The organism is Paracoccus sp. UBA889 (assembly GCA_002294185.1).
Lineage (GTDB): Bacteria > Pseudomonadota > Alphaproteobacteria > Rhodobacterales > Rhodobacteraceae > Paracoccus.
Map to the genome: position 1 here is coordinate 1 of DBFD01000011.1, position 42,016 is coordinate 42,016.

Here is a 42,016-nt window from a genome sequence, read left to right on the forward strand (position 1 = left end):
TGCGCCTGGGCATCCTGCAATCCAAGACCGAGGCCTTCCGCCGCCAGAGCCCCGACATGCGCATCGGCGCCGGCGTGCTGGAATTCCTTGCCCACCGGATCAGCACCAACGTGCGCGTTCTGGAAGGCGCGTTGCAGCGGCTTTTCGCCCATGCGAGCCTGTTGCAGCGCGAGATCACGCTGGAGGTCGCCCAGGAATGCCTGGCCGACATCCTGCGCACCAACGACCGCAAGATCAGCATCGACGACATCCAGCGCAAGGTGGCGGAACATTACAACATCCGCCTGGCCGACATGATGGGTCCGAAACGCGCCCGCAACGTCGCCCGCCCGCGCCAGATCGCGATGTATCTGTCCAAGCAGCTGACCTGCCGCAGCCTGCCCGAAATCGGCCGCCGTTTCGGCGGGCGCGACCACACCACGATCATGCACGGCGTCCGCAAGATCGAGGAACTGGTGGGCGAGGACAGCAGCATCGCCGAGGACGTGGCGATGCTGAAACGGCTTCTGGAGGCCTGATCGCGACCGGCGCAGCCTCGCCGCGGCCGGGTTCTGCCGGGTTCCTGACAGGGGCGTGCGCGCCGCGTCGTCCGGGCCCGAAATCCCGCGCATGAAATCCTTGTGACCGCTTCCACGGGCGGTTACAAAACAGGTCCGACAAAGGGCCGTTCCGGCCGCAGGGACAGGGAAAAGCGATGAAATTCTCGATCGAGCGCGCCGTTCTGGTCAAAGCCGTCTCACAGGCCCAATCCGTCGTCGAGCGCCGCAACACGATCCCGATTCTCGCCAATGTGCTGATCGAGGCAACCGCGGACGGCGTCAGCTTCCGCGCGACCGATCTGGACACCGAGGTCGTTGACCGCGCCTCGGCCCGGGTCGAGCGCCCCGGCGCCACCACCGTCAGCGCCGTCATGCTGAACGAGATCGCGCGCAAGCTGCCCGATGGCGCCCTGGTCCAGATCACCTCGGACGACGCGGCGGGCCGGCTGAACGTGCAGGCCGGGCGATCCAATTTCAGCCTTGCCACGCTGCCGCGCGAGGATTTCCCGGTCATGGCCTCGACCGAATACAGCGCCAATTTCGGAGCAAAGGCAGGGGTGCTGCGGCGGCTGTTCGACAAGTCGAAATTCGCCATCTCGACCGAAGAGACGCGCTATTACCTGAACGGCGTCTACATGCATGTCGCCCAGACCGAGGACGGGCCCAGCCTGCGCTGCGTGGCGACCGACGGCCACCGGCTGGCCCGCATCGACGCCCCCCTGCCCGATGGCGCGGCCGAGATGCCGGGCGTGATCGTGCCGCGCAAGACCGTGGCCGAATTGCGCAAGCTGCTGGACGATGACGAGGCCGACATCGCCGTCTCCGTCAGCGAAACCAAGGTCCGTTTCGCCACGCCCGACATCACCCTGACCTCGAAGGTCATCGACGGCACCTTCCCCGATTACAGCCGCGTGATCCCGGTCGGCAACGCCCGCAAGCTGGAGGTGGACGCAGCCGATTTCGCCCGCGCGGTGGACCGGGTGGCGACCGTCAGCAGCGAACGTTCGCGCGCTGTCAAGCTGGCGCTCGAGGCCGACAAGCTGGTCCTGTCGGTGAACGCGCCCGATGCCGGCGCCGCCGACGAGGAACTGATCGTCGCCTATGACGACGACCCGCTCGAAATCGGATTCAACGCCAAATATCTTCAGGAAATCGCCAGCCAGGTCGATCGTGACAATGCGGTCTTCATGTTCAACGGCTCGGGTGATGCGGCGCTGATCCGCGAGGGCAGCGATCAAAGCGCGGTCTATGTCGTCATGCCGATGCGCGTGTGACGCTGAGGCGGCTTTCGCTGGCGCAATTCCGGTCCTGGGCCCGGCTGGATCTGGAACTGGACCGGCATCCCCTGGCGATTCACGGCCCGAACGGATCGGGCAAGACGAACATCCTCGAAGCGGTGTCGATGCTGTCGCCCGGGCGCGGGTTGCGCGGCGCCCCCGCCCCCGATCAGGCGCGGCAGGGGCCCATGGCGGGCTGGCGGATCCGGGCGCGGATCGGCGACCTGCCGGTCGAGACAACCGCCCCGCCCGGCCAGGCGCGCAGCGTCGCCATCGACGACAAGGCGGTCCCGCAGACGGCCCTGGGGCGTCTGCTGCGGATCATCTGGCTGGTGCCCGCGATGGACCGGCTGTGGTCCGACCCGCCCGAGGCGCGCCGGCGCTTTCTGGATCGCGTCACGCTGAGCCTGACACCCGATCATGCCGATCTGGCGCTGACCTATGACAAGGCGATGCGCGAACGAAACCGGCTGCTGAGGGACCAGATCGGCGATCCGGGCTGGTATCGGGCGCTGGAGGCACAGATGGCGCAGGCGGGTGCGGGGCTGACCCGCAACCGGCTGGCGGCGCTGGCGGCGATCATGGACGCTCAGCAAAGCGGCGATTTCCCCGCCGCCCGGCTGACCCTGCTGCCCGGCGAAGGACAGGCCGACGATCCCGATCGGGACAGCATCGCCGACCGGCTTGCCGCGATGCGCCCGCGCGATCTGGCGGCCGGGCGCAGCCTGACCGGCCCGCACCGCGCCGATCTGGGCGCGACCTGGGGGCCGCAGGACATGCCCGCCGCGCTGTCCTCGACCGGCGAACAGAAGGCGCTGCTGCTGTCGCTGATCCTGGCCAATGCCCGCGCCCTGTCGGATCAGCCGGTGATCCTGTTGCTGGACGAGGTGGCGGCGCATCTGGACGCCGACCGGCGCGCGCGGCTTCATGACCAGATCGCGGCGCTGCCCGCGCAAAGCCTGCTGACCGGCACCGGCCCCGAGCTGTTCGACACGCTGGACGCGCGCGCCCGCCGCCTGTCGATCACCCGGGTGAACGGCGCATCCGCCGCGACGGAGGCTTGATGACCCTGCCATTGGAGGCTCTTTGGCTTTACGCCGGCGCGCTGCTGGCAATCTGGCTGACGCCGGGGCCGGTCTGGGTGGCGATCGTGGCCCGCGCCCTGTCCTCGGGCTGGGGCGGGGTCTGGCCGCTGTCGCTGGGCGTGGTCATCGGCGATTTCCTCTGGCCGCTGATCGCGATCTTCGGCCTGTCGCTGATCGCCGGGCAATATGGCGAATTTCTGCTGGTGCTGCGCTGGATCGCGGTTGTCGTCTTCATTGCCATGGGCCTTGCCCTGCTGCGCCACGCGAAGGCGCCGGTGGAAACCGACCGCCGCCTGACCCGGCGCGGCAAATGGGCGGGCTTTACCGCCGGGCTGATGGCGATTGCCGGCAATCCCAAGGCCGCGCTTTTCTATGTCGGGGTCCTGCCCGGCTTTTTCGACGTGGGCCGCCTGACCAGGACCGACATCGCCGTGATCGTCGCCATGTCCGGCGCCATTCCCCTTGCCATGAACCTGGTCATGGGGGCGACCATCGCCGCCGCCCGCGCCCGCCTTGCCACGCCCGCGGGGATGCGCCGGATGACCCGCGTTTCGGGCTTTCTGCTGATCGCGGTGGGGCTTTTCATCGGCGCCGCGAATCTGTGGTCCTGAACGCCGCGGAAAGCTGCGGAAAATGCAGTCATTCCCGTGACATTGCGCGGGCTTCGGCTTATATCGAAAGCAACAAAGGCAGGATAACATCAGATGAGCGAAGCCGCCCCGCAGCAGGCCGAATACGGCGCCGATTCGATCAAGGTTCTCAAGGGACTGGAGGCCGTGCGCAAGCGTCCCGGCATGTATATCGGCGACACGGATGACGGATCGGGCCTGCACCACATGGTCTACGAGGTGGTCGATAACGGCATCGACGAGGCGCTGGCCGGTCATGCCGATTATGTGAAGGTCAAGATCCACGCCGACAGCAGCGTCAGCGTGCGCGACAACGGCCGCGGAATCCCGGTCGATCTGCATGCGGGCGAAGGCGTCAGCGCGGCCGAGGTCATCATGACCCAGCTTCACGCCGGCGGCAAATTCGACCAGAACAGCTACAAGGTCTCGGGCGGGCTGCATGGCGTCGGGGTCTCGGTCGTCAATGCGCTGTCGGACTGGCTGGACCTGCGTGTCTGGCGCAATGGCAAGGAACATTACGCCAGATTCGAGCATGGCGACACGGTCGAACATCTGCGTGTCACCGGCGACGCCGCGCCGGGCGAAAGCGGAACCGAGGTGCGGTTTCTGGCCTCCAACAAGCAACTCGACCCGAACGGCACGTTCAGCAATCTGGATTTCAACTACAAGACGCTGGAAAACCGCCTGCGCGAACTGGCCTTCCTGAACAGCGGCGTGCGCATCATCCTGGAGGACGAGCGCCCGGCCGAAGCCTTGCGGACCGAATTGTTCTACGAGGGCGGCGTGCGGGAATTCGTGAAATTCCTCGACCGCTCGAAAACCCCCGTCATGCCGGAACCGATCTTCATGACCGGCGAGAAGAACGGCATCGGGGTCGAGGTCGCGATGTGGTGGAACGACAGCTACCACGAAACCGTGCTGCCCTTTACCAACAACATTCCGCAGCGCGATGGCGGCGCCCATATGGCGGGCTTTCGCGGCGCACTGACCCGCGTCATCAACGGCTATGCCCAGTCCAGCGGCATCGCCAAGCGCGAGAAGATCGATTTCACCGGCGACGACGCGCGCGAGGGGTTGACCTGCGTGCTGTCCGTCAAGGTGCCTGATCCGAAATTCTCCAGCCAGACCAAGGACAAGCTGGTCTCGTCCGAGGTGCGCCCGGCGGTCGAGAGCCTCGTGAACGAAAAGCTGTCCGAATGGTTCGAGGAAAACCCGGCCGAAGCAAAGCAGATCGTCGGCAAGATCATCGAGGCGGCGCTGGCACGCGAGGCGGCGCGCAAGGCCCGCGAACTGACCCGGCGCAAGACCGCAATGGACGTGGCCTCGCTGCCCGGCAAGCTGGCCGATTGCCAGGAAAAGGATCCCGCCCTGTCGGAATTGTTCATCGTCGAGGGCGATTCGGCGGGCGGTTCGGCCAAGCAGGGCCGGTCGCGCCAGAACCAGGCGGTGCTGCCCCTGCGCGGCAAGATCCTGAATGTGGAACGGGCCCGGTTCGACCGGATGCTGGGCAGCGACCAGATCGGCACGCTGATCACCGCGCTTGGCACCGGGATCGGGCGCGACGAATTCAGCCTGAAGAAGCTGCGCTACCACAAGATCGTCATCATGACCGATGCCGATGTGGACGGCGCCCATATCCGGACGCTCTTGCTGACCTTCTTCTTCCGCCAGATGCCGGACCTGATCGAGGCCGGGCATCTCTATATCGCGCAGCCGCCGCTCTACAAGGTCGGGCGCGGCCGGTCCGAGGTCTATCTGAAGAACGAGGCCGCGCTGGAGGATTACCTGATCCAGCAAGGGGTCGAGGGCGCGGCGCTGCGGCTTGGCGACGGCACCGCGATCACCGGCAACGATCTGGCCCGCGTGGTCGAGGAGGCGCGCGTGACCCGCCGCATCCTGCGCGCCTATCCCACCCATTATCCGCCCCATATCACCGAACAGGCCGCCATTGCCGGGGCGCTGGTACCGGGCCGCGTCGATGCGGATGCACAGGGCGTGGCCAGCGCCATCGCCGCGCGGCTGGACATGATCGCCGAGGAATACGAACGCGGCTGGCAGGGGCGGCCGACGCAGGATGCCGGCATCCGCCTGACCCGCACCCTGCGCGGGGTCGAGGAAAACCGTGTCCTGGACGGGCAGATGCTGCGCAGCGGCGAAAGCCGCCGTCTGGGCGAGATGACCGGCGCCCTGCAAGACATCTATGGCCGGCCCGCGCATCTGGTCCGCAAGGACCGCGACCAGCCCATCTTTGGTCCGCTGGGCCTGTTGCAGGCCATCTTCCTCGAGGGCGAGAAGGGGCTGTCGCTGCAACGCTACAAGGGTCTGGGCGAAATGAACCCCGATCAGCTTTGGGAAACAACGCTCGATCCCGGCGCGCGAACCATGTTGCAGGTCCGCATCGAGGACGTGGCCGAGGCCGAGGATCTGTTCACCAAGCTGATGGGCGACGTGGTCGAACCGCGCCGCGAATTCATCCAGCAGAACGCCCTGTCGGTCGAGAACCTGGATATCTGACAAGGATCGCCGCGATGTCCCCGAACCCCGACCCCTCGCCCGAGGATCTGGCACGGCACAGCCAGAAGATGAAGAAGCTGAAGGTCGCGCGGGACCGGCTGATGGAAACGAAGATCGTCGAGAAGGGCCTGATCATCGTCCATACCGGCAACGGCAAGGGCAAATCCAGCAGCGGGTTCGGCATGATCATGCGCTGCATCGGTCACGGCATGCCCTGCGCGGTGGTGCAGTTCATCAAGGGCACCTGGGACACGGGCGAAAAGCGGGTGCTGACGCAGCATTTCGGCGATATCTGCCGCTTTCACGTCTCGGGCGAGGGCTTCACCTGGGAAACGCAGGACAAGGCCCGCGACATCGCCGCCGCCCGCGCCGGTTGGGAGACGGCCAGAACCCTGATCCGCGATCCGGCGATCCGCATGGTCCTGCTGGACGAAATCAACATCGCCTTCCGCCACGGCTATCTGGACGCGGCCGAGGTGCTGGACTTTCTGGCCGCCGAAAAACCGCCCATGACCCATGTCGTGCTGACCGGCCGCAACGCGCCCGAGGCATTGATCGCGGCCGCCGACCTGGTGACCGAGATGACCTTGCTGAAACATCCGTTCCGGCAGGGCGTGAAGGCGCAGCAGGGCGTCGAATTCTGAGGTTTCCGCCCGTCGCGGCCATCCGGCCCGGCCGGACCGGGCCTTCTTGCAGCGCGCCGGACGGCATCGCAAATGTTTGCCGAACCAATCCGGGCCCTGCGGGTTGACCCGGCAGGCGCGGCAGAAAATCCATGTCGCGTTGCCCGTTTCAATGGATCATGCCCGAATGACCGCACCGCAACTGCCCGATGATGCCGCCCTGTTTCTCGATTTCGATGGCTGCCTGGTCGAGATCGCCGAACGCCCGGATGCCATCATCGTGCCTGCGGACCTGCCCGCCCGGCTGGCCCGGCTGCATCGGCGTCTCGATGGCGCGGTGGCGCTGGTCTCGGGCCGCGACGTGGCCGATCTGCGGCGCTACCTGCCGGATTTTCCGGGCGCCATCGCCGGCAGCCACGGCGCCGAGCTGTCGCTGGACGGCACGCGGATCGAAGCCACCCACGACACCGCGCTGGATGCCGCCGCCCTGCATCGCACCGCGCGCGAGATGGCGGCCCCGCATCCGGCGGTGCTGGTCGAGCCGAAACCCCATGGCGTCGTCATGCATTATCGTGCCGATCCCGCCCTGCGCGGCTTCGTCGAGGACTGCATGACCCGGTTGGCCGAAACCCATCCCGGCATGGCGCTGCAACCCGCCAAGATGGCGGTTGAACTTCGCCCCGCCGGCCGGGGCAAGGATGGCGCCTTGGCCCGGCTGATGGATCTGCCTTCCTTCCGGGGGCGGGTCCCGGTCTATGCCGGCGACGACCTGACCGACGAGCCCGCCATCGCCGAGGCGCAGGCACGCGGCGGCTTCGGGATCAAGATCGGCGACGGCGAAACGGGGGCGCGGCATCGGCTGGCGGATCCCGCGGCGCTGGCCGGGTGGCTGGACGGCGCGCTGGCGCAATGCGGATGAAAGGGTAAGGGGTCATGTCTCGTCTTGTCGTGGTATCCAATCGCCTGCCGCTGGGGGACAATCCCTCGGGCGGCCTCGTCGTGGCGCTGGAGGACGCGCTGCGCGGTTCGGGCGGGTTGTGGATCGGCTTTTCGGGCGAGCAGGTCGAGGATCCCTCCGACGATCTGGTCTTTCACCAGGGCGCCCGGTTCGAACGCGCCGCCTTCGACCTGTCCCCCCGCGATCACGACGCCTATTATCTGGGCTATTCGAATTCCGTCCTCTGGCCCTTGTGTCATGGCCGCGCCGATCTGACCCGGATCCTGCCCGAACATGTCGAGGGATACCGGCGGGTCAATGCCCGCATCGCGCGGATGATGCTGCCGCATCTGAAACCGGATGACCGGATCTGGGTGCAGGATTACCAGCTCTTCCCGCTGGCCTCGGAACTGCGCAAGCTGGGGGTCGAAGCCCGGATCGGGCATTTCCTTCACATTCCCTTTCCCGGCCCGGCCGATTGCGCCGCCCTGCCCAATCCCGGCGAATTGTTCGAATGGCTGTCCTGCTATGACCTTCTGGGATTCCAGGCGCAGCGCGACCTGTCCAATTTCACCGAAAGCGCGCGGCAATTGTCGCGGATCGAGATGCAGCAGGATGACCGGCTGACGCTTCTGGACCGGCCGCTGCGCGCGGCTGTCTTTCCCATCGGCATCGACACCGCCGCCTTCATCGAAGAGGCCCGCACCGCCCCCGACGAGGACCGGATGCGCAGCCTGACCGGGGCGCAGATGATGATCGGCGTGGACCGGCTGGATTATTCCAAGGGTATTCCGCAGCGGTTTCGCGCCTTCCAGTTGCTGCTGGAAAACAATTCCGACCTGATCGAGAAGATCTCGTTCTTGCAGATCGCCCCGCCCACCCGCGAGGCGGTCGAGGCCTATCAGGACATCCGCGAGGAAACCGAACATCTGGCCGGGCGCGTCAATGGCCAGTTCGCCACCGTCAACTGGACCCCGATCCGGTTCATCCACCGTCCGATTCCGCGCAACCTGCTGGCCGGCCTCTACCGGCAGGCGCGGATCGGGCTGGTCACGCCCCTGGCCGACGGGATGAACCTCGTGGCCAAGGAATATGTCGCAGCGCAGGACGTGTCCGACCCCGGCGTGCTGATCCTGTCGCGCTTTGCCGGGGCCGCCGAGACGATGCAGGACGCGCTGATCATCAACCCGCACGATCCCTGGGAACTGGCCGAGGCGATGGCGCGGGCCATGCGCATGTCCGCCAATGAACGCCGCCGCCGCCATTCGGCGCTGCTGCAGGGCGTGGTGGAACGTGATGTCGGCTGGTGGTCGGCGAGTTATCTGCACGCCCTGGGCTGATCCGGCCGCAATGCGGGCCGGCGGGCCCGGTCACGCCGTCGCCGAAGCCCCGGACCTGGCCGCCACGACAGGCGCGCGGGATCACGACCGAATCCCCGGCTGCCGGGGCCGAGGGGATGATCGCGACATCGCCGCCGCGGCCGGAACCGTCGTTCCCGGATGGCCGCATTCTTCGGCTCTTGCCCACGGAGCGGGCAGAATTCCGGTTTCTTGCCGCATCGCGGCATCATCGCCCCGGCGGATTGGTGACAGGCATCGAATCATCGCGCCAGATGGCAATACCGAGGTCAAGAAAGCCTCGGCTTCCTCCCTCGGCCCGGATCAAGGGCCAGCCGCCGAACCCTGCCGCCCCCCTCCTCCTCCCCGCGGCCAGGGATTCGGCGGCTTTTTCCATCTCTCCGGGCTGTCTGGAAACATCACGGGGCGGATCAGGGGCTGCCGGTTCCCGTATCGTCCGACCGGCCGGAACGGTCTGGGGCGGTCAGCGACAGGATCCGGCGGATGGCGGCGGGATAGCCCTCGATTCCCAGACCCGCGATCACCCCGTCGGCGCGCTGCGAGACATAGGAATGGTGGCGAAAGGTCTCGCGCCGATGGACCTGGCTGATATGGACCTCGATCACGGGGCCGTCAAAGGCGTTCAGCGCGTCCAGCACCGCGACCGAGGTATGGGTCAGCGCGGCGGGGTTGATGACGATGCCGCAGGCCGCCTCGCGCGCCTCGTGGATCCAGTCGATGATCTGGCCTTCCCAGTTCGATTGCAGGAACCGGATCTCGTGGCCGCCCGCCGCCTCGCGGCACAGACGCTCGACATCCTCAAGCGTCTCGTGGCCATAGATCTCGGGCTGGCGCTTTCCCAGCAGGTTCAGGTTCGGGCCGTTCAGGACATGGATGACGGGCATGGGCTTCCTCGTGCGCGGGACTGGCCCTTGCTAGCGCGGCGCGGCGGCGCTGTCAGCCCCGTTCGCCGGCCAGCCCCCGCGCCATCAGCGCCCTGACCACCGCGGCGTCCCAGCCGTGATGGCCGGCCGCCGCGCTCAGGATCGTGGCTTTCGCGACCAGCGCGACCGGGGTCGCATCGCCGCCCGGGACCGCGCCGGTCCCGGCGATCCAGGCCCCGGCGGCATAGTCGAAATCGCCCACCGCGCCCCGGATCGGGCGGCTGGCGATCACGACCAGCACACCGGCGGCCCCGGCCCGGCGGATGGCCTGCCCGGTCAGCCCGCGATCGGACGGGACGTTCCCGGCGCCGAATCCCGCCAGCACGATGCCGCGAACGCCGCGCGCGACCAGGTCGTCGATCATGCCCGCCATCAGCCCCGCCGGCTGGATCGGCACGCAGGGCAGTTCGACCACCGGATGATCGTCGAGGGCGGCCCGGATCGCATCCAGCTGCGCCCGGATCAGCCCGGCATCGATCGGCCGCGCCCTGTCCGCCGGCGCGTCCGAGACGGCCGGCATCGCCATCCCCGTCCGCGCAAGCGGGGCCGCATGCGGGGTCTCGAACGCGGCGAAATCCCGGGTCGATACCTTCAGCGCCCGGTTCCCGCGCATCAGCGTGCCGTCAAAGAGGATCGTGACCCCGGCGATCCCCAGCCGCGCGGCCTCCAGCGCGCCGCAGAGATTGGCGAAGCCGTCGCTGCCGGCATTCAGAACCAGCCCTGCGGCGGATTCGCGAAACAGCGGAAGCTGCGCGCCGGTCAGGATCACCGGCGCCGCCAGACCGGCGCGCGCCCGGCCGCGGGCATCGAAGACGTTCAGCAGCAGCGGCAGGGCCGCGGCGGTGAAATCCATCGTGTCGGTGCCGTGCAGGATCACGAAAGCGTCGAAATCCTCGTGCAGATCAAGAATGCGTCCGGCCATCCGGCACCAGTCCTCGGGACGGACCTCGCTGCTGTCCAGCGTGCCGGTGGGGCTGTCGAAATGCAGACCGGTATCGAAATGGATCCGCGCCCATGGCATGGCAGCAGTCAGCGACGGACCCAGCAGGCGGTCCACGGCCTCGGCGAAACGCGCCGCCGGCATCGGGGCCAGCGGTTTGCCGATGCTGCTGATCGTGCCGCCGGTATTGATGATGCAAATCCGCATGTGGTCCTGCCTCGCCTGCCCCATCCCGGCACGCGCCGGCGCCGAAATCAACCGGTCGCGTAAAAGGGGCCGGACGAACCGCGCCTCCCCGACCGCCGGGCCCGTGTCCCGCTACGCGCTCAGCGGCTCGGGCGCGATGGCCGCATCATCGTCGGCATCCTCGTCGCTGGTGTCGGGCGCGATCATCTCGGCCACGCATTTCGACAGCGTGACCATGCCCAGATGGGTGCCATCCTCGTCCACGACATTGCCGCGCGAGACCTCGGCATTGGTCATGGCGCGCGCGGCCTCTTCCAGCAGGGTCGTGGCCGGCAGGCTGACGGGGCTTTCGGCACGTTTGCCACGCCGCATGATCGTGCGCACGGTGATGACATGGCCGCGCCGGATATCGCGGACGAAATTGCTGATGTAATCGTCGGCGGGCCGCAGCACGATCTGTTCGCCGGTGCCTTGCTGGATGATGCGCCCGTCGCGCAGGATCGCGATCTGGTCGCCCAGCTTCAGGGCTTCGTCCAGATCATGCGTGATGAACATGATGGTCTTGCGCAACTCGGCCTGCAAATCCAGCAGAACCGACTGCATGTCGGTGCGGATCAGCGGATCCAGCGCCGAGAAGGCCTCGTCCATCAGCAGGATCTCGGCGTCGTTGGTCAGGGCGCGGGCCAGACCCACGCGCTGCTGCATCCCGCCCGACAACTGGTTGGGATAGCTTGCCTCGAAGCCCTCCAGCCCCACGCGGCTGATCCAGCGGCGGGCGCGTTCCTCGGCCTCGCGGGGCTTCACGCCCTGCACGGCCAGTCCGTAGGTCGTGTTCTCCAGCACCGTCCGATGCGGGAACAGCGCGAATTTCTGGAACACCATCGCGGTCTTCTGGCGGCGGAACTGGCGCAGTTCGGATTGCGACATCTGCACCACGTCGCGATTGTCGAAGATGACCTCTCCGGCGGTCGGGTCGATCAGCCGGTTGATGTGCCGGATAAGGGTGGATTTGCCCGATCCCGACAGCCCCATCACCACCTGGATCCGGCCCGCCGGAACCGTCATGTTGATGTTGTCCAGCCCAAGGACGTGATCGTGTCTGGCCTTCAGTTCGTCCTTGGTCATCCCGGCCTTGACGTCGGCCACGTGGCGTTCGCCGTTCCTGCCGAAAATCTTGTAGAGGTTGCGGATCTCGATGTCGTGGGTGGCTTCAGCCATGCTGCGCCTCCAGATGTCTTTGCAGACGCTTGCCATAGGCCTGCGTCGCGCGGTCGAAGATGATGGCGATGGCGACGATGGCCAGGCCGTTCATCACGCCCAGGGTGAAATACTGGTTGTTGATCGCCTGCAGCACCGGCTGGCCCAGCCCCCGCACCCCGATCATCGAGGCGACGACGACCATCGCAAGGCTCATCATGATGGTCTGGTTGACGCCGGCCATGATCGTCGGCAGCGCCAGCGGCAATTGCACATCCTGCAGCTTCTGCCGCGGGTTCGAGCCGAAGGCCTCGGCGGCCTCCAGCACGTCGGCGGGGACCTGGCGGATGCCCAGATTGGTCAGCCGGATCACCGGCGGGACGGCATAGATGACGACCGCGATCACGCCCGGCACCTTGCCGAGGCCGAAGATCATCACCACCGGGATCAGATAGACGAAGCTGGGCATGGTCTGCATCATGTCCAGGATCGGCGTGACCGATGCGTTGGTGCGTTCCGACCGCGCCATCAGGATGCCGATGGGAATGCCGATCACCACCGCGATCAGGGTGCAGACCGTGACCATGGCGATGGTGCGCATCGTGTCTTCCCACATGCCGAAAAAGCCGATCAGCAGCAGCGCGACCACGGTTCCGCCGACGATCTTCCAGCTGCGGCTCAGGCCCCAGACAAGGCCGCCGATCGCGGCCAGCACGAGGATCCAGGGGCTGTCGATCAGCAGGTTCTCGATGAAGATCAGCAAGACCTGGATCGGTTGGAACAGCTGTTCCAGGGTCTCGCCATAGGCGCGGGTGAAATCCCGGAAGGCGCCGTCGATCGCGATGCGCATGGCGCGCAGATCGCCGCGGCTCATTGATGGGAAAGTGACGAAGTCCATGCGGTTTTTCTTCTTTTGCAGGGGTTCGGGTCAAGGCGAAACGGGGCGCCTCGGCGCCCCGTCCATGATGGCGGTCAGAGCGCGTCCTTCACCTTCTGGGCGATATCCTCGGACACCCATTCGGACCAGACCTGCGGATAGTTTTCCAGGAAATAGAAGGCGCCGTCCTCGTTCGTGGCCTGATTGTCGCCCATCCAGGCCAGAAGCTCGTTCACGGTGTCGTTCGACCAGGCGCGCTTGCCCAGGTAATCCATCGTGACGGCATTGCTGTCGGCGAATTCCTTGGTCACGGCGGTGAACACTTCCGAACGCGGCCATTCGTTCAGCTTGGGTTCGGGACAATTGTTCACGACCGTGCAATTGTCCCATTCCTCGCGGTCATGTTCCACGCCCAGGTCCAGCTTGGTCATGTCGTACTTGCCCAGGATCGCGGTCGGTGCCCAGTAATAGCCCAGCCACCCCTGGTCCTGGTTGAAGGCGCGCGCGATCGAGCCGTCAAGCCCGGCGGCCGAACCGGAATCGACCAGCTCGAACCCCTTTTCCTCGCCCTTCAGCGCGCGGAACTGATTGGCGGTGATGATCTGGCAGGCCCAGCCCGAGGGGCAGTTGAAGAAGGCGCCCTTGCTGCTGTCCTCGGCGCCGGGGAACAGGTCGGGGCGCGCCATCGCATCCTCGATGGTCTTGATGTCGTTTTCCTCGGCCAGCTTGGTGGGCACCCAGAAGCCTTCAATGCCGCCATCCTTCAGGATCTCCGACGCGATGACGATCCGGCCCTCCTTCTGCGCGGCCTCCAGCGGCACCTTGACCGCGTTCACCCACAATTCGGGCGCGACATCGGGTTCGCCCTTCTCGTTCATCGAGGTGAAGGTCGGCACGGTATCGCCGGTGACCAGCGCGACGTCGCAGCCGTAACCTTCTTCCAGGATGACCTTGTCGACCCAGGCGGCCAGACCGGCCGAGGCCCAGTTCATTTCGGCAATCGTCACCTCGCCGCAATCCTCGGCGGCAAAGGCGGCCGGCGCGGCCAGAAGAAGGCCGGTCACGGCGAGGGTGGTCTTCAGCAATGTCATGCAGGATCCTTTCTTTTCTTTCGGATTTCCGGGGCCCTCCCTGCAGGCCCCGCCGCGCGGGGCGCGGCAACAACATTCACGCACCATAAGGCACAGACCCAACCTTGTCACATATTTGCGACACAAATCTTGTAAATAATTGTTATCTATCAGGTATTTCAGGGCCGCCATGGGCGATTCGCGACACGCCCGGACCCGTCGCGGCGATCCGGGAATCGCCCCCGGTCCCGGGTTGCGGCGCTGCGGTCACGCGCCGGCCCGGACTATTGCATTTTCGTCACCCTCGCGATGATCGTCATGCCATCACGGAACGGCGGGATTGCATGGAAAGTTTGTTTGACGCTACGTTCGCCTCCAGGTTGCCCGGCGCGGTGCATCCCCGGAGTTCCCCGGATGCCGCGCGGATCAGGAGTATGTCATGACGATCATTCGCATCCTTTCGCTGTGCTGCGCCGGCAGCGCCGTCGCAGCCTCGGGCGCGCTTGCCGGCGGCTATGTCGCGCCGGTCGCGCCCGTCACGGATGTCGCCATCATCCCGGCGCCCGTCGCGCCACCCGTCGCCGACTGGTCCGGCGCCTATGTCGGCGGTTCGCTGGGCTATGTCTTCGGATCGGATGATCGTGTCGGCGTCAGCGATCCGGCCGATAACCTGATCGCGGCTCCCGGTTCGGTCGATCTGTCGGGCGCGACGATCGGCCTGCATGGCGGCTATCGCTGGCAGCGCGCGATGGGCGGCCGCCAGATCGTCTTCGGCCCGGAACTGTCGGTGCAGACAAGCAAGGTGGACGACGAATTCGACAATGGCAGCTTCGCCGCCCGGTCCGAGATGAAGCAGCTTGTCGCGCTGCGGTTCAAGACGGGGGTGCTGAACGCCGCCGGAAACACGCTGTTCTACGGCCAGCTCGGCGCGGCGCGCGGCGATTTCGACTACAAGGTCCAGGGCGCCGGAATGGATTACGACGACGGCTTCAAGGCGAATGCCCTGATGGCCGGCCTGGGCGTCGAACGCAAGGTGACCGACCGCTGGTCCGTCTTTGGCGAATACGAATATCGCGGCTTCGACAAGAAGAAGGTCACGGATGCGAACGGATTTACCAGCGAAGCCACGCCGGAACATCATTCGGTCAAGCTGGGCGTGAATTTCAGCTTCTGATCCTTCCACGATCCCCAAGGGGCCGGCCGCCTGGCGCGACGGCCCTTTTTCATGCCCGGTCGTGCCGGGGCCGGGCCGGGCGCCGCGCGGTCCGGCCGGCCGGCAGCGGCAGGGCGCGTGTCCCGCAGGCCACGGCGATGCCTTCGGGCACCAGTTCCGTCAGCGCCGGATCGTCGCAGGCCAGACCGCCGGTATAGGCCCCGAAGGCGGGCAGGATCAGGTGATCGGCGCCGATCAGGAAACAGCGCCGCCGCTGGCCCGCCAGCCGGATGCAGGGATGGAAATGCCCGGACACGTCGGGGCCTGCCCCGGCCTGATGGCGCAGGACCAGACCCTCGCGGATCTGGTCGCACCCCGTCCCCGGCAGGCGCGCGTCGATCCGGCCCGGATCGTGATTGCCGCTGATCCACAGCCAGCGCCGGCGCGCGGCCATGGCGGACAGCCGGGCACAGACCTGATCGGGCAGCGAACCGGCCGCGGCGTCATCGTCGAACCCGTCGCCCAGGCTGACGATCGTTTCCGGATCGGTCGCCGCGACCTCGGCGGTCAGCCGGTCCAGCGTGGCCTGAACCTCGTAGGGGGGCAGCAGCGCGCCGCCGCGGCGGGCCATGCGTTCGGACTTGCCCAGATGCAGATCGGCCACGATCAGCCAGCGGCGGGCCGGCCAGAACAGCGCCCCCGATGGCCGCGCCTCCAGCCTCTGGCCGTCGAAATCGAACCCATAGCCGGTCACGCAAGCCCCGCCTCTGCCATCAATGCCGCCGCCTCAGCCTCGGCCAGCCGCTCGCGTCCCTGACCCGCGATCGGCACCCGGCCCACCTCCAGCAGCAGCGGCGCGGCCAGCGGCGTGACCCGGTCCAGCACGCGGTGATCGTGCCGGGACGAGCGGTCCAGCATCTCCTCGATCCGGTCGAAATCCACAAGCCCCCGGCGCGCCTCGTCGGCGGTGATCCGCAGCAGCAGATGGTCGGGATCATAGCGGCGCAGCGTGTCATAGAGGATATCGCTGGAAAATGTCGCCTGCTTGCCCGACTTGCGGCTTCCGGGCAGGTTGCGCTGGATCAGGCCCGCGATCACCGCGACGTTGCGAAAGGTCCGCTTCATCACCGCGTTGCCGGCCAGCCAGTCGCCCAGACCGGCCCGCAGCGCCGCCCGGTCCAGCAGCGGCGCGGGATCGCGCACCGGATCCAGCGACCAGATCAGCAGCGCGTAATCGGTGGACAGAAAGCCCAGCGGCCCCAGCCCGGCATCCTCCATCGTGCGCGTCATCAGAAGGCCCAGCGTCTGCAGCGCGTTCCGCCCGGCAAAGCCATACAGCGCGAAATGCCAGCGGCCCTGATAGGGGAAACTTTCGCTGACCAGCACCCCGTCGCGCGGCAGCCCCCCGATCCGGGCCTGCAGATCCAGCCAGTCGCGGGTATCGGGCGGCAGCGCGGCATGATGCGAAGGCTCGCCGATCAGCGCCTGAACCCGGTGCGAAAGCTGGGTCGATGTGGCCAGCTTCACGCCGGAAAACACCGCGATCCGGGGCTGTCGGGCGGGCTGTCTGGTCACCTCGACAACCATCTCGCGCAGCCCGTCATAGCGCACGGTCTGACCGCCGATCAGAAAGGTGTCGCCGGGGCTCAGGCTGGCGGCAAAGGCTTCCTCGACCTCGCCCAGCGGCGCGCCGCCGCGCCCGCGCAGCCGGACCTTCAGCATCTCGGCCTCGACGATGGTGCCGACATTCATCCGCAGGTTCCGCGCCGCGCGCGGGTCGCGCAGCCGCCACAGCCCGTCGCGCAGCATCAGCCGCTGCCAGCGGTCATAGGCCCGCAGCGCATAGCCGCCGGTCGCCGCGAAATCCAGGCAGGCGTCGAAATCGGCGCGCGTCAGGCCGCGATAGGGCCCGGCCTCGCGGACCTCGCGGAACAGCGCCTCGGCGTCGAAGGGCCCGGCGCAGGCGGTCAGCCCGATATGCTGGCACAGCACGTCCAGCGGGCCGGGGCCACGCGGATCGCCGTCCAGATCGCGTTCCGCCACGGCCTCCAGCGCGGCCACGCATTCGATCACCTCGAAGCGGTTGGCGGGCACGATCCGGGCGCGCGAGGGCGCGTTGTAGCGATGGTTGGCCCGCCCGATCCGCTGCACCAGCCGCTTGACGTTCTTCGGCGCGCCGACCTGGATGACCAGATCGACCGCGCCCCAGTCGATGCCCAGATCGAGGCTGCCGGTCGCGACCACCGCCCGCAAGGCACCCGCCGCCATCGCCGCCTCGACCCTCTGCCGGGCCTCGCGGGCAAGGCTGCCGTGATGCAGGCCGATGGGCAGGTTATCCTCGTTCGCAGCCCACAGGGCCTGAAAGAACAGTTCCGCCTGGGCGCGGGTGTTGATGAAGATGATCGTGGTCCTGGCGGCCTTCACCTGTTCCAGCACTTCGGGGATGGCGTGGTGCCCGCCGCCGCCGGCCCAGGGCGCGGGCCGGGCCGTGGGCAGCATGGCGATGTCGGGATCGGGACCGGGATCGGCATGGATGATCGCCGCGCCGCCCATGAAATCGGCCAGGGCGGCCGGGTTTTCCACCGTCGCCGACAGCCCGGTCGCCAGCAGCCCCGGCGACAGCGCCTTCAGCCGCGCCAGGCACAGCATCAGCTGGTCGCCGCGCTTGTTTTCGGCCAGCGCGTGCAATTCGTCCAGCACCACCCGCCGCAGGCCGCCAAAGATCGCGGGCGCCTGTTCGTAGGACAGCATCAGCGCCAGGCTTTCCGGGGTGGTCAGCAGGATGTCGGGCGGATCGACCCGCTGCCGGGCGCGCTGCGCGGGGCGGGTGTCGCCGGTCCGGTCCTCGATCCGGACCTTCAGCCCCAGATCGGCCACGGGCCGGGCCAGGTTGCGCGCGATATCCGCCGTCAGCGCCTTCAGGGGCGAGACATACAGCGTGTGCAGCCCGCCCGGCGGCTCGCGCAGCGCGACCAGCGAGGGCAGGAACCCGGCCAGCGTCTTGCCGCCGCCCGTCGGCGCGATCAGCAAGGTGTCGCCCTGCGCCGCAAGCAGCGCGATCTGGTGCGGATGCGGCTGCCAGCCCTGGCGGGCGAACCAGTCCCGGAACGCGCCCGGCAGCGTCACGGCAGCATCTCTTTCAGGCTGTCCAGCCGGTCGGCCTCGGCCGCCGGCTTGTCCCAGCGAATGCGGCTGATGCGGGGAAAGCGCATGGCGATGCCCGATTTGTGCCGCCCCGATTCGTTCAGCCCCTCGAAGGCGACTTCCAGCACCAGTTTCGGCGCGACGGCGCGGACCGGGCCGAAACGGTCCACGGTGTTGGTGCGCACGAAGCGGTCCAGTTCGCGCAATTCCTCGTCGGTAAAGCCGAAATAGGCCTTGCCGACCGGGACAAGCTGGTCGCCATCCCACAGCCCGAAGGTGAAATCGCTGTAAAAGCCGGACCGTTTGCCATGCCCGCGCTGCGCGTAAAGCATCACCGCATCGACCACCATCGGGTCGCGCTTCCACTTGAACCAGGGCCCGCGCGGCCGGCCGCCGACATACGGGCTGTCGCGGCGCTTGATCATCACCCCCTCGATCACCGCGCTTGGCGGGTCGGCGCGCAAGGCGGCCAGATCGTCCCAGGTGGCGAAATCCAGCAGCGGCGAGACATCGATCCGGTCGCTGCCGAAATCCGCGCCGTCCAGCACCGCGCGGCGTTCGGCAAGGGGCAGGCCGCGCAGATCGCGGCCCTGCCAGATCATCAGGTCATAAAGGCGCAGCCCGGCCGGGTGGCTGTCCAGCATCGCGCGGCTGATCGCCTTGCGGTTCAGCCGCTTTTGCAGATCGCCGAACACCGCCACCTCGCCGTCGCGGCGCACCAGCAATTCGCCATCCGCCGCACCATCGAAATTCAGCGCCTCGATCACATCGGGAAAGGCGGCGCCGATATCCTCGCCGGTGCGGGAATACAGCCTGCGCACCCCGCCGTCATTGATCGCCTGCACGCGGATGCCGTCCCATTTCCATTCCGCCATGTATTCGTCCGGATCGAAGCCGCGAAGCTGGTCCAGATCGACCGGCGTGGACAGCATGACCGGCCGGAACGGCGCGCGGGCGGCATGTTCGGGCCGCGCCCCGCCCGCGATCCAGTCGAACAGCGGCCGGTAGGGCGGCTTCAGCCCGTGCCAGATCTCCTCGATATCGGCGACCTCGGGTTCGCCCATCTCGGCCAGCGCGATCCTGGCCAAGCGCGCGGACAGCCCGACGCGCATGTTGCCGGTGGCCAGCTTCAGAAACGCCAGCCGCTGCGACGGGCCCAGCCGGTCCAGCATCGCGGCGATGGCAGCAGGCAGCCCGGCCTTGCCGGTATCCGACAGCAGCGTCACCGCCTCGTGCAACGGCACGTCCTGATCGCCGTCGCCCTGCCACAGCAGCGCGATCGTCTCGGCCAGATCGCCGACGAAATCGTAGGACAGCGCGAAAAGCTGGTCATCCACCCGCTCTGCCATCAGCCCGCGCAACAGGCTGGGGGTGACGGCGCGCAGCTTCAGATCGCCGGTCAGCGCGGCCAGGGCATAGCCGCGATCGGGATCCGGCGTGGTTTCCAGATAATGCCGCAGCAGCCGCAGCTTGGCGTTGCGGGCGGGGGTAAAGGCCAGCCGTTCCAGCAGATGCGCGAACGCCTTCATTCCGGCTCGTCCTCATAGCCCACAAGGCGCAGCGGGCGGGCGGGGATGCCCTGCAATTCGCACCAGCGCAGCAAGCCTTCCTCGGCGCCGTGGGTGATCCAGACCTCGGAGGGGGACAGCTCGCGGATCGTCGCCGTGACCTGCGGCCAGTCCACGTGATCGCTGACGACCAGCGGCAGTTCCACGCCCCGCTGGCGCGCCCGCGCGCGGACCTGCATCCAGCCCGAGGCAAAGCCGATCACCGGGTCGCGGAAGCGCTGAACCCAGGGGCTGGCAAAGGCCGAGGGCGGCGCGATGACCAGGTGCGCGGGCACGTCCTCGGCGGTGGCGGGAATCAGCGCGCCCAGCGCGATTCCCTGTTCGATGTGGTAATCGCACAACCGCTGCAAGGCGCCGTGAATGGCGATGGGCCCGTCGATCCCGGCCGCGCGGGCCAGCGCGATCAGCCGCTGCGCCTTGCCCAGCGCATAGGCGCCGATCAGGTGCGGGCGGTCGGGAAATTCGGCCATGCTGGCCAGAAGGCGGGCCATTTCCTGCGCCGGATCGGGATGGCGGAAGACCGGCAGGCCAAAGGTCGCCTCGGTCACGAAGACATCGCAGGGAACCGGCTCGAACGGGGCGCAGACGGGGTTCGCCCGGCGGCAGTAATCGCCCGAGACGACGATCTTCGGCCCCGCGCCCGGCTGCACCGCGATCTGGGCCGAGCCGAGGATATGCCCGGCCGGATGAAAGCTGACCTGGGTGTCGCCGACCCGCAGCGGGCCTTCGGCGACCTGCCGCGTCCGGGCAAAATCCGTGCCATAGCGGATTGCCATGATGTCCAGCGTCTGGCGCGTGGCCATGACCGCGCCATGTCCCGCGCGGGCATGATCGCCATGGCCATGCGTGATCAGCGCGCGGGGAACCGGGCGGATCGGGTCGATGAAGAAATCGCCGGGCGGGCAGTAAAGCCCGGCTTCGGTCGGGTGCAGGATCTGGTCGGCGCGCATGGGTCCAAGATGGCGAACATATCGTGAAAATCAACGCGGCAGGCGCAGCGGCCGGCCCTCGAAGATGGTTTCCATCGAGAAAACGCCGGTGACGCGTTCCAGATCCATGTCGGCGATCAGCGCCTTGTAGCAAAGATCGTAGCCGGCCATCGAGGTCGTCACCAGCTTGGCCATGTAGTCCCATTCGCCGCCGATCCGGTGAAATTCGGCGATCTCGGGGATCGATTCGACACGGGCACGAAATCGTCGCGCCCAGGCGTCATCGTGATGGCGGGTGCGGATCATCACGAAGACGGTCAGGTGCAGGCCCGCCCGGCCGGCATCGATCAGCGCCCGGCTGCCTTTCAGAACACCCGCGTCGGTCAGCTTCTGCAGCCGCCGCCAGCAGGCATTCTGCGACAGGCCGATGCGGTCGGCCAGGGCGCGCTGCGACAGCGTCGCATCCTGTTGCAGCGCCGCGAGGATGCGGTGGTCGATATCGTCGAATTGCGGCGTCTGTTCGTTCATCTGAACGTCAGATTAGGGGTATTTCCACAACGAAGAAATCAAATTCTGCATCTTTCCGTGTCATCCTTGGCGGAAAGGAAGGGTGATGAGCATGGATTTCTTCGACCGGTTCCGGGCCGCCCTGGGGGCGCCAGAGACCCTGCATGACAGCATGATCGGCCGCGACGCGGTGATCGAGGGGCCGTTCGGGCCGCGGCGGATGATCTATGCCGATCACGTCGCCTCGGGGCGGGCGCTTTTGCCGGTGGAACACGCGATCCTGCGCGATGTGCTGCCCTGGTATGCCAACAGCCATACCGAGGCCAGCCATTGCGGCGCCATGATGACCCGCCTGCGCCGCGCCGCGCGGGCCGAGATCCTGCGCTGCACGGGCGGCGGGCCGGAACATGCGGTGATCTTTGCCGGGTCGGGCGCGACGGCGGGGATCAACCGGCTGGTTCACCTGTTCGGGGTCGGGCCCGGCTGGACGGTGCTGATCGGCCCCTACGAGCATCATTCCAATATCCTGCCATGGCGCGAAAGCGGCGCGCGCGTGGTCGAGATCCCCGAGGCGCAAGGCGGCGGGCCGGACCTTGCGGCGCTGGGCGCGGAACTGGCGGCGGGCGGGCCGGTGATGGGTGCCTTTTCGGCGGCCTCGAACGTGACCGGCGCGCTGACCGACGTGGCGGCGGTGACCCGGCTGTTCCGGCAGGCGGGCGCGCGGATCGTCTGGGATTATGCGGGCGGCGCGCCCTATCTGCCGATCGACATGGGTTTGGGGATGGATGCGGTCGTCGCCTCTCCGCACAAGTTCATCGGCGGGCCGGGGGCATCGGGCGTGCTGATCCTGCGCCGCGACGCGGTGGTCGCGGACCGCCCCAGCCTGCCGGGCGGCGGCACGGTGCGTTTCGTGAATGCCGAGGGTCACGATTATGCGGCATCCGTCGAGACGCGCGAGGAGGCCGGCACGCCGAATGTCGTGGGCGATATCCGCGCGGCGATGGTCTTTGCGCTGAAGGATGCGGTCGGGCAGGAGTGGATCGATGCGCGCCACGCGATGTGGCTGCGCAAGGCGGCGCGGCTTCGGGACGTGCCGGGCCTGCAGATGCTGGGCAACCCGGCGGCGGCGCGGCTGCCGATCCTGTCGTTTCGAATCCGCGACGGCCGCGGCGGCTTCGTGCACCAGCAGCTTGCGACGCGGATGCTGTCGGATCTGCATGGCGTTCAGGCACGGGGCGGCTGCGCCTGCGCCGGGCCCTATGTGCACCGCCTGCTGGGGATCGGTGCGGCGGAATCGCGGCGGCTGCGGACCGCGATCCTGCGCGGCGACGAGATCGAGAAGCCCGGCTTCGTGCGGCTGAACCTGTGCTGGGCCGCCCCCGAGGCCGAGATCGACGCGATCCTGTCCGCGATGACCGACCTGGCCCGCCATGCCGCGGAGCACCTGCACCGCTATCGCTGCGATCCGGCGACCGCCATCTTCACGCCCGTCGCGGCCTGAGGGCGGGGTCACGGCCACCGCGCCGGGCGCGATGGCGCAAAGACCGGCGACTAGGCCGCCGGCGGCGGCCGTCTGACCGGGGGCGGCTGGCGCGACAGCTGCACCGCAAGGATGCCCGCCATGATGATCGCGACGCCGATCACGTCGCTGATCCCAAGGCTTTCGCCCAGCAGGACCGCACCGATGGTCACCCCGAAGAACGGGCTGAGGAAATGGAACGTCGCGGCCCGGACGGCGCCGATCCGGCGGACCAGCTCGAACCAGACCCAGGTCGCCAGAAGGCCCGGCACCAGCACGGTATAGAAGAAGGCCACGGCAAGCCGGGGCGTGATGGTGGCGTCCCATGTCTCGATGAACGGGGCGATCAGGCCCAGGGCGGCGGCGCCGACCAGCATCTGCAAGCCCACGATCATCATCACGTTGCCGCCCGAACTGGCGCCCCGCACGCTGAGCGTGGCAATGGCCAGCGCCAGCGAGGCCACGAAGCCCAGGGCGATGCCGAACGGATCGCTGCCGCCCTGCAACCGCGCCCCCATGATGATGGCAACGCCGACAAGACCCAGCACCAGCCCCGCGACCCCCGTCGGTCGCAGCCTTTCGCCCATCACGATCCAGCCGAAGAAGGCGACCAGCAGCGGCATGGTGGCGGCGATGATCGAGGCGAGGCCCGCCTCGATCCACTGCATCGCGACCCAGTTCAGGCCCAGATACAGCGCGTTCTGGCACAGGCCCAGCACCACCACCGCGCGCCATTGCGTCCGCGTCAGCCCGCGCCAGTCCTGGCCCATCGCCCGCGCGATGGCCACGCCGATCGCGCCCGAGATCGCAAAGCGCAGCGCCAGCGCCAGCAAGGGCGGCGCCTCCAGCACGATCATCCGGCTGGAACTGAAGGCCGAGGCCCACATGATCGCGAAGGCCAGCCCCATCAGGATCGCGCGAATGTCCATGGCCGGCCTTCCCGTGCAGATGATGCAACACCGCTAGCAGAGGGCGCAGGCGGCGGAAAGGGTGCCTATAGCGGCTGGCCGGTCAGCAGCCGCGGCATCGGATCGACCGACAGGCCCGCCGCCTGCCGCATGAAACCGCGCCGCAGCGCGGGGATGGCCGTCACCATGCCCATCCCGATGCCCCGCGCCGCGCGCAGCAGCGGATTGTCGCTGGCAAACAGCGTGTTGACCGCGTCCATTCCCAATGCCAGCCGTGTCGCGTCGAAACGCCGCCAGCCCTGGTATCGCTCCAGCACCGGATCGCTGCCCGGATCCTCGCCCCGGCGCAGCGCCTCGACCAGCGTTTCGGCCAGCGCCGCCACATCGCGAAGGCCCAGGTTCAGCCCCTGCCCGGCAATGGGATGGACGCCATGCGCGGCATCGCCCACCAGCGCGATCCGCGGCGCCACATAGGCGTCGGCCAGCGACAGGCTGAGAGGATAGGAGAATCGCTGTCCCGCCAGCCCGATCGGCCCCAGAAAGTCGCCAAAGCGCGGCCGCAGCACGTCCAGGAACGCCGCGTCGGGCAGCGCGGCGATGGCATCCGCATTGGTCCGCGTCTCGGACCAGACCACGCTGGACCGGTTGCCGGGCAGCGGCAGGATCGCCAGCGGGCCGGTCGGCATGAAATACTGATGTGCAATGCCCTGATGCGGGCGTTCGTGATCGATGGCCGCGACCAGGGCTGTCTGGCCATAATCCCGGCCGCGCCGGGCGATCCCCGCCCGCCGCGCGACGCCCGATCCGCGCCCGTCCGCACCGACCAGCAGCCGTGCCCGCAGGCTGCGCCCGCCCGACAATCGCACCGCGATCCCCGAGGCATCGGGTTCCTGCCCCTCGACCGACAGGCCGGCCAGATGAGTCACGCGCCCGGCCATCGCCGCCAGCAGGGCGCGATAAAGGAACCGATCCTCCAGCATGTGCCCGACCGGACCTTCCTCGATCTCGGCGCTGTCGAAATGCAGCAGGAACCGCGCGGCCCCCTCGCCCGGCTGGCCCTGCGAGGCCTTGACCTGCCGGACCGGCTGGCTGACGCCGGCCAGATCGCCCCACAATCCCAGCGCCGAAAGCAGGCGCTGCGAGGCCAGCGCCAGCGCATAGGCACGCCCGTCGAAGTCCTCTCCGGTCCGGTACCCGGCCGGGCGCGGATCGACCACGGTCACGGACAGGCCGGCCCCGGCCAGCGCCAGGGCCAGCGTCGGCCCGTTCAGGCCGCCGCCCGCGATCACGATATCGGTGTCGAAGCTCATGACCGGCGATCATGCACGGGCCGCGCGCAAAGTCCATGCGGCGCGTCGGCGCCGTGATGCCGGGCGGGGGGCGGTTAACGATCCGTTAACCGAAGGTCCGCAAGCGGTGTACGGCCTGTGCACCCGCTGTGCCGCCACGCTGCGCACCCTGTGCGACGGGGTGCCCCGCATTTGCCGGGCTTTCGGGGAATTCGCCCCGAAACCGCATCCGGCGCAACACAGGCCCCGTTGCCCGCGCAACACCGCCTCAGCCAGCCTCGTCGCGCAACAGCGCCCGCAGCCCGCTGCGATAATCGGGATAAAGCAGCCCGATCCCCAGTTCATCCTTGATCCGGTCGTTCCGCACCCGTTTGCTGTCGGCATAGAAGGATCGCGCCATCGGCGTCATCTCGGCCCGATCGAAGGGAACTTCCGGCGGCACCGGCATGCCCAGCAATTCCGCCGCATGGGCGATCACGTCCTGCGGCGGGGCGGGATCGTCGTCGCAGAGATTATAGATCGCCCCGGCCCGCGGGGCCTCGATCGAGGCCAGAAGAACCTGAACGATATCAGCCACATGAATGCGCGAAAAGACCTGCCCCGGCTTCACGATCCGCCGCGCCGTGCCGTTGCGGACCTTCTCGAACGGGCCGCGCCCCGGCCCGTAGATTCCGGCCAGCCGGAAGATGTGCAGCGCCAGCCCGGCGCCCTCCGCCAGTTCGCGCCACCCGGCCTCGGCCTCGATCCGCGCCAGACCGCGCGGGCCGCTGGCGTCGGTCGCGCTGTCCTCGTCCACCCAGCCGCCCTGCCGGTCGCCATAGACCCCGGTCGTGGACAGATAGCCCAGCCAGCCCGGCCGCGCGCGCGCCAGATCCGCGCCGAAGGCGGCCAGAACCGGGTCCCCCCCGGATCCCGGCGCGACCGAAACCAGAACCGCGTCGGCCCCGTCAATCGCCGCGCGAACCGCATCCCGCTGCCCCGGCCAGATCAGCGGCGCGGCCCCCGCGGCGGCCACCCGGTCGGGATCCGCGCGTGTCGTGCCGCTGACCTGCCAGCCGCGCGCGATCAAGGCGGGCGTCAGGAAGCCCGCACTGTATCCATGACCGAAAATCAGCATCTTCATGGGCGCAGGCTAACGCGCCCGCGGCGGTGCCGCCAGACGCTTGCCTGACCCGCGCCGGGCTGGCAGGATCCGCGCAACAAGAAGGATAAGAAGACCATGGACACGGATTCCCGCTATCTGCCCGTCGAAAGCCCCGATTCCCCCGCGCGCGAGCAGTTCACCGATGCCCGCGCCGCCGTCGCGCGGCTGCAGCGGCTGTATACCGAGTCGACGGATTTCCTGCTGGACCATTTCACCCGCCTGCTGGAGGGCGGACGCCCCGCCGCGCGTTATCGCGCCTTCTACCCGGAACTGCGTCTGACCGTCACCAGCCATCCGCATGTGGATTCGCGGCTTTCCTTTGGCCATGTCGTCGCGCCGGGCAGCTATGCCGCCACCATCACCCGGCCCGATCTGTTCCAGAACTACCTGACCGAGCAGATCGCGCTGCTGATCAAGAATCTCGGCGTTCCGGTGACGGTGGGCCTCAGCGAGACGCCGATGCCGGTTCACTTCGCGGTCGCGGCCCAAAGCGAACTGGCCGTGCCGCAGGAAGGCGTGCTGGATTTCTCGCTGCGCGACATCTTCGACGTGCCGGATCTGAACACCATGAACGACGACATCGTGAACGGGGTCGCCGGCCCCCTGCCGGACGGAACCCATCACCTGGCCGCCTTCACCGCGCAGCGGATCGACTATTCGCTGGCGCGCCTGCAGCATTACACCGCCACCAAGGCCGAACATTTCCAGAATTTCGTCCTGTTCACCAACTACCAGTTCTACGTGGACGAATTCGAGGCCTTCGCGCGCATGGCGCTGGCCGACCCGGCCCTGGGATATACCAGTTTCGTGGCGCCGGGCGATCAGGAGATCACCGATCCCGAGACGCCGATCAGGCCGCTGTCGAAGCTGCCGCAGATGCCGACCTATCACCTCAAGCGCGCGGCGGGTCAGGGCATCACGTTGGTCAATATCGGCGTCGGCCCCTCGAATGCGAAAACGGCGACGGATCACATCGCGGTGCTGCGCCCCCATGTCTGGCTGATGGTCGGCCATTGCGCGGGCCTGCGCAATTCGCAGAGCCTGGGCGATTTCGTCCTGGCCCATGCCTATCTTCGCGAGGATCACGTGCTGGACGATGATCTTCCGGTCTGGGTGCCGATCCCGGCCCTGGCCGAGGTTCAGGTGGCGCTGCAAGAAGCCGTGGCCGAGGTCACGCGGCTGGAAGGCTATGAACTGAAGCGGATCATGCGCACCGGCACCGTCGCCACGATCGACAACCGGAACTGGGAATTGCGCGACCAGTCCGGCCCGGTCCACCGCCTGTCGCTGTCGCGGGCCGTCGGGCTGGACATGGAAAGCGCCACCATCGCCGCCAACGGCTTTCGCTTTCGCGTCCCCTATGGCACGCTTCTTTGCGTTTCGGACAAGCCCCTTCACGGGGAACTGAAGCTGCCCGGGATGGCGACCGATTTCTACCGCACGCAGGTCGCCAACCACCTGCTGATCGGCATCCGCGCGATGGAAAAGCTGCGCGAGATGCCGCTGGAACGGATCCATTCGCGCAAATTGCGGTCCTTCAGCGAGACCGCCTTCCTGTAACCCCGCGACATGCGGGGCCGGGAAAGGCCGGTTTTCGCGTGCGACGCGAAAAATGCTTGATCTGCCGGTCAAAACCGTGTGTAGCAGGCGATATGCCGCAAAAGGCGCTAATTTGGGCCCGGAACGACAGGGGCAAGAGGAGACAGAAGAATGGCTACGGCTTCCGCAAAACCGATGACAAAAACCCAGCTGGTGGCAACTCTGGCCGAGGAAATGGGCTCGGACAAGAAATCGGCCGCGGCGGCGCTGGACGCGATCGCGAGCGTCGTCACCCGTGAAGTCGCCAATGGCGGCGCGGTGACGCTGCCCGGCATCGGCAAGGTCGCCTGCCGCGCCCGGCCCGAACGTCAGGTCCGCAACCCGCAGACCCAGGAAATGATGACCAAACCCGCCGACAAGCAGGTCAAGGTGACAGTCGCCAAGGCCCTGAAGGACAGCGTCAACAGCTGATCCGGCCGAATTTCGGTGATGACGGGCCGCGCCGCCGGGCGCGGCCCTCTTGGTTGCGCCGCGCGCGCGCCGTGCCGTTTTCGCCGCGTCGCGGCGATCCCTGTGCACCCTTTTTCCCGCGGGATGCGTTACTGGGACGGAACAGACGGGAATCCTCATGCCAGCCATCCTCGCGGCGCCGGTGCGTCTGCTGGCCATTGCCAGCGCCGTGCCGCCCCACCTGCTGCCACAGCACAAAGTCATCGACGCGGCCCGCGCGATCCTCGGCCCCCGTTTTGCGCAGTTCGAACGCCTGATCCCGGCCTTTCGCAACGGCGGGATCGAGGAACGCCGGTCGGTCGTGCCGCTGGACTGGTTCACCACGCCACGCGGCTGGCGGGACCGGACCGAGGCCTATCTGTCCGGCGCCTCGGACCTGTTCCGGCAGGCGGCCGGCCGGGCGCTGGAGATGGCGGGCCTGACGGCGCCAGAGGTCGATGTGATCGTCACCATTTCCTCGACCGGGATCGCCACGCCGACGCTGGAGGCGCAGGTGGCGCGCGAAATGGGGTTTCGCGCCGACGCGATCCGGGTGCCGGTCTTCGGTCTGGGATGCGCGGGCGGCGCCTCGGGACTGGGCATCGCGCGCGATCTGGCGGCGGCCCGGCCCGGCGCCAATGTCCTGCTGGTCGCGGTCGAGACCTGCACGCTGCTGTTCCGTCTGGACCGGCTGCGCAAGGCCGACATCATCGCCACCGCCCTGTTCGGCGATGGCGCGGCGGCACTGGTGCTGCGCGCGGGCGAAGCGCGGGACGACGGCCGGCCCGAGATCGGCACCGGCCGCCAGCATATGTGGCCCGACACGCTGGACATCATGGGCTGGTCGGTCGAGGAGAACGGGCTGGGCGTGATCTTCGACCGCTCGATCCCCGATTTCGCGACGCGCGAATTGCGGCCCGCGCTGGATGCGCTGATTCCCGGTCACGCGCCCCAACGCTATGTCTGCCATCCGGGCGGAGCCAAGGTGCTGGTGGCGCTGGAACAGGCGCTGGATCTGCCCGAAGGCGCGCTGGACGCCGAACGGGCCGTGCTGGCCCGCACCGGCAACATGTCCGCGCCGACGGTGCTGTTCGTGCTGGAGCAGGTGCTGGCATCGGACCAGCGCGGCGACCTGCTGGTGCTGGCGCTTGGACCCGGCTTCACGCTGTCGGCCGTGCCGATCCTCGTGCCATGACAGGCGCGGCCGCCTTCATCGCCTTCCTGGTCCTGCAAAGACTGGCCGAGCTGATCCTGGCGCGGCGCAACACGGTGCGGCTGCTGGCGCAAGGCGCGGTCGAACACGGCGCGGCGCATTATCCGCTGATCGTGGCGCTTCACGCAAGCTGGCTGGCCTCCATCGCGATTTTCGGCTGGGACCAGCCGATCCGTCCGCTGTGGCTGATCCTGTTCGTGGCGCTTCAGGCGGCCCGGCTCTGGGTGCTGGCCTCGCTGGGCGACCGCTGGACGACGCGGATCATCGTGCTGGATCGGCCGCTGGTCGCGCGCGGGCCCTACCGGCTGATCCCGCATCCGAACTACGCCGTCGTCGTGGCCGAGATCGCGGTCGCGCCGGTGGTGCTGGGCCTGTGGCCCGTCGCGCTGATCTTCACCGCGCTGAATGCGGCCGTCCTGGCCATCCGCATCCGGGCCGAGAACCGCGCCCTGTCCGGCCTGCGCGACCGCCGGCCGGACCGCAGGACCCCGCCCGGCTGAGACGGGCGCGGCCCGCGGCCGGGATTCAGGCCGGTTTCGGATCCAGCGTGATCGACCACAATTCCCGATCGCCGCGATCCATCAGCCGCACCCGCATCTGGCCCGAGGCAGCCTCGATATCGACGATACCGAAGAACTGCATCCCCGCCGAGGGCGGCAGGTTCGCCTGGCCCGCCGGCGGCGCCTTGACGAATTTCACCTCGGGCCCGAAGGTCATGTCCAGATCGTTCGGCCCGAAGGTGCCCGCGTGAAGCGGTCCGGACACGAATTCCCAGAACGGCTCGAAATCCCGAAAGGCGGCGCGGTCGGGATGGTATTCATGCGCGGCGGTGTAGTGCACATCCGCCGTCAGCCAGACCGTGTTCGCGACCTTCTCGTCGCGGATAAATCGCAGAAGCTGCGCGAATTCCAGCTCTCGTCCCTTCGCCGCGCCGGGATCGCCATTCGCCACGGCCTCGACATAGCGCTGATCCTCGGCGACCTTGTCCCAGACATTGACGCCGATGGGCATGTCGCAGGCGATCACCTTCCAGGTGGCCTTCGAGCCTTTCAGCGCCCCCTTCAGCCAATCCATCTGCGCCTTGCCGAGGATCTGGGACTGCGCCGTCACCGCGTCCTGCATTCCATCGCTGTTCGCGCCGCGATAGCTGCGCAGATCCAGAAAGAAGATGTCCAGCAGCGGACCATAGCCGATCTTGCGATAGACGCGACCTGGTTCGGCCGGGTTGTAGCTGATCGGGGTCATCTCGTGAAAGGCCCGCTGCGCGCGCGCCATCAGCAGCGGCACCGACTTTTCGCTGTAGCGGTCATCCGCGCTCAGATCCTTGCCGGGCGACCAGTTGTTGACCACCTCGTGATCGTCCCACTGGAACAGCGTCGGGCAAATCGCCGACAGGGCCCGCACATGCTGGTCCATCAGGTTGTATTTCCAGCGCCCCCGATATTCGTCGAGACTTTCGGCGACCTTGCGGACCTCGTCGGTCAGGATGCGGTTCCTCCACAGACCGCCCTCGATCGCGACCTCGTCCTGCATCGGTCCGTCGGCATAGATCGTGTCGCCGGAATGGATGAAGAAATCCGGCTCGTGCAGCGCCATCGTGGCATAGCTGCGCATTCCCTCGTCGTCGATGCCCCAGCCCTGCCCGGCCGTGTCGCCGGACCAGACAAAGCGGATATCGCGCTTTTGCGTGGGCGCGGTGCGGAAGCGGCCGGTCAGCGGCGCACCGGTCGCGTTCGGATCGCCGAGATCGGTGGGGGTCATGCGATAGAAGACCGTTTGGTCCGGGGCCATGCCCTCGACCAGCGCCTTCACGGCCTGATCGCTTTCCGGCAACGCGTTCAGATCGCCCAGACGGCGGGCATCCTGAAAGCTCTCGGTGGTCGCGACCTCCAGCGCGATCCGCGAGGGCCGGTCGGCGCGGGTCCAGACCATGCCGCCCTGCGCGGTGACATCGCCGGACTGCACGCCATGGGTCAGGACAGGGCGGCTGCTGGCGCGGCTGATCGCCGGCATCGCGAGAATCGATGTCCCGGCGAGGCCGGAGACAAGCAGGCGGCGGCGGGACATGCGCGAAAAGGTCATGGGCTGGCTCCGATTGGCTGGTATCGCAACCGGGCTAGCACTATCCCGTGACATTCGGGTATCGGGAACAAGTCGGTTTCCTGACGTCAGCCGATCTTGGCCCGTTCCTGCCGCGCCGGGGCATCAGCGCAGCCTTCCCGCGCGGGCCTGCGGCAATGCGTCTGGGGCAATGCCTATAGCGGCCGCTTCAGCCATTTCGAGATCACGCCGACGATGCCCTCGCGAAACAGCAGCACGCTGATCACGAAGATCGCCCCCTGGATCACCGTTACCCACGCGCCGAAGGTGGCAAGATAGTTCTGCATCGTGACGATGACCGCCGCTCCGACGATGGGGCCGAACACGGTTCCCATGCCGCCCAGCAGCGTCATCAGCACGACCTCGCCCGACATCGCCCAATGCACGTCGGTCAGGGAGGCAAGCTGGAAGACCTGGCTTTTGGTCGCGCCGGCCAGCCCCGCCAGCGCCGCCGACAGCGTGAACACGATCAGCTTGTAGCGATTGACCTGATAGCCCAGCGAAATGGCGCGCGGCTCGTTCTCGCGGATCGCCTTCAGGACCTGGCCAAAGGGCGAATGCACGATCCGGTAGATCAGAAGGATGCCGCCGAAGGTGATCGCCAGCACGAAATAGTACAGCGCCATGTTCGAGCGCAGCGAAATCAGTCCGAACAGATCACCGCGCGGCACCGACTGGATGCCGTCCTCGCCGCCGGTGAAGGGCACCTGAAGGGCAAAGAAATAGACCATCTGCGCGAAGGCCAGCGTCACCATGGCGAAATAGATCCCCTGCCGCCGGATCGACAGCGCGCCGATGACCAGCCCCAGCAAAGCGGCGGCCACGGTGCCGGCAAGGATCGACAATTCCGGCGTCAGTCCCCAGACTTTCGCGGCATGGGCGGCAACATAGCTTGCCCCGCCGAAATAGGCCGCGTGCCCGAAGGACAGAAGTCCGCCGAAACCGAGAAGCAGGTTGAACGCATAGGCGAAAAGCGCAAAACACATGACCTTCATGGCAAAGACGGGATAGACCCCGTAGGGCAGCAGCAGCGCCAGCCCCAGCAGGACCAGAAAGATCACCTTGTGCAGCCGCGGCATGCCGATGCTTTCGCGCAGGGGGCCGGTCTTGACCGTGTCTTCGGCGATCGCCATCAGCCTGCCCTCCCGAAAAGACCCTCGGGCCGGAACAGCAGCACGATCGCCATGATGACGAAGATGACGACGGCGGACCCTTCGGGATAGAACACGCGCGTCAGACCCTCGACAAGACCCAGGCCATAGCCGGTAAGGATCGCCCCCATGATCGATCCCATGCCGCCGATCACCACGACGGCGAAAACCACGATGATCAGGTCGGCGCCCATGTTGGGATTGACCGAATAGATCGGTGCGGCCAGCACGCCGGCAAAGCCCGCCAGTGCCACGCCGAAACCGTAGGTCAATGTGATCATGCGCGGCACGTTGATGCCGAAGGCGCCGACCAGAACCGGGTTCTCGGTGGCGGCGCGCAGATAGGCACCAAGCTTCGTCTTCTCGATGATGAACCAGGTGGCGAAACAGACGATGACCGAGGCGACGACGACCCAGCCGCGATAGGTCGGCAGGAACATGAAGCCAAGGTTGTAGCCGCCCGACAGCGACGCGGGAATCTGGTAGGGCAGGCCCGAGATGCCGTAATAGTTGCGAAAGAGCCCCTGGATGATCAGTGCAAGTCCGAAGGTCAGAAGAAGCCCGTAAAGGTGGTCGAGATGGTAGAGCCGTGCCAGCATCAGCCGTTCCAGGACGATGCCGATGGCGCCCACGACCAGTGGCGCGACGATCAGCGCCGGCCAGTAGCCCACCCCGACATAGGTCAGCAGCATCCAGGCGGCGAAGGCGCCCATCATGTATTGGGCGCCATGGGCGAAATTGATGATGTTGAGAAGCCCGAAGATCACCGCCAGTCCCAGTGACAGGACCGCATAGAACGATCCGTTGATCAGCCCCAGAAGAAGCTGGCCCATCAAGACCTGCGGCGGCACGCCCAGAAGTTCGAACATCTCGTTCCGTCCCGTGATTGAAATGGCGCCGCGCCAGAATTTCTCCGGCGCGACCGCCCCGTCAGGTTACTGCTTGGTAAAGTCGCATTCCTCGAGCATCGGCAGGAACGCATCCTCGCCGCTGATCGTCGCGACTTCCTTGTAGAGGTCCCACTCGCCGGTCGATTCCGCGGGGGTCTTGACCTCGTAGAGATACATGTCGTGGATCGCCCGGCCGTCGCCGCGGATCGAGCCCTTGCCGAAAAGCGGGTCGTCGAAGGGCGACTCCTTCATCTTGGCGGCGACCGCCTTGCCGTCCTCGGCGCTGCCCAGTGCCTCGACCGCCTTGAGATATTGCAGCGTGCCGGAATAGACGCCGGCCTGCACCATCGTCGGCTCGGCGCCGTGCCGTTCCATGAACCGCTTGGACCATTCACGGGTGGCGTCGTTGCGGTCCCAGTAGAAGGCCGAGGTCAGCGACAGGCCCTGTGCGGTCTGTGCGCCAAGCGCCTGCACGTCGGTGATGAAGAACAGCAGCGCAGCCAGCTTCTGACCGGCCTGGGTGATGCCGAACTCGGAGGCCTGCTTGATCGCGTTCACGGTGTCGCCGCCGGCATTGGCCAGCCCGATCACGTCGGCGCCGCTGCCCTGTGCCTGCAGCAGATAGGACGAGAAGTCGGTGGTCGGGAAGGGCGCATCCACATTGCCCACGACCTCGCCGCCGCTCGCCTCGACCACCTTGGCGGTGTTTTCCTGCAGCGACTGGCCAAAGGCATAATCGGCGGTGATGAAGAACCATTTCTTGCCGCCCGCATCGGTCAGCGCCTTGCCGGTGCCGTTGGCCAGAGCCGCCGTGTCATAGGTCCAGTGAATCGTCGTCGGCTTGCACTGACCCTGCGTCAGTTCGGTCGATCCGGCGCCGGAATTGATCAGCACGCCGTTCTTCTCGGCGGTGATGTCGGCCACGGCAAGGGCCACGGACGAGGTCGGCACGTCGAGAATCGCGTTCACGCCCTCTTCGTCATACCATTTCCGCGCGATGCTGGAACCGATGTCGGGCTTGTTCTGGTGATCGGCCGAGATGATCTCGACCTTCATGCCCTTGTCGGCGGCCTTGAAATCCTCGACCGCCATCTGCGCGGCGATCACCGACCCTTCGCCCGAAAGATCGGCATAGACGCCAGAGCGGTCGTTGAGAACGCCAAGCTTCACGTTGATTTCCTGAGCCAGCGCCGGGTTCATGGCCAGCGTGGCAAGTGCTGTGCCGATGAGAATGTTCCTGATCAAGGTCGGTCTCCTTCTGTTGGCCGCGCCGTGCGCGGGATGGTTCTCAGACGCCCAGATAGGCGTGCAGCTTGTCGATATTGGCGTCCAGTTCGGAATTGGGGATCATGTCCGCCACCTTGCCCTGTTCGACGACATAGTGACGGTCCGCCACCGAGGCCGCGAAACGGAAGTTCTGTTCGACCAGCACGATGGTGAAGCCCTCCTGCTTCAGCGCCAGGATCGTGCGGCCGATCTGCTGCACGATGACCGGCGCCAGCCCCTCGGTCGGCTCGTCCAGAAGCAGAAGCCGCGCACCGGTGCGCAGGATGCGGGCGATGGCCAGCATCTGCTGTTCGCCGCCCGACAGCTTCGTGCCCTGGCTGCGGCGACGCTCCTTGAGGTTGGGGAAAAGCTCGTGGATCCGGTCCACCGACAACCCGCCCTCCCGGATACGCGGCGGCAGCATCAGGTTTTCCTCGACGCTGAGCGAGGCGAAGATGCCGCGTTCCTCGGGGCAGAGCGCGATCCCCAGGCGCGCGATCTGGCGCGGCTGCATTCCGACGATCTCGGCGCCCTGGAACCGGATCGAGCCCTCACGCTTGCCCAGAATGCCCATGATCGCCAGCAGGGTCGAGGTCTTTCCCGCGCCATTGCGGCCCAGAAGCGTCACCACCTCGCCTTCGGCCACGTCGAATTCGATGCCGTGCAGAACGTGGCTTTCGCCATACCAGCCATTGAGATCGCGCACCGCCAGCATGGCGCCCGCCGTCCGGCCCGGACGTTCCGTCTGTGCCATCGCGTCACTCATGGTCGGCTCCGATATAGGCTTCGATCACCTCGGGTGACCTGGACACCGCGGCATAATCGCCCTCGGCCAGGATCTCGCCGCGCGCCAGAACCGTGATCCGATCCGACAGATCCGCGACCACGGAAAGATTGTGCTCGACCATCAGGATCGTGCGGTTCTTCGATACGCGGCGGATCAGGGCGGCGATGCGTTCGACATCCTCGCGGCCCATGCCGGCCATCGGCTCGTCCAGAAGNNGGCTCATCAGGATGATTCCCAGGGCAAAACCGCTGGCAAAAATAATCCCGATGGATGCGTCAAGGCGAAGGTTGGCCCGGCGGCTGATGAAGGTGATGAGTAAGGACGCCGGGATGGCCCAACCCAAGGCTCCCCAGAAGATGTTGCCGCCAAGAAAATACGCCACCGACATACCGGCCAACGACGAATGAGCGACGGCATCTCCCATGAACGCCAGACCCTTCAGGACGACGAAGCTCCCCACCAACGCACAGACCACCGCAGCGAACCCGGCGGCAAGAAATGCCCGCTGCATGAAAGGGAATTCCAGGGGCTCAATCAAGACGTCGATCAAAGCGGGTTGATTCCCTTACTAACGCGAAGCATGCCAAGAGCCAGCGAGAATCGGAACCCCTCCCCGTTCGTCCTGAGCCTGTCAAAGGACCCGGCGAGGTGAATCAGGTTGGAGGCATATAGAGCGGACCGCATCACTTGCCCCCGGAGTCGCCGATATCGGAAGGGGGAGCGTGGGAATGATGCTGATAGGCGTAAGCCTGGCCGTCAACGTGCACCAGCAAGAGGTGGGTTCCGAAGGTCTCACCAAGGACATCTTCGTTCAAGACTTCTTCGGGCGTGCCGTAGGCCACCAAACGCCGGTTCAAGCAGGCGGCTTTGTCGCAACGTTGCGAGACGCAGGATAGGTCATGAGTGCTTAGGACAACAGTGGCGCCACCTTCGCGTAGCCGGTCGATGATGTCCAGAAATTGGTGCTGGGCCGTGGCATCCAGGCCGGCCATCGGCTCGTCCAGAAGCAGCATCTCGGGGTCCAGCGCCAGCGTCGTCGCGATTTCCAGCGCGCGCTTGCGGCCATAGGGCAGTTCGGCGGCGCGGTGACGCTCGAACTCGGTCAGTCCGACCTCTTCCAGATAGTCGCGCGCCTTGTCGTCATAGCGCGACAGGGTCTTTTCCGAACGCCAGAAATCGAAGCTTTCGCCGCGCCGCCGCTGAAGCGCGATGCGCACGTTCTGAAGCACCGTAAGATCGGGAAAGATGGCCGAGATCTGGAACGATCGCACGATGCCCAGCCGTGCGATCTGGGTCGGCGACAGGGCGGTGATATCCTGGCCCTTGTAGATGATCTTCCCCGCGGTCGGCTTGAGAAACTTCGTCAGGAGGTTGAAACAGGTCGTCTTTCCCGCGCCGTTCGGCCCGATCAGCGCGTGGATCGAGCCGGTTTCGACCGAAAGGTTCACGTCGTTCACGGCAACGAAGCCGCGAAATTCCTTGGTCAGACCCCTGGCTTCGAGTGCCGCGGTCACGGGGCCGCCCCGGCGCAGGCGTCAACTGCGGCGGTCGTTGCCGCGATCGGAAAGGACGGCCGGTCGCCCAGGCCGGCAAGCCGCCACAAGTCCTGCTCCGCCCTCGCAGAATTGATGTCGCTCGTCTTCGGCAAATCGCGCCTCTATCCTGTTCTTCTGGCTGGATTCTTGTCGAGCCAATCCCTGTTTCCTGGGCAGCATGAGCGCGGATCGGGATGCAGACAAACGAAAAATTCTGCACGATGAATGCAATAAATCTGCTAACAGGCGTCATGGATACCAAACTTGTCGAGACCTTTCTGGAAATCGTCGCCACCGGCAGTTTCAATACCGCCGCGGCGCAAATGAACATCGGCCAGACCACCGTCAGCGCACGCATCCGCACGCTGGAGGACCAACTCGAACGCCCGCTTTTCGTGCGCCACAAGGGCGGCGCGGCGCTGACCCCCGCCGGCCGGCAATTTCTGCGCCATGCCCCGAACTTCGTGCAGCTTGCGCGGCAGATGCGGCGCCAGGTCGCCGTTCCGCAGGGTCACAGAGCCATCCTTGCCATCGGCGGCGAGATGAGCCTCTGGCAGCCGCTGCTGCTGGACTGGATCCGGCGGCTCAGGGCCGAATGCCCCGACATCGCGCTCAGGGTCCAGGTCGATGCGCCCGGAACGCTGATCGACCAGGTGGCCGCGGGTCTTGTCGAAGCGGTGGTGATCCATGCGCCGCCGCAACGGCCCGGCCTGCGCATCGATCTGCTGGCGGATGACAGGCTGGTTCTGGCCAGCACCGACCCGGCCGCCGACCCCGCCAACGGGCAGACCCTGGTGGGCGCCGATTGGGGCCCGGATTTTTCGCAGGGCTTCGTTTCCGGCTTTCCCGCGTTTCAGGGCGCCGGCGTGACGTTCGATCCCGGCCCGCTTGCCGCCGATTATATTTTGGCGGCCGGGGGCTCGGGCTATTTCCGCCAGCGCGACATCGCGCCCCATCTCGCCTCGGGCGCACTGCACCTTGTCCCGGACGCGCCGCAATTCCCCTATCCGGTTTGCGCGGTCAGTTCGTCGCAGGCCGACCCCGACCTGCTGGGCCCTGCCCTGTCCCATCTCCGGAAGGTCGCGCCCTCTGGTTGATCCCTTGCCCGCAGTCCACGATGTGGGTTCAACGCCGGGCCGGACATGGCGCCGCAGGCTGGCAACGGATCACGTCCGCGCCCTTGTTTCCTGGCCGAAATGATTTCGCGGGCGGTCGCTGCCAGCAGCCTCTCCGCCGCGTTCCGATTAACAAAAGCTTCAGGAACCGCCGCCTTGGGCGCCGGGTTTCCCCGATGGTTGAAATTCAGCCGGAGGAGGAAATCAATCATGCCAATGAAAATCAGGATCGCAGCGACCACCGCCATCTGCGCCTTGTCGGCGAATATGGCACTGGCTCAGTCCGAATCTGCGGGCAAACAGACCACGGGCAAAGAACAAAGCCCGGATTCCGTGACCTGCGCGGACATTACTGCCATGGACACGGCGCTGGTTCCGGGCACCCTGTATTATATCGCCGGGTACAAGAAAGGCAGCGATGCAGGAATGTCGGCCGGTCAAGGCGGCGGCCAGTCGGCTGCGGCGGGGGCGTCAGGCGCGACAGGGTCCGCATCCGGCGACAGCTCTGCGACGACTGCGGCCGATGGCAGCACCGTGACAAGCGATGCCAACACCTCTGCCAACAGCGCCATGGACAAGCCGGCATCGGATGCCGCGACCGCGGCCGATGGCAGCGCGATCACGAGAGATGCGAACACCTCTGCCAACAGCGGCTCCAGCGGGGCGGCGTCGGACACGACGATGGCCACTGACAGCAGCGCGACCGCGGCAGGTGCGGATGCCTCGGCATCGGCGTCTGGTGGCGGACAATCGGGCGGCGGAATGTCCGCCGATGCCGGCGGCAGCCAGGCTGGCAGCGCCGGTGGCGACGTCGCCATCATGCGCGTCAGCGGAATGTTCGAGATCCCGGTCGAGGAGGTCATTACGGCGTGCACCGACACCCCGGAAATGAAGGCCGCCGACGCGATCGAACAGAAGCGCGGCGCTGCGGGTTCGATGTCGAACTGACGACGACCAGGCTCAGAGGCCAGACAAGGGTTCGGCGGCGTGGAAGCGTTCATGCCGCCGGACCAACGGGCGATCCCGGTTTTCCCGCGAAAGCCCTGTTGCGAATTTCATGAGTGTTCGGGCTGCACCTCTGTGGATTTCTGGCCGGCACACCCGGCCCCTCGGAACGACTATCCCTGACTGCCGCGGGCGGAAACGTCGCCACGTTGTCATGGATCGGCATGTGATCGGGGGATTCGCGCGAAACGCCGGCACAGAGGGCGGCCCACAAGTTCGATGAAACCCGGCAAGGATGTCATGGGTGCGGCCCGTTCTTGTCGCGCCCGCAGCACGGGCGGGCTGACCGCGCGGCGCGGGCAAGGTGGCCTGGACCGTGACCGCCCCGCTGATCCGTGACCGTCCCATTCTCGCGGTCTGCAAGCGGATCGCGCAACTCGAAAGGATTTAGCTGTGACGAATACTGACCAACAGAAGCCTACTGCGCACCAGGACACGACGAGCAGGGCCAAGTCGGCTGCGAGCTCGGCGTCGGAAGAGGTGAAGGAGCGGGCGCAGGATGTGGCCGGGAAGGTTTCCCACGAAGCGACACGACAGGCCGACAAGGCCAAGGGCGCGTTGGCGGGCGAGGTGAAGGATGTCGCCTCCGCGCTGCGGACCGCGGCCGATGAGATGCGTGACGGATCGCCTCAGGAACGCACCTTCAGCCAGATCGCGGACGGGCTGGCCGATGCCTCGGAAGCCATGCGAAACAAGGATTTGGGCGAGGTCGTCGGAACCCTCAACGACTTTGCGCGGCGCAATCCGTTGGCTTTCCTGGGGGGCGCGGCACTCCTTGGGTTTGCAGCGACCCGGTTCGCCAAGGCGTCAGGCAGCAGGCCATCACAGCCCGCCAACCCCTCGTTGGCTGGCATGTCCGGCCCCGCAGCCGCCGATCCGCTGCAGAGCCCGGCCCCCGTCACGACAGCGAAAGGAACATCAGCATGAGCACCGAACCGAACAAGTCCGCCAGCGGCTTGCTGAACGACGCATTGTCCCATGTCAGCAGCCTGGTTCGCAACGAGGTCGATCTGGCCCGTGCGGAAATCAACGAAAACGTCAACAATGCCGGCGCCGCCATCGGCTTGATCATCGGCGCCCTCGTGGTGGCGCTGACCGCTCTCAACGTGTTGTCTGCCGCCCTTGTCGCCGCCCTGACCGAGGCCGGGATCCCCGGCGGCTGGTCGGCGCTGATCGTCGGGGTCGTCTTCGCGATCATCGCCTACGTGATGCTCAAGAAGGGCAAGGACAACCTGAAACTCAGCAGTCTCGCCCCCAGCAGGACCGCGAAGAACGTCAAGCGCGACGCGCGCGCCGTGAAGGAGGCCTATGATGACCAATGAGACCCGTTCCCCCAAAGAGATCGAACGCGATATCGAACGCGAACGCGCCGGTCTGACCAATACGCTGTCGGACCTGCAAGACAGGTTTTCGATCGAAAGCCTCGCGCGGCAGGTAAGTGATCAGGTCCGCGAGCATGGCGGCGATATCGGCCGTTCCGTATCGGATGCGGTGAAGCGCAATCCGCTGGCATTGGCGCTGACCGGGGCCGGCCTCGCCTGGCTCATGCTGAGCGACAGAAGCGGCGGGCACGACCATGCCGCCCGCGATGCGCGCCATGGCCGGTTCGATGATGACGACAAGGACGGCCGGTATGGCCGCCGGCACGGTCACGATGCGCGTAGCGGTGTCGCGGATGATCACAGGTCCCGGCCCGTGACCGGGACGGGACGTTTCGCGCGGCCCGAAAACACCCCCTCCTGGGCGCGAGACCATGACAGTGACGGACTTGGCCTGTCATCGCGGGCAGAATACACCGCCCCGGGCGTCGCCGGGAATGCCTCGGAGGCGGCGTCCGGGGCCGGGGGATCGGGGCGCGGCCCTGGCGCCTCTGTCGCGGATACCACCAGACGCGCGGCCGGATCGGTCACGGATACGGTCAAGGGTGCCGCCGATGGGGTGGCGGATACCGGCCGCGCGGTTGCCGACAGCGCGCGCGCTGCGGCGACCAGCGCATCGGATCGCGCGGCAGCCATGCGGGCGCGGCTGGCCGAGGGCACCGAGGCCCTGTCCGAGGAAGCACGCGATCGCGTGATCGCCGCGCGTGAAAGCGCGATCGAGGCACGCGATGCGTCGCTGCGATATGCCCGTCAAGGCCGCGACATGGCCGTCGATATCTTCGAGGAACAGCCGCTCATCGCGGGTGCGCTTGCCCTTGCCGTCGGCGCCGCCATTGGTGCGGCACTGCCGCGCAGCCGGACCGAGGACCGTTATCTGGGCGAACAGAGCGATCGATTGATGGAAGAGGCCGAACGTCTTTACGCCGAGGAGAAAGAGAAACTCGGCAAGGTCGCTGAGGCCGCGACCGACGAAGCCAGAAAGATCGCGCAAGAAACCCGGGACGAGGTGGACAGCGCGGCGAAATCGGCGATCGACAAGGCCAAGTCCTCGGGCGAGCGGATCGCGGGCGCAGCCGAAACCGAGGCCGAGAAGCAGAACCTGGGCGATGTCCAGAACAGGTCGTGATCGAAAAACGCCATGAAACCTGCCGGTCCGCGCATCCCGTGCGGGCCGGATTCAGCAAAAGAGGCATCGCATGACCCGTGGCAGAAACGCCGACACCCCGGCGGA

The 42,016-nt window shown here is 67.0% G+C and carries 39 protein-coding genes; 19 read left to right on the top strand and 20 right to left on the bottom strand.

The window, feature by feature from the left end; genetic code table 11:
- From B4L36_RS01175 to B4L36_RS01210, 8 genes are all read left to right on the top strand, one after another.
- The coding region (locus B4L36_RS01175) for a helix-turn-helix domain-containing protein (protein WP_292951057.1) at nt 1-518 on the top strand (518 nt) is incomplete at its 5' end.
- 176 nt (nt 519-694) lie between these two features.
- Nucleotides 695-1,813 (top strand): DNA polymerase III subunit beta, encoded by a 1,119-nt coding sequence (gene dnaN, locus B4L36_RS01180; protein ID WP_292951059.1) that lies wholly within the window; start codon nt 695-697, stop codon nt 1,811-1,813.
- Complete coding sequence (gene recF, locus B4L36_RS01185; protein ID WP_292951061.1) at nt 1,810-2,880, top strand: DNA replication/repair protein RecF; 1,071 nt, start codon at nt 1,810-1,812, stop codon at nt 2,878-2,880. The genes dnaN and recF overlap by 4 nt, the downstream gene beginning before the upstream one ends.
- Nucleotides 2,880-3,512 (top strand): LysE family translocator, encoded by a 633-nt coding sequence (locus tag B4L36_RS01190; RefSeq protein WP_292951063.1) that lies wholly within the window; start codon nt 2,880-2,882, stop codon nt 3,510-3,512. The genes recF and B4L36_RS01190 overlap by 1 nt, the downstream gene beginning before the upstream one ends.
- Before the next feature lie 93 nt (nt 3,513-3,605).
- On the top strand, nt 3,606-6,044 hold the full coding sequence (gene gyrB / locus B4L36_RS01195; protein ID WP_292951065.1) for a DNA topoisomerase (ATP-hydrolyzing) subunit B: 2,439 nt from the start codon (nt 3,606-3,608) through the stop codon (nt 6,042-6,044).
- A gap of 14 nt (nt 6,045-6,058) precedes the next feature.
- Nucleotides 6,059-6,688 (top strand): cob(I)yrinic acid a,c-diamide adenosyltransferase, encoded by a 630-nt coding sequence (gene cobO / locus B4L36_RS01200; protein WP_292951067.1) that lies wholly within the window; start codon nt 6,059-6,061, stop codon nt 6,686-6,688.
- A 166-nt stretch (nt 6,689-6,854) separates the two neighbouring features.
- Nucleotides 6,855-7,586 carry a trehalose-phosphatase gene (gene otsB, locus B4L36_RS01205; RefSeq protein ID WP_292951069.1) on the top strand — a complete coding sequence of 244 codons (732 nt, stop codon included), beginning with the start codon at nt 6,855-6,857 and terminating at the stop codon, nt 7,584-7,586.
- A gap of 14 nt (nt 7,587-7,600) precedes the next feature.
- Complete coding sequence (locus B4L36_RS01210; RefSeq protein WP_292951071.1) at nt 7,601-8,944, top strand: alpha,alpha-trehalose-phosphate synthase (UDP-forming); 1,344 nt, start codon at nt 7,601-7,603, stop codon at nt 8,942-8,944.
- A 428-nt stretch (nt 8,945-9,372) separates the two neighbouring features.
- Here the strand turns inward: B4L36_RS01210 and aroQ are convergent, their stop codons facing one another.
- The 5 genes from aroQ to B4L36_RS01235 form a co-directional block, all read right to left on the bottom strand.
- Entirely contained in the window at nt 9,373-9,846 is a 474-nt protein-coding gene (gene aroQ, locus B4L36_RS01215; protein ID WP_292951073.1) for a type II 3-dehydroquinate dehydratase, read from the bottom strand.
- 52 nt (nt 9,847-9,898) lie between these two features.
- Nucleotides 9,899-11,032, bottom strand: a complete 1,134-nt coding sequence (locus B4L36_RS01220) for an asparaginase domain-containing protein (RefSeq protein ID WP_292951075.1) — start codon at nt 11,030-11,032, stop codon at nt 9,899-9,901.
- Nucleotides 11,033-11,143: 111 nt separating this feature from the next.
- A complete protein-coding gene (locus B4L36_RS01225; RefSeq protein WP_292951077.1) occupies nt 11,144-12,229 on the bottom strand; it encodes a quaternary amine ABC transporter ATP-binding protein in 1,086 nt (361 codons plus the stop codon).
- The gene (locus B4L36_RS01230) at nt 12,222-13,106 is read right to left on the bottom strand and encodes an ABC transporter permease (protein ID WP_292951079.1); all 885 of its coding nucleotides are present in this window, start codon (nt 13,104-13,106) and stop codon (nt 12,222-12,224) included. Before B4L36_RS01230 ends, B4L36_RS01225 begins: the two co-directional genes overlap by 8 nt.
- A gap of 74 nt (nt 13,107-13,180) precedes the next feature.
- A complete protein-coding gene (locus B4L36_RS01235) occupies nt 13,181-14,176 on the bottom strand; it encodes an ABC transporter substrate-binding protein (protein ID WP_292951081.1) in 996 nt (331 codons plus the stop codon).
- 418 nt (nt 14,177-14,594) lie between these two features.
- On the opposite strand from B4L36_RS01235, the gene B4L36_RS01240 reads away from it, so the two are divergent.
- Complete coding sequence (locus tag B4L36_RS01240; protein ID WP_292951083.1) at nt 14,595-15,329, top strand: outer membrane protein; 735 nt, start codon at nt 14,595-14,597, stop codon at nt 15,327-15,329.
- 49 nt (nt 15,330-15,378) lie between these two features.
- Here B4L36_RS01240 and pdeM read toward each other — a convergent pair whose 3' ends face one another.
- Genes pdeM through B4L36_RS01265 form a run of 5 tightly spaced genes read right to left on the bottom strand, consistent with a single transcriptional unit; the run spans nt 15,379 to nt 21,477 of the window.
- Nucleotides 15,379-16,062: a ligase-associated DNA damage response endonuclease PdeM gene (pdeM, locus tag B4L36_RS01245; protein WP_292951085.1), complete on the bottom strand. Its 684-nt coding sequence runs from the start codon at nt 16,060-16,062 to the stop codon at nt 15,379-15,381.
- A complete protein-coding gene (locus tag B4L36_RS01250) occupies nt 16,059-18,434 on the bottom strand; it encodes a ligase-associated DNA damage response DEXH box helicase (RefSeq protein WP_292951087.1) in 2,376 nt (791 codons plus the stop codon). The genes pdeM and B4L36_RS01250 overlap by 4 nt, the downstream gene beginning before the upstream one ends.
- Nucleotides 18,431-19,981: a cisplatin damage response ATP-dependent DNA ligase gene (locus B4L36_RS01255; RefSeq protein WP_292951089.1), complete on the bottom strand. Its 1,551-nt coding sequence runs from the start codon at nt 19,979-19,981 to the stop codon at nt 18,431-18,433. Before B4L36_RS01255 ends, B4L36_RS01250 begins: the two co-directional genes overlap by 4 nt.
- Nucleotides 19,978-20,970: a ligase-associated DNA damage response exonuclease gene (locus tag B4L36_RS01260; RefSeq protein WP_292951091.1), complete on the bottom strand. Its 993-nt coding sequence runs from the start codon at nt 20,968-20,970 to the stop codon at nt 19,978-19,980. Before B4L36_RS01260 ends, B4L36_RS01255 begins: the two co-directional genes overlap by 4 nt.
- Before the next feature lie 30 nt (nt 20,971-21,000).
- Complete coding sequence (locus B4L36_RS01265) at nt 21,001-21,477, bottom strand: Lrp/AsnC family transcriptional regulator (protein WP_292951093.1); 477 nt, start codon at nt 21,475-21,477, stop codon at nt 21,001-21,003.
- A 91-nt stretch (nt 21,478-21,568) separates the two neighbouring features.
- On the opposite strand from B4L36_RS01265, the gene B4L36_RS01270 reads away from it, so the two are divergent.
- Complete coding sequence (locus tag B4L36_RS01270; RefSeq protein ID WP_292951143.1) at nt 21,569-22,957, top strand: aminotransferase class V-fold PLP-dependent enzyme; 1,389 nt, start codon at nt 21,569-21,571, stop codon at nt 22,955-22,957.
- A 50-nt stretch (nt 22,958-23,007) separates the two neighbouring features.
- Here B4L36_RS01270 and B4L36_RS01275 read toward each other — a convergent pair whose 3' ends face one another.
- The 3 genes from B4L36_RS01275 to B4L36_RS01285 all read right to left on the bottom strand — a co-directional run bounded on the left by B4L36_RS01275 (nt 23,008) and on the right by B4L36_RS01285 (nt 26,295).
- Nucleotides 23,008-23,904, bottom strand: a complete 897-nt coding sequence (locus B4L36_RS01275) for a DMT family transporter (RefSeq protein ID WP_292951095.1) — start codon at nt 23,902-23,904, stop codon at nt 23,008-23,010.
- Between the two features lie 65 nt (nt 23,905-23,969).
- Nucleotides 23,970-25,193 (bottom strand): UbiH/UbiF/VisC/COQ6 family ubiquinone biosynthesis hydroxylase, encoded by a 1,224-nt coding sequence (locus tag B4L36_RS01280; RefSeq protein ID WP_292951097.1) that lies wholly within the window; start codon nt 25,191-25,193, stop codon nt 23,970-23,972.
- 247 nt (nt 25,194-25,440) lie between these two features.
- Nucleotides 25,441-26,295, bottom strand: a complete 855-nt coding sequence (locus tag B4L36_RS01285) for an SDR family oxidoreductase (protein WP_292951099.1) — start codon at nt 26,293-26,295, stop codon at nt 25,441-25,443.
- 96 nt (nt 26,296-26,391) lie between these two features.
- Between B4L36_RS01285 and B4L36_RS01290 the strand changes: the two genes are divergently transcribed.
- From B4L36_RS01290 to B4L36_RS01305, 4 genes are all read left to right on the top strand, one after another.
- Nucleotides 26,392-27,876 carry an AMP nucleosidase gene (locus tag B4L36_RS01290; RefSeq protein ID WP_292951101.1) on the top strand — a complete coding sequence of 495 codons (1,485 nt, stop codon included), beginning with the start codon at nt 26,392-26,394 and terminating at the stop codon, nt 27,874-27,876.
- 150 nt (nt 27,877-28,026) lie between these two features.
- Complete coding sequence (locus tag B4L36_RS01295; protein WP_292951104.1) at nt 28,027-28,326, top strand: HU family DNA-binding protein; 300 nt, start codon at nt 28,027-28,029, stop codon at nt 28,324-28,326.
- A 157-nt stretch (nt 28,327-28,483) separates the two neighbouring features.
- Nucleotides 28,484-29,539 (top strand): type III polyketide synthase, encoded by a 1,056-nt coding sequence (locus B4L36_RS01300; RefSeq protein WP_292951107.1) that lies wholly within the window; start codon nt 28,484-28,486, stop codon nt 29,537-29,539.
- Nucleotides 29,536-30,057, top strand: coding sequence for an isoprenylcysteine carboxyl methyltransferase family protein (locus B4L36_RS01305; RefSeq protein WP_292951110.1), 522 nt, complete (start codon nt 29,536-29,538; stop codon nt 30,055-30,057). Before B4L36_RS01300 ends, B4L36_RS01305 begins: the two co-directional genes overlap by 4 nt.
- Before the next feature lie 25 nt (nt 30,058-30,082).
- Here the strand turns inward: B4L36_RS01305 and B4L36_RS01310 are convergent, their stop codons facing one another.
- From B4L36_RS01310 to B4L36_RS01340, 7 genes are all read right to left on the bottom strand, one after another.
- Entirely contained in the window at nt 30,083-31,570 is a 1,488-nt protein-coding gene (locus tag B4L36_RS01310) for an alkaline phosphatase D family protein (RefSeq protein WP_292951113.1), read from the bottom strand.
- A 242-nt stretch (nt 31,571-31,812) separates the two neighbouring features.
- Complete coding sequence (locus tag B4L36_RS01315) at nt 31,813-32,790, bottom strand: branched-chain amino acid ABC transporter permease (protein WP_292951116.1); 978 nt, start codon at nt 32,788-32,790, stop codon at nt 31,813-31,815.
- A complete protein-coding gene (locus tag B4L36_RS01320) occupies nt 32,790-33,677 on the bottom strand; it encodes a branched-chain amino acid ABC transporter permease (RefSeq protein ID WP_292951119.1) in 888 nt (295 codons plus the stop codon). Before B4L36_RS01320 ends, B4L36_RS01315 begins: the two co-directional genes overlap by 1 nt.
- 66 nt (nt 33,678-33,743) lie before the next feature.
- The gene (locus B4L36_RS01325) at nt 33,744-34,898 is read right to left on the bottom strand and encodes an ABC transporter substrate-binding protein (RefSeq protein WP_292951145.1); all 1,155 of its coding nucleotides are present in this window, start codon (nt 34,896-34,898) and stop codon (nt 33,744-33,746) included.
- 88 nt (nt 34,899-34,986) lie between these two features.
- Nucleotides 34,987-35,730, bottom strand: a complete 744-nt coding sequence (locus B4L36_RS01330; RefSeq protein ID WP_292951122.1) for an ABC transporter ATP-binding protein — start codon at nt 35,728-35,730, stop codon at nt 34,987-34,989.
- A complete protein-coding gene (locus B4L36_RS01335) occupies nt 35,723-36,262 on the bottom strand; it encodes a metal ABC transporter permease (protein WP_292951147.1) in 540 nt (179 codons plus the stop codon). Before B4L36_RS01335 ends, B4L36_RS01330 begins: the two co-directional genes overlap by 8 nt.
- Before the next feature lie 172 nt (nt 36,263-36,434).
- Nucleotides 36,435-37,265, bottom strand: a complete 831-nt coding sequence (locus tag B4L36_RS01340) for an ABC transporter ATP-binding protein (protein ID WP_292951125.1) — start codon at nt 37,263-37,265, stop codon at nt 36,435-36,437.
- Nucleotides 37,266-37,537: 272 nt separating this feature from the next.
- On the opposite strand from B4L36_RS01340, the gene B4L36_RS01345 reads away from it, so the two are divergent.
- The 5 genes from B4L36_RS01345 (at nt 37,538) to B4L36_RS01365 (ending at nt 41,911) form a co-directional block, all read left to right on the top strand.
- A complete protein-coding gene (locus B4L36_RS01345; RefSeq protein ID WP_292951128.1) occupies nt 37,538-38,383 on the top strand; it encodes a LysR family transcriptional regulator in 846 nt (281 codons plus the stop codon).
- Between the two features lie 234 nt (nt 38,384-38,617).
- A complete protein-coding gene (locus tag B4L36_RS01350) occupies nt 38,618-39,349 on the top strand; it encodes an HdeA/HdeB family chaperone (RefSeq protein ID WP_292951131.1) in 732 nt (243 codons plus the stop codon).
- Between the two features lie 450 nt (nt 39,350-39,799).
- A complete protein-coding gene (locus B4L36_RS01355; RefSeq protein ID WP_292951134.1) occupies nt 39,800-40,333 on the top strand; it encodes a hypothetical protein in 534 nt (177 codons plus the stop codon).
- Nucleotides 40,330-40,728 (top strand): phage holin family protein, encoded by a 399-nt coding sequence (locus B4L36_RS01360; RefSeq protein WP_292951137.1) that lies wholly within the window; start codon nt 40,330-40,332, stop codon nt 40,726-40,728. The genes B4L36_RS01355 and B4L36_RS01360 overlap by 4 nt, the downstream gene beginning before the upstream one ends.
- On the top strand, nt 40,718-41,911 hold the full coding sequence (locus B4L36_RS01365; protein WP_292951140.1) for a DUF3618 domain-containing protein: 1,194 nt from the start codon (nt 40,718-40,720) through the stop codon (nt 41,909-41,911). The genes B4L36_RS01360 and B4L36_RS01365 overlap by 11 nt, the downstream gene beginning before the upstream one ends.
- Nucleotides 41,912-42,016 lie beyond the last annotated feature (105 nt).

Bases quoted from the DNA above. Each gene is read 5' to 3' on its own strand.
- aroQ (WP_292951073.1), bottom strand. From the start codon at position 9,846: ATGCCCGTCATCCATGTCCTGAACGGCCCGAACCTGAACCTGCTGGGA.
- B4L36_RS01235 (WP_292951081.1), bottom strand. From the start codon at position 14,176: ATGACATTGCTGAAGACCACCCTCGCCGTGACCGGCCTTCTTCTGGCC.
- B4L36_RS01265 (WP_292951093.1), bottom strand. From the start codon at position 21,477: ATGAACGAACAGACGCCGCAATTCGACGATATCGACCACCGCATCCTC.
- B4L36_RS01295 (WP_292951104.1), top strand. From the start codon at position 28,027: ATGGCTACGGCTTCCGCAAAACCGATGACAAAAACCCAGCTGGTGGCA.
- B4L36_RS01365 (WP_292951140.1), top strand. From the start codon at position 40,718: ATGACCAATGAGACCCGTTCCCCCAAAGAGATCGAACGCGATATCGAA.
- B4L36_RS01255 (WP_292951089.1), bottom strand. From the start codon at position 19,981: ATGAAGGCGTTCGCGCATCTGCTGGAACGGCTGGCCTTTACCCCCGCC.
- B4L36_RS01190 (WP_292951063.1), top strand. From the start codon at position 2,880: ATGACCCTGCCATTGGAGGCTCTTTGGCTTTACGCCGGCGCGCTGCTG.
- B4L36_RS01320 (WP_292951119.1), bottom strand. From the start codon at position 33,677: ATGTTCGAACTTCTGGGCGTGCCGCCGCAGGTCTTGATGGGCCAGCTT.
- B4L36_RS01225 (WP_292951077.1), bottom strand. From the start codon at position 12,229: ATGGCTGAAGCCACCCACGACATCGAGATCCGCAACCTCTACAAGATT.
- B4L36_RS01285 (WP_292951099.1), bottom strand. From the start codon at position 26,295: ATGAAGATGCTGATTTTCGGTCATGGATACAGTGCGGGCTTCCTGACG.
- B4L36_RS01220 (WP_292951075.1), bottom strand. From the start codon at position 11,032: ATGCGGATTTGCATCATCAATACCGGCGGCACGATCAGCAGCATCGGC.
- B4L36_RS01325 (WP_292951145.1), bottom strand. From the start codon at position 34,898: ATGAACCCGGCGCTGGCTCAGGAAATCAACGTGAAGCTTGGCGTTCTC.
- B4L36_RS01330 (WP_292951122.1), bottom strand. From the start codon at position 35,730: ATGAGTGACGCGATGGCACAGACGGAACGTCCGGGCCGGACGGCGGGC.
- B4L36_RS01270 (WP_292951143.1), top strand. From the start codon at position 21,569: ATGGATTTCTTCGACCGGTTCCGGGCCGCCCTGGGGGCGCCAGAGACC.
- B4L36_RS01260 (WP_292951091.1), bottom strand. From the start codon at position 20,970: ATGCGCGCCGACCAGATCCTGCACCCGACCGAAGCCGGGCTTTACTGC.
- gyrB (WP_292951065.1), top strand. From the start codon at position 3,606: ATGAGCGAAGCCGCCCCGCAGCAGGCCGAATACGGCGCCGATTCGATC.
- B4L36_RS01350 (WP_292951131.1), top strand. From the start codon at position 38,618: ATGAAAATCAGGATCGCAGCGACCACCGCCATCTGCGCCTTGTCGGCG.
- B4L36_RS01360 (WP_292951137.1), top strand. From the start codon at position 40,330: ATGAGCACCGAACCGAACAAGTCCGCCAGCGGCTTGCTGAACGACGCA.
- B4L36_RS01310 (WP_292951113.1), bottom strand. From the start codon at position 31,570: ATGCCGGCGATCAGCCGCGCCAGCAGCCGCCCTGTCCTGACCCATGGC.
- B4L36_RS01290 (WP_292951101.1), top strand. From the start codon at position 26,392: ATGGACACGGATTCCCGCTATCTGCCCGTCGAAAGCCCCGATTCCCCC.
- B4L36_RS01345 (WP_292951128.1), top strand. From the start codon at position 37,538: ATGGATACCAAACTTGTCGAGACCTTTCTGGAAATCGTCGCCACCGGC.
- B4L36_RS01230 (WP_292951079.1), bottom strand. From the start codon at position 13,106: ATGGACTTCGTCACTTTCCCATCAATGAGCCGCGGCGATCTGCGCGCC.
- dnaN (WP_292951059.1), top strand. From the start codon at position 695: ATGAAATTCTCGATCGAGCGCGCCGTTCTGGTCAAAGCCGTCTCACAG.
- B4L36_RS01275 (WP_292951095.1), bottom strand. From the start codon at position 23,904: ATGGACATTCGCGCGATCCTGATGGGGCTGGCCTTCGCGATCATGTGG.
- B4L36_RS01240 (WP_292951083.1), top strand. From the start codon at position 14,595: ATGACGATCATTCGCATCCTTTCGCTGTGCTGCGCCGGCAGCGCCGTC.
- B4L36_RS01315 (WP_292951116.1), bottom strand. From the start codon at position 32,790: ATGGCGATCGCCGAAGACACGGTCAAGACCGGCCCCCTGCGCGAAAGC.
- B4L36_RS01305 (WP_292951110.1), top strand. From the start codon at position 29,536: ATGACAGGCGCGGCCGCCTTCATCGCCTTCCTGGTCCTGCAAAGACTG.
- otsB (WP_292951069.1), top strand. From the start codon at position 6,855: ATGACCGCACCGCAACTGCCCGATGATGCCGCCCTGTTTCTCGATTTC.
- B4L36_RS01210 (WP_292951071.1), top strand. From the start codon at position 7,601: ATGTCTCGTCTTGTCGTGGTATCCAATCGCCTGCCGCTGGGGGACAAT.
- B4L36_RS01300 (WP_292951107.1), top strand. From the start codon at position 28,484: ATGCCAGCCATCCTCGCGGCGCCGGTGCGTCTGCTGGCCATTGCCAGC.
- cobO (WP_292951067.1), top strand. From the start codon at position 6,059: ATGTCCCCGAACCCCGACCCCTCGCCCGAGGATCTGGCACGGCACAGC.
- B4L36_RS01280 (WP_292951097.1), bottom strand. From the start codon at position 25,193: ATGAGCTTCGACACCGATATCGTGATCGCGGGCGGCGGCCTGAACGGG.